At 63.8% G+C, this 55,988-nt stretch carries 54 protein-coding genes and 1 tRNA gene; 29 read left to right on the forward strand and 26 right to left on the reverse strand.

Annotation, left to right across the window (positions count from 1 at the left end; translation table 11 throughout):
* Together BLV07_RS37090 and BLV07_RS37095 are read right to left on the reverse strand one after the other, a co-directional pair.
* Positions 1 to 263, reverse strand: a 263-nt coding sequence (locus tag BLV07_RS37090; RefSeq protein ID WP_176946014.1) for a transposase, incomplete at its 3' end; no start/stop codon positions are given.
* Between the two features lie 126 nt (positions 264 to 389).
* The gene (locus tag BLV07_RS37095) at positions 390 to 797 is read right to left on the reverse strand and encodes an ACT domain-containing protein (RefSeq protein WP_091895924.1); all 408 of its coding nucleotides are present in this window, start codon (positions 795 to 797) and stop codon (positions 390 to 392) included.
* A gap of 201 nt (positions 798 to 998) precedes the next feature.
* On the opposite strand from BLV07_RS37095, the gene BLV07_RS48020 reads away from it, so the two are divergent.
* A complete protein-coding gene (locus BLV07_RS48020; RefSeq protein ID WP_008548553.1) occupies positions 999 to 1,154 on the forward strand; it encodes a hypothetical protein in 156 nt (51 codons plus the stop codon).
* A gap of 16 nt (positions 1,155 to 1,170) precedes the next feature.
* On the opposite strand, the gene BLV07_RS37105 is transcribed toward BLV07_RS48020, so the two are convergent.
* Both BLV07_RS37105 and BLV07_RS37110 read right to left on the reverse strand, forming a co-directional pair.
* Positions 1,171 to 2,460, reverse strand: a complete 1,290-nt coding sequence (locus BLV07_RS37105; protein WP_091895930.1) for a DNA polymerase IV — start codon at positions 2,458 to 2,460, stop codon at positions 1,171 to 1,173.
* The gene (locus BLV07_RS37110) at positions 2,457 to 2,768 is read right to left on the reverse strand and encodes a DUF3572 domain-containing protein (RefSeq protein WP_091895933.1); all 312 of its coding nucleotides are present in this window, start codon (positions 2,766 to 2,768) and stop codon (positions 2,457 to 2,459) included. Before BLV07_RS37110 ends, BLV07_RS37105 begins: the two co-directional genes overlap by 4 nt.
* Before the next feature lie 240 nt (positions 2,769 to 3,008).
* Between BLV07_RS37110 and BLV07_RS37115 the strand changes: the two genes are divergently transcribed.
* Both BLV07_RS37115 and BLV07_RS37120 read left to right on the forward strand, forming a co-directional pair.
* The gene (locus tag BLV07_RS37115) at positions 3,009 to 3,374 is read left to right on the forward strand and encodes a response regulator (RefSeq protein WP_008566616.1); all 366 of its coding nucleotides are present in this window, start codon (positions 3,009 to 3,011) and stop codon (positions 3,372 to 3,374) included.
* A gap of 14 nt (positions 3,375 to 3,388) precedes the next feature.
* On the forward strand, positions 3,389 to 4,762 hold the full coding sequence (locus BLV07_RS37120) for a PleD family two-component system response regulator (RefSeq protein WP_091895936.1): 1,374 nt from the start codon (positions 3,389 to 3,391) through the stop codon (positions 4,760 to 4,762).
* A 327-nt stretch (positions 4,763 to 5,089) separates the two neighbouring features.
* Here the strand turns inward: BLV07_RS37120 and BLV07_RS37125 are convergent, their stop codons facing one another.
* The gene (locus BLV07_RS37125) at positions 5,090 to 5,701 is read right to left on the reverse strand and encodes a TetR/AcrR family transcriptional regulator (protein WP_091895939.1); all 612 of its coding nucleotides are present in this window, start codon (positions 5,699 to 5,701) and stop codon (positions 5,090 to 5,092) included.
* 130 nt (positions 5,702 to 5,831) lie between these two features.
* Between BLV07_RS37125 and BLV07_RS37130 the strand changes: the two genes are divergently transcribed.
* From BLV07_RS37130 to BLV07_RS49880, 3 genes are all read left to right on the forward strand, one after another.
* Positions 5,832 to 7,064, forward strand: a complete 1,233-nt coding sequence (locus tag BLV07_RS37130) for an MFS transporter (RefSeq protein ID WP_091895942.1) — start codon at positions 5,832 to 5,834, stop codon at positions 7,062 to 7,064.
* Positions 7,065 to 7,238: 174 nt separating this feature from the next.
* A complete protein-coding gene (locus tag BLV07_RS37135) occupies positions 7,239 to 8,975 on the forward strand; it encodes an adenylate/guanylate cyclase domain-containing protein (protein WP_283806571.1) in 1,737 nt (578 codons plus the stop codon).
* 121 nt (positions 8,976 to 9,096) lie between these two features.
* A complete protein-coding gene (locus tag BLV07_RS49880; protein ID WP_276339337.1) occupies positions 9,097 to 9,219 on the forward strand; it encodes a hypothetical protein in 123 nt (40 codons plus the stop codon).
* Positions 9,220 to 9,414: 195 nt separating this feature from the next.
* Here BLV07_RS49880 and mdoH read toward each other — a convergent pair whose 3' ends face one another.
* The 8 genes from mdoH to topA all read right to left on the reverse strand — a co-directional run bounded on the left by mdoH (position 9,415) and on the right by topA (position 21,761).
* On the reverse strand, positions 9,415 to 11,583 hold the full coding sequence (mdoH, locus tag BLV07_RS37140) for a glucans biosynthesis glucosyltransferase MdoH (protein ID WP_244551335.1): 2,169 nt from the start codon (positions 11,581 to 11,583) through the stop codon (positions 9,415 to 9,417).
* A complete protein-coding gene (locus tag BLV07_RS37145; protein ID WP_091895951.1) occupies positions 11,571 to 13,031 on the reverse strand; it encodes a glucan biosynthesis protein G in 1,461 nt (486 codons plus the stop codon). The genes mdoH and BLV07_RS37145 overlap by 13 nt, the downstream gene beginning before the upstream one ends.
* Positions 13,032 to 13,424: 393 nt before the next feature.
* Positions 13,425 to 13,592 (reverse strand): 50S ribosomal protein L33, encoded by a 168-nt coding sequence (gene rpmG, locus BLV07_RS37150; RefSeq protein ID WP_007603295.1) that lies wholly within the window; start codon positions 13,590 to 13,592, stop codon positions 13,425 to 13,427.
* Between the two features lie 124 nt (positions 13,593 to 13,716).
* Positions 13,717 to 15,042 (reverse strand): LLM class flavin-dependent oxidoreductase, encoded by a 1,326-nt coding sequence (locus BLV07_RS37155; protein ID WP_091895954.1) that lies wholly within the window; start codon positions 15,040 to 15,042, stop codon positions 13,717 to 13,719.
* Between the two features lie 379 nt (positions 15,043 to 15,421).
* Positions 15,422 to 16,174 carry an NUDIX hydrolase gene (locus BLV07_RS37160; protein WP_091895958.1) on the reverse strand — a complete coding sequence of 251 codons (753 nt, stop codon included), beginning with the start codon at positions 16,172 to 16,174 and terminating at the stop codon, positions 15,422 to 15,424.
* A 31-nt stretch (positions 16,175 to 16,205) separates the two neighbouring features.
* Positions 16,206 to 16,646, reverse strand: coding sequence for a DUF983 domain-containing protein (locus BLV07_RS37165; protein WP_091895961.1), 441 nt, complete (start codon positions 16,644 to 16,646; stop codon positions 16,206 to 16,208).
* The gene (rnr, locus tag BLV07_RS37170; protein WP_091895964.1) at positions 16,640 to 18,988 is read right to left on the reverse strand and encodes a ribonuclease R; all 2,349 of its coding nucleotides are present in this window, start codon (positions 18,986 to 18,988) and stop codon (positions 16,640 to 16,642) included. Before rnr ends, BLV07_RS37165 begins: the two co-directional genes overlap by 7 nt.
* A 7-nt stretch (positions 18,989 to 18,995) precedes the next feature.
* A complete protein-coding gene (gene topA / locus BLV07_RS37175; RefSeq protein ID WP_091895967.1) occupies positions 18,996 to 21,761 on the reverse strand; it encodes a type I DNA topoisomerase in 2,766 nt (921 codons plus the stop codon).
* Positions 21,762 to 22,084: 323 nt separating this feature from the next.
* Here topA and BLV07_RS49215 point away from each other — a divergent pair, with 323 nt between their 5' ends.
* The gene (locus tag BLV07_RS49215; protein WP_244551336.1) at positions 22,085 to 22,228 is read left to right on the forward strand and encodes a hypothetical protein; all 144 of its coding nucleotides are present in this window, start codon (positions 22,085 to 22,087) and stop codon (positions 22,226 to 22,228) included.
* Positions 22,229 to 22,399: 171 nt separating this feature from the next.
* On the opposite strand, the gene BLV07_RS37185 is transcribed toward BLV07_RS49215, so the two are convergent.
* Positions 22,400 to 22,870: a winged helix-turn-helix transcriptional regulator gene (locus BLV07_RS37185; RefSeq protein WP_091895971.1), complete on the reverse strand. Its 471-nt coding sequence runs from the start codon at positions 22,868 to 22,870 to the stop codon at positions 22,400 to 22,402.
* A 123-nt stretch (positions 22,871 to 22,993) separates the two neighbouring features.
* Here BLV07_RS37185 and BLV07_RS37190 point away from each other — a divergent pair, with 123 nt between their 5' ends.
* Both BLV07_RS37190 and BLV07_RS37195 read left to right on the forward strand, forming a co-directional pair.
* Positions 22,994 to 23,767 (forward strand): SDR family NAD(P)-dependent oxidoreductase, encoded by a 774-nt coding sequence (locus tag BLV07_RS37190; RefSeq protein WP_176946015.1) that lies wholly within the window; start codon positions 22,994 to 22,996, stop codon positions 23,765 to 23,767.
* Positions 23,768 to 23,937: 170 nt separating this feature from the next.
* Positions 23,938 to 24,120: a hypothetical protein gene (locus BLV07_RS37195; protein ID WP_091895976.1), complete on the forward strand. Its 183-nt coding sequence runs from the start codon at positions 23,938 to 23,940 to the stop codon at positions 24,118 to 24,120.
* Positions 24,121 to 24,192: 72 nt separating this feature from the next.
* On the opposite strand, the gene BLV07_RS37200 is transcribed toward BLV07_RS37195, so the two are convergent.
* Positions 24,193 to 24,801 carry an FMN-dependent NADH-azoreductase gene (locus BLV07_RS37200; protein ID WP_091895979.1) on the reverse strand — a complete coding sequence of 203 codons (609 nt, stop codon included), beginning with the start codon at positions 24,799 to 24,801 and terminating at the stop codon, positions 24,193 to 24,195.
* A gap of 82 nt (positions 24,802 to 24,883) precedes the next feature.
* Here BLV07_RS37200 and BLV07_RS37205 point away from each other — a divergent pair, with 82 nt between their 5' ends.
* The gene (locus tag BLV07_RS37205; protein WP_091895981.1) at positions 24,884 to 25,330 is read left to right on the forward strand and encodes a winged helix-turn-helix transcriptional regulator; all 447 of its coding nucleotides are present in this window, start codon (positions 24,884 to 24,886) and stop codon (positions 25,328 to 25,330) included.
* 281 nt (positions 25,331 to 25,611) lie between these two features.
* Here BLV07_RS37205 and dprA read toward each other — a convergent pair whose 3' ends face one another.
* Positions 25,612 to 26,754: a DNA-processing protein DprA gene (gene dprA, locus BLV07_RS37210; RefSeq protein WP_091895984.1), complete on the reverse strand. Its 1,143-nt coding sequence runs from the start codon at positions 26,752 to 26,754 to the stop codon at positions 25,612 to 25,614.
* 91 nt (positions 26,755 to 26,845) lie between these two features.
* Here dprA and BLV07_RS37215 point away from each other — a divergent pair, with 91 nt between their 5' ends.
* Positions 26,846 to 28,090, forward strand: a complete 1,245-nt coding sequence (locus tag BLV07_RS37215) for an amidase (protein WP_091896115.1) — start codon at positions 26,846 to 26,848, stop codon at positions 28,088 to 28,090.
* Here the strand turns inward: BLV07_RS37215 and BLV07_RS37220 are convergent.
* The 4 genes from BLV07_RS37220 to BLV07_RS37235 all read right to left on the reverse strand — a co-directional run bounded on the left by BLV07_RS37220 (position 28,082) and on the right by BLV07_RS37235 (position 32,407).
* Positions 28,082 to 29,296 (reverse strand): patatin-like phospholipase family protein, encoded by a 1,215-nt coding sequence (locus tag BLV07_RS37220; protein ID WP_091895987.1) that lies wholly within the window; start codon positions 29,294 to 29,296, stop codon positions 28,082 to 28,084. The genes BLV07_RS37215 and BLV07_RS37220 overlap by 9 nt on opposite strands.
* Positions 29,297 to 29,508: 212 nt before the next feature.
* On the reverse strand, positions 29,509 to 30,105 hold the full coding sequence (gene plsY, locus BLV07_RS37225) for a glycerol-3-phosphate 1-O-acyltransferase PlsY (protein WP_091895991.1): 597 nt from the start codon (positions 30,103 to 30,105) through the stop codon (positions 29,509 to 29,511).
* A 47-nt stretch (positions 30,106 to 30,152) separates the two neighbouring features.
* Positions 30,153 to 31,454, reverse strand: a complete 1,302-nt coding sequence (locus BLV07_RS37230; RefSeq protein WP_176946019.1) for a dihydroorotase — start codon at positions 31,452 to 31,454, stop codon at positions 30,153 to 30,155.
* Between the two features lie 5 nt (positions 31,455 to 31,459).
* On the reverse strand, positions 31,460 to 32,407 hold the full coding sequence (locus tag BLV07_RS37235) for an aspartate carbamoyltransferase catalytic subunit (RefSeq protein WP_091895998.1): 948 nt from the start codon (positions 32,405 to 32,407) through the stop codon (positions 31,460 to 31,462).
* Between the two features lie 254 nt (positions 32,408 to 32,661).
* Between BLV07_RS37235 and BLV07_RS37240 the strand changes: the two genes are divergently transcribed.
* The 3 genes from BLV07_RS37240 (at position 32,662) to BLV07_RS37250 (ending at position 36,002) form a co-directional block, all read left to right on the forward strand.
* Entirely contained in the window at positions 32,662 to 33,381 is a 720-nt protein-coding gene (locus tag BLV07_RS37240) for a M15 family metallopeptidase (RefSeq protein ID WP_091896001.1), read from the forward strand.
* Positions 33,382 to 33,570: 189 nt separating this feature from the next.
* On the forward strand, positions 33,571 to 35,214 hold the full coding sequence (locus BLV07_RS37245) for an acyl-CoA dehydrogenase family protein (protein WP_091896004.1): 1,644 nt from the start codon (positions 33,571 to 33,573) through the stop codon (positions 35,212 to 35,214).
* A 23-nt stretch (positions 35,215 to 35,237) separates the two neighbouring features.
* Complete coding sequence (locus BLV07_RS37250) at positions 35,238 to 36,002, forward strand: CPBP family intramembrane glutamic endopeptidase (protein ID WP_091896006.1); 765 nt, start codon at positions 35,238 to 35,240, stop codon at positions 36,000 to 36,002.
* 130 nt (positions 36,003 to 36,132) lie between these two features.
* On the opposite strand, the gene BLV07_RS37255 is transcribed toward BLV07_RS37250, so the two are convergent.
* Both BLV07_RS37255 and ruvX read right to left on the reverse strand, forming a co-directional pair.
* The gene (locus BLV07_RS37255) at positions 36,133 to 37,056 is read right to left on the reverse strand and encodes an AEC family transporter (RefSeq protein ID WP_091896009.1); all 924 of its coding nucleotides are present in this window, start codon (positions 37,054 to 37,056) and stop codon (positions 36,133 to 36,135) included.
* 3 nt (positions 37,057 to 37,059) lie between these two features.
* Positions 37,060 to 37,551, reverse strand: a complete 492-nt coding sequence (gene ruvX / locus BLV07_RS37260) for a Holliday junction resolvase RuvX (protein ID WP_164934948.1) — start codon at positions 37,549 to 37,551, stop codon at positions 37,060 to 37,062.
* A gap of 46 nt (positions 37,552 to 37,597) precedes the next feature.
* On the opposite strand from ruvX, the gene BLV07_RS37265 reads away from it, so the two are divergent.
* Both BLV07_RS37265 and BLV07_RS37270 read left to right on the forward strand, forming a co-directional pair.
* On the forward strand, positions 37,598 to 37,810 hold the full coding sequence (locus BLV07_RS37265) for a hypothetical protein (RefSeq protein WP_091896015.1): 213 nt from the start codon (positions 37,598 to 37,600) through the stop codon (positions 37,808 to 37,810).
* A gap of 320 nt (positions 37,811 to 38,130) precedes the next feature.
* The gene (locus BLV07_RS37270; protein WP_091896018.1) at positions 38,131 to 40,341 is read left to right on the forward strand and encodes a DNA/RNA non-specific endonuclease; all 2,211 of its coding nucleotides are present in this window, start codon (positions 38,131 to 38,133) and stop codon (positions 40,339 to 40,341) included.
* A gap of 114 nt (positions 40,342 to 40,455) precedes the next feature.
* Here the strand turns inward: BLV07_RS37270 and BLV07_RS37275 are convergent, their stop codons facing one another.
* Positions 40,456 to 41,391 carry a cyclase family protein gene (locus tag BLV07_RS37275; RefSeq protein WP_091896021.1) on the reverse strand — a complete coding sequence of 312 codons (936 nt, stop codon included), beginning with the start codon at positions 41,389 to 41,391 and terminating at the stop codon, positions 40,456 to 40,458.
* A gap of 197 nt (positions 41,392 to 41,588) precedes the next feature.
* Positions 41,589 to 42,479 (reverse strand): LysR family transcriptional regulator, encoded by an 891-nt coding sequence (locus BLV07_RS37280; protein ID WP_091896025.1) that lies wholly within the window; start codon positions 42,477 to 42,479, stop codon positions 41,589 to 41,591.
* 96 nt (positions 42,480 to 42,575) lie between these two features.
* Between BLV07_RS37280 and BLV07_RS37285 the strand changes: the two genes are divergently transcribed.
* From BLV07_RS37285 to BLV07_RS37360, 13 genes are all read left to right on the forward strand, one after another.
* Complete coding sequence (locus tag BLV07_RS37285) at positions 42,576 to 43,616, forward strand: NAD(P)H-dependent flavin oxidoreductase (protein ID WP_091896028.1); 1,041 nt, start codon at positions 42,576 to 42,578, stop codon at positions 43,614 to 43,616.
* Between the two features lie 113 nt (positions 43,617 to 43,729).
* Positions 43,730 to 44,806, forward strand: a complete 1,077-nt coding sequence (locus BLV07_RS37290) for an NAD(P)H-dependent flavin oxidoreductase (RefSeq protein WP_091896031.1) — start codon at positions 43,730 to 43,732, stop codon at positions 44,804 to 44,806.
* A 77-nt stretch (positions 44,807 to 44,883) separates the two neighbouring features.
* The gene (gene gatC / locus BLV07_RS37295) at positions 44,884 to 45,171 is read left to right on the forward strand and encodes an Asp-tRNA(Asn)/Glu-tRNA(Gln) amidotransferase subunit GatC (protein WP_007611211.1); all 288 of its coding nucleotides are present in this window, start codon (positions 44,884 to 44,886) and stop codon (positions 45,169 to 45,171) included.
* 18 nt (positions 45,172 to 45,189) lie between these two features.
* A complete protein-coding gene (locus BLV07_RS37300; RefSeq protein WP_027547180.1) occupies positions 45,190 to 45,402 on the forward strand; it encodes a hypothetical protein in 213 nt (70 codons plus the stop codon).
* Complete coding sequence (gene gatA, locus BLV07_RS37305; RefSeq protein ID WP_091896034.1) at positions 45,399 to 46,874, forward strand: Asp-tRNA(Asn)/Glu-tRNA(Gln) amidotransferase subunit GatA; 1,476 nt, start codon at positions 45,399 to 45,401, stop codon at positions 46,872 to 46,874. The genes BLV07_RS37300 and gatA overlap by 4 nt, the downstream gene beginning before the upstream one ends.
* A complete protein-coding gene (locus BLV07_RS37310) occupies positions 46,865 to 47,167 on the forward strand; it encodes a hypothetical protein (protein WP_091896038.1) in 303 nt (100 codons plus the stop codon). Before gatA ends, BLV07_RS37310 begins: the two co-directional genes overlap by 10 nt.
* Entirely contained in the window at positions 47,164 to 48,642 is a 1,479-nt protein-coding gene (gene gatB / locus BLV07_RS37315) for an Asp-tRNA(Asn)/Glu-tRNA(Gln) amidotransferase subunit GatB (RefSeq protein WP_091896041.1), read from the forward strand. Before BLV07_RS37310 ends, gatB begins: the two co-directional genes overlap by 4 nt.
* A 1,570-nt stretch (positions 48,643 to 50,212) precedes the next feature.
* Complete coding sequence (locus tag BLV07_RS37330; RefSeq protein ID WP_014494734.1) at positions 50,213 to 50,479, forward strand: hypothetical protein; 267 nt, start codon at positions 50,213 to 50,215, stop codon at positions 50,477 to 50,479.
* A gap of 484 nt (positions 50,480 to 50,963) precedes the next feature.
* A tRNA-Ser gene (locus BLV07_RS37340) sits at positions 50,964 to 51,057 on the forward strand.
* Positions 51,058 to 51,192: 135 nt separating this feature from the next.
* A complete protein-coding gene (locus BLV07_RS37345; protein WP_091896050.1) occupies positions 51,193 to 52,557 on the forward strand; it encodes a tyrosine-type recombinase/integrase in 1,365 nt (454 codons plus the stop codon).
* A gap of 113 nt (positions 52,558 to 52,670) precedes the next feature.
* Positions 52,671 to 53,480 (forward strand): TIGR04255 family protein, encoded by an 810-nt coding sequence (locus BLV07_RS37350; protein WP_091896052.1) that lies wholly within the window; start codon positions 52,671 to 52,673, stop codon positions 53,478 to 53,480.
* Positions 53,481 to 53,484: 4 nt separating this feature from the next.
* Complete coding sequence (locus tag BLV07_RS37355; protein ID WP_143035616.1) at positions 53,485 to 54,048, forward strand: hypothetical protein; 564 nt, start codon at positions 53,485 to 53,487, stop codon at positions 54,046 to 54,048.
* 185 nt (positions 54,049 to 54,233) lie between these two features.
* Positions 54,234 to 54,647, forward strand: a complete 414-nt coding sequence (locus tag BLV07_RS37360) for a hypothetical protein (RefSeq protein ID WP_091896058.1) — start codon at positions 54,234 to 54,236, stop codon at positions 54,645 to 54,647.
* A gap of 319 nt (positions 54,648 to 54,966) precedes the next feature.
* On the opposite strand, the gene BLV07_RS37370 is transcribed toward BLV07_RS37360, so the two are convergent.
* Both BLV07_RS37370 and BLV07_RS37375 read right to left on the reverse strand, forming a co-directional pair.
* Complete coding sequence (locus BLV07_RS37370; RefSeq protein ID WP_091896064.1) at positions 54,967 to 55,185, reverse strand: hypothetical protein; 219 nt, start codon at positions 55,183 to 55,185, stop codon at positions 54,967 to 54,969.
* Positions 55,186 to 55,250: 65 nt separating this feature from the next.
* Positions 55,251 to 55,808: a hypothetical protein gene (locus BLV07_RS37375; protein WP_244551337.1), complete on the reverse strand. Its 558-nt coding sequence runs from the start codon at positions 55,806 to 55,808 to the stop codon at positions 55,251 to 55,253.
* Positions 55,809 to 55,988: the final 180 nt, after the last annotated feature.

The raw sequence follows: 55,988 nt of genomic DNA on the forward strand, positions 1-55,988 counted from the left end.
CGGCCGGCCTCGCGTTCAAGAGCGCGCGAGGATCGTATCCGGTTGGTGTAGCCATAAAGATAGAGCTTCAGCAGATCGGCAGGATCGTAAGGCGGTTGTCCCGCCCCGCCACCCGACCCGGCATGACCGAAGCCAAGCCGCTCAAGGTCCAGCGCTGCGACAAACGCCTCGATCGCCCGAACCGGGTTCTCTCGACCCACATAATCTTCCACCCGCGCGGGCAGAAGGCTGACCTGATCCCGGCTCACCCCGGTCTTGAACATGCGATTCGTCATACCGAATCGTACACTCGTTCACCCAAACGGCTAGGATTCTTGCCCAACCTCGAAGCGTAATCCGGGTCTGCTGCTAGGATGCGCTGTCCCGGATTGCGCTTCGCTCCATCCGGGCTACGAGTGTCTCGCGCCAGACATCTTCTGTAGAACAGCCATCGCCTCGTCGGCTCGGTCCACGGGCACGAAGAGATGATCGTGATGGAACGCCGAAACGGCATTCACGCTGATGCCAGCTGCGGCGAGATGGGCTGTGATCGCAGCCAGGAATCCGACCGCGTCCAGCGACGAATGAACCGTCAGGGTGATCAGGCGCGAGGCGAACTCGTAGCGTAGGCCTGCCGCTTCGGCCTCTTCGCGAGCGATCACCAGCGTTGTTCCTTCGCGTTCGCGGAACGTCAGGATCGGGCTGATGGCGGCTGGAATGCTTGCGCTCGGCGCAAGCGTGCAAAACACGAAGATGCCGTCCAGGATCTCCGGCTTCATGTCACTCAGCAGCGCGTCGAGATCGCGTTCGCCGGTCACAGTGCTAGCCCCCGAACCGGTAGGATCATTTGAGCCCCTTGCGAAGCTATCGGCGACAGAGGCTGTTGGAGCCATGGTCCAACATACCTTTGTATATCTCCTCTAATCCTTCTCATGCGCTGACCTTACGCTGGTAGAATTGAGCCACGGCGGGAGATTCTTACAATTTGAGTCCACTCGGGGCACTGCGAGGAGGCTCAAATGAACGTCGTCATTCGAAAGCTCAACGGCTTGTGGCACCTCATCGTCGGGTCTTGTCAGATCCGAACGCCGTTCCTGGAAACTCAGGATCGGCAGTTGGTCGTTCAGTATGCCCGGCGCGCCTATCCGGGTGCACGGATATTCGAACGCGACTGAGTTGAGCAGGACTCGATCACTCCTGCGCCTTCTCCGGCCCCTCATACGCAATGCCGCGGATCACCGCAGCGCTGCCGAACTTCTTGCGCAGACTGTCCACCGCGCGCTCGGCGTGCGCGGCGCGGCGGTCGAGCATGTCGGTGTCGTCGGAGACCGAGCCGTTACGCAGCGCGCTGACGCCGGCGCCCATCAGGCGGAAGGCGGTGCCGTCGATCTCTTTCGCCAGCATCTCGCGGCAGATCGAGAAGATCTTTGCGGCGAGCTGCGTCGGGGCGGCGATCGACTGTGAGCGCGTGCGCTGGCGGAAATCGGCGGTCTTCAGCTTCAGCGTGACGGTCGAGCCGGCGAGCTCGCTGCTCTTGAGACGCGACGACGTCTTCTCGCATAGCCGCCACAAGATCTTCTCCAGCGTCGCGAAATCGCGGATGTCGCTCTCGAATGTGGTTTCGCTGGAAATCGTCTTGGCGCCGCGATCAGGCTCGACGCGGCGGTCGTCGATGCCGCGCGCAAGCCGCCACAGCCGGCGGCCGTCGCTCGGAAACTGCCGCATCATCTCGATCTCGTCGGCCTTCTGCAGATCGGCGATGATGCGGAAGCCGCGCTGCACGAGACGCTCCTGCGTGGCCGGTCCGACGCCAAAGATGAAGCCGACCGGCTTCTCCGCCAGCATCAAGCGTGCTTCGTCCTGGTCGAGCGCGGCAAAGCCGCGCGGCTTGTCCAGATCGGAGGCGATCTTGGCCAAAAACTTGTTGCAGGACAGGCCGACCGAGACGGTGATGCCGATGTCGCGCTCGATCTCGCGCGCAAAGCGCGCCAGCACCTTTGCCGGGATCATGCCGTGGACGCGCTCGGTGCCGGACAGATCGAGGAAGGCCTCGTCGATCGAGAGCGGCTCGACCAGCGGCGTCAGCGCCTGCATGGCCTGGCGCACCTCGCGGCCGACCCGGACGTACTTCGACATGTCGGGCGGGATCACGGTGGCATGCGGGCAGGCCTCCAGAGCCTTGAACATCGGCATGGCCGAGCGCACGCCATAGGTCCGGGCGATGTAGCAGGCAGCCGACACCACGCCGCGCTTGCCTCCGCCGATGATGACGGGCTTATCGGCGATAGCAGGATCGTCGCGCTTCTCGACCGTCGCATAAAAGGCGTCGCAGTCGATATGGGCGATGGTCAGGCCCGCGAGCGCGCGGTGGCGGACCAGGCGAGGGGATCCGCAGGCGGAACAGCGCCTCACGCCCATGTCCAGATCGGCCAGACAATCCCGGCAGAAGCAGCGGGGCCCGGCCGGATCGGGTTCGGTCACGGCACGTCGCGCTCCCAGGAGGGGTCGCCGAGCGCGTCGCCCAGCACCTGCCGCGCCGCGGCAACGTTGGTCGGATGCAGTTCCGCGGTCTTCGCAAAGGCCTTCACGGTCTCGTCATCGCGCAGCACGAAATCGAGCACGCTGAGCAGGAAATTGGGGTCGGAGGCGGCATTGCGCAGGGTCTCCGGACCGACCCCTGTCTCAGCCAGGAACAGGCCCAGCCGCTCGGGCTCGCCGGCGACAAAGGACAAGGCCTGAATCGCAACGATTTCAGCGACTTCGCGGGGGTTGTGAACAGGCTTTTTCACGGGGCCGGTTTGCCTTTCCGTTAACTTTCGGTCTCTAATTTGGAATCATCATGCCCGAGTCTTCGCCTCGAGTCTTGCGAGCCCGACAAGCAACTGGAAACCACATCGCAGAAAGTCGGCCCTCGGGTTTAACGAAACTAGAGCGAATCTGGGGCTAGTTTGAATCCAGTTTTCGAAGCGCCGGCGAGCGGCGCCTGAGGCGTCACATGTATGGGTCTGCGGACCAATCAGGAGGGCGGGATGGCTAAGACCGTCCTGATCGTGGAAGACAACGAGCTCAACATGAAGCTCTTCCGCGACCTGTTGGAGGCGCACGGTTACCAGACCTCCGGCACCAGCAACGGCTACGAGGCGCTCGACCTCGTTCGCAAGATGCGGCCCGACCTCGTGCTGATGGATATCCAACTGCCGCAGGTCTCGGGCCTCGAGGTGACACGCTGGATCAAGGACGATCCGGAGCTACGCGCCATTCCCGTCGTCGCGGTCACGGCCTTCGCGATGAAGGGCGACGAAGAGCGCATCCGCGAGGGCGGCTGCGAAGCCTATTTGTCCAAGCCGATCTCGGTCGGCAAATTCATTGAGACGGTCCGGCGTTTTATCGGATAGGAAGTGAGTTCAAAGTGTCCGCGCGTATCCTGGTTGTCGATGACGTTCCTGCCAACGTCAAGCTCCTCGAGGCCCGCCTGTCCGCCGAATATTTCGACGTGATGACTGCGGCGAACGGCGCCGAGGCGCTGGCGATCAGCCGGCGCGCCGAATGCGACATCATCCTGCTCGACGTCATGATGCCCGACATGGACGGTTTCGAAGTTTGCCGCCGCCTGAAGACCGACCCGGCCACCCACCACATTCCGGTCGTGATGGTCACCGCGCTCGACAGCCCGTCCGACCGCAACCGGGGGCTTGAAGCCGGCGCCGACGATTTCCTGACGAAACCCGTCTCCGACGTGGTGCTGATCGCGCGCGTGCGCTCGCTGACGCGGCTGAAGATGATGACGGACGAGCTGCGCATGCGCGCCATCACCTCGCTCGAGATCGGCATGCAGGCGCCGGAGCGCAGCGCGGTGGCCGACACCGGCAAGGGCGGCCGCATCCTGCTGGTCGACGACCGCGAGTCCTCCTATGAGCGGCTGGCGACGATCCTCGCCGCCGAGCACACCATCGACGTCGAGCCGAACCCGACGGAAGCGCTATTCCACGCCGCCGAGGGCAATTACGACCTCTTGATCGTTTCGCTCGATCTCAACAATTTCGATGGCCTGCGGCTCTGCAGCCAGGCGCGCTCGCTGGAGCGCACGCGCCACGTGCCGATCCTGGCGATCGCCGACCCCGAGAACTCGACGCGGCTGCTCCGCGGCCTCGAGATCGGCGTCAACGACTATCTGCTGCGCCCCATCGACAAGACCGAGCTGCTGGCGCGGGCCCGAACCCAGATCCGCCGCCGCCGCTACACCGATCACCTGCGCGACAACGTGCAGAACTCGATCGAGATGGCGATCACCGACGCGCTCACCGGGCTGCACAATCGCCGTTACATGGAGAGTCATCTGGCGACGCTCGCCGAGCAGGCCGCGACCCGCGGCAAGCCGCTCGCGCTGATGATTTTGGACATCGATTACTTCAAGTCGATCAACGACAATTACGGCCATGACGCCGGTGACGACGTGCTGCGCGAATTCGCGGTGCGGGTGCGCAAGTCGATCCGCGGCATTGACCTTGCCTGCCGCTATGGCGGCGAGGAGTTCGTCATCGTGATGCCCGAGACGGATCTCCACGTCGCCGGCATGGTCGCCGAGCGCCTGCGCCGCTCGATCGCAGGCGAGCCGTTTGCGATCCACAAAGGGACGAAGCGCATCGAGGTCACGATCTCGATCGGCCTGACCACGCTGGAGCAGAAGGGCGAGGCGGTCGCCGACGTCCTCAAGCGCGCCGACACCGCGCTCTACCGCGCTAAGCACGACGGCCGCAACCGCGTGGTGTCGCAGGCGGCGTGAGCTGCCGGTACAAAAAGTGCGAAAACAACCCCATGCACAGTAGCCGGCGGTAGCAAGATCAACGGCTTACGCGAGGAGCAGGGCGGTTTGCGCTTGCGGCAGCGCCATTTGACACGTCGGGCAAAACAGGGGCATTCTGATAGGATGGCGAAATGGTCCTGACATGTAGTCAGGTGATCATCGCTTTCTCCACAAACTCCGCTGTCATTCCCCGCGAAAGCGGGGAATCCAGTACGCCGCGGCCTTTCGGTTCTAACCTCGCTGCCTCTGGAATACTGGATCACCCGCCTTCGCGGGTGATGACACCGAATGGTGCGGCGACGGCGGTTATTGTGGCGCGAGCTTGTGTCCTGTCGCGGCCTTCGCCTTCGCATCACCCCCCACATCCACCCCGGCATTGCGCAGCAGCACCTTTGCCGCTTCCTTTGCCGCTCTGGCCATCGCCGGATCGTCGCGCACGAGATCCTGCGCGATGGAGCCGTCGACGAGCAGCACGAGCTGCGTTGCCAGCGCCTCCGCGTCCGCAACGCCGAGCTCGTTCAACCGATCACGAAACCAGACACGGCGGCTTTCCTTGAAGGCGACTGCGATCTTCTTCACGGCGCGGTCGGAAGGCCCGAGCTCGGCGACCGCATTCACGAACGGGCAGCCGCGAAAATCCTTGGACGCAAAGCGTCGCTCCAGCGAATCGAACGTCGCAAGGATCTGCTCGGCCGGCGGCTTGTCGGAGGGGCGCTGAGCTACGAATCGGCGCTCGAGGTAAGCCGCGATCAGCGCGTCCTTGGAGGGGAAGTGGTTGTAGAGCGTGCGCTTGGAGATGCCGATCTCGGCCGCGATGGTGTCGACGCCGATGGCGCGAATGCCTTGCAGATAGAACAGCTTGTCGGCGGTCTGAAGGATCCGCTCTTTCATCGTCTGTGGGGCGGGCGGGGGAGCCATACGGTAGCGCGCGTCCTGTTCGCTTGACAGCACCGGCCCTTTATAGCCTAAGTACACAGGTCTGTGTAACCAAAATCAACGGCAAAAGCAGACGGCGGCGTTCGCGCCGCGCCCAAAAGGGAGAAGAAAAATGCCCCTGTTGCAGGTTCTGCGTCCGACATTGCCCATCCTGATCGGCGCCTCGATCATGCTGACGCTGAGCATGGGCCTGCGGCAGTCGCTCGGCATCTTCCTGCAACCACTGACGCATGACATCCACATCTCGGTGTCGGATTTCACACTGGCGCTGGCCGTGCAAAACCTCGCCTGGGGCTTTCTCCAGCCGCTCGCCGGCGCCATGACCGAGCGCTACGGCTTTCGTCCCATCATGATCGTGGGCGCGCTGATGTACATCGTCGGCCTCGCGCTGATGGCGACGGCCAACGGGCTTGTCAGCATCATGATCGGCGCCGGCGTTCTGATCGGCACCTCGCTGGCCTGCACGGCGGCTGCGATCGCGATGTCGGTGGCGGCACGCGCGGTGCCTGAGACGGTGCGCTCGACCGTACTCGGCATCGTCTCCGGCGCGGGCTCGCTCGGCGCGCTGTTGTCGGCGCCGATCGGGCAGATGCTCAACGAGGGCTTTGGCTGGCGCATTGGCCTTGCCGGCTTCGTCATCATGTCGGTGCTGATGATCCCCGCCGCCTGGTATGCCGGGCGCGTCGACCAGATCCCGCTTCCCAAGCCAGCCGCCGACGAGATCGATGATGCCACCGCCGCGATCGCGGCGCGGACCGCGTTTGGCAATGCGTCCTTCGTGGTGATGACCTGCGCCTATCTCGTCTGCGGCATGCAGCTGGTGTTCCTCACCACGCATCTGCCGTCATATCTCGCGATCTGCGGTCTCGACCCGATGCTGAGCGCGCAGACGCTCGGCATGATCGGTGGCTTCAACGTGCTGGGCTCGCTGTTCTTCGGCTGGGCCGGGCAGCGCTGGAACAAGCTGGCGCTGCTGGGTGCGATCTACATCCTGCGCTCGCTCGCACTCGCCTGGTATTTCATGCTGCCGGCGACGTCATTCTCGACGCTGCTGTTCGGCGCGATCATGGGCTTCCTCTGGATGGGCGTCGGCCCGCTGGTTGCGGGCGCGGTCGCCGAGATGTTCGGCCTGCGCTGGCAGGCGATGATCCAGGGCCTCGCCTTCATGAGCCACCAGATCGGCAGCTTCCTCGGCGCCTACGGGGGAGGGCTGCTCTACGATGCGCTCGGCTCCTACACCATGGCCTGGCGCATCGGCGTCGCGCTCGGTCTCGCCGGCGGCATCGTGCAGGTGGCGTTCGCGCTGATCCGGCCATCGCAGCCGCCGGTGTTGAAGGCGGCGTAGCGGGGGGCGTGTTGTCGTAAGCGCCAAGCAAGCGCCGCGCCGCTTGGTCGCGAACTGGCGCTGGTGACCCGCAGCTGACCTGGCGCGGCGTCCAGATCCCGACCCTTCGTCCGGCTGGGACGGAAGATGTTCATCCTGCTATATTAAGTCCAAACTGGCAGGGTGGCGGTGGCTATGGCGCGCGTTGAGAGACGGTTAGCGGCGGTGCTGGCAGCTGACGTTGCCGGTTATTCGCGGTTAATGGGCGCCGATGAGGTCGGCACGCTCGAAGCCCTTAAGGTCATCCGCCGCGAAATCGTCGATCCAGCCATTGCGGAGCACAAGGGCAGGATCGTCAAGACGACTGGGGATGGCCTCCTGGTCGAATTCGCCAGCGCGGTCGACGCGGTGACCTGCGCCATGGCTGTCCAAGAGAAGATGGCCGGCCGGGAAGGACAGATTGCCTTTCGCATCGGCATCAACATCGGCGACATTATCAGCGACGAAAACGACATCTTTGGTGATGGCGTGAATGTGGCCGCACGCGTTGAGAACGAATGCGCGCCGGGCGGTGTGTGCTTGTCGGGAAGTGCGTTCGAACAAGTCAGGGGAAAAACGACATTCGAGTTCGATGATCTCGGCGAGCGATCGCTGAAGAACATCGATCGGGCGGTTCGACTATATGAAGTCAAACCTGCCAATGCGAAGCCAGCGACTGCGGAGAGCAATCGACTGCTGTCATTACCCGACAAACCTTCAATTGCGGTTCTGCCGTTTCAGAATATGTCCGGCGACCCGGAACAGGAGTACTTCGCCGATGGCATGGTGGAGGACATCATCACTGCGCTGTCCCGCTTCAAATGGCTGTTCGTGATCGCCCGCAATTCGACCTTTACCTATAAGGGGCGGTCCGTTGACATCAGGCAGGTTGGACGCGAACTGGGCGTTCGTTACGTGTTGGAAGGCAGCGTGCGACGGGTGGCCGACCGCGTACGGATCACAGCGCAGCTGATTGACGCGGAGACCAGGGCCCATATCTGGGCAGATCGCTACGACCGCGCGGTCGACGACATCTTTGCCTTGCAGGACGAAATTACCGTGAGCACTGTCGCCGCGATCGAGCCCAGCGTGCGTCAGGCCGAAATTGAACGGGCGAAGCGCAAGCGCCCTGATAATCTCGACGCCTACGATCTCGTGTTACGTGCGACGCCGCTGGTGGATACGGGGATGCCGGAGGGCGCGTCGCAGGCAGTGCCACTCCTCGAGCGCGCACTTCTACTCGAGCCGAACTACGCGCTCGCGCACGGCCAGACCGCCTTTTGCAATGAAATACTATATCTCCGAGCGGGAAGGCGTGAAGGCAATCGCACGGCCGCGATAAGGCACGCGCATACTGCAGTGGCGCTTGGCCCCGACGATGCCCCGGCACTCGTCTACGCCGCAATCGCTATCGGTCTCGTCGAACATGACCGTGTCTTGGCTCTGGAAACGTTCGAGGCCGCCCTGGCAATCTCCCCGTCGGCGGCGTGGGCCTATTCCTGGGGCGCGTTGATTTTGGGCTGGGGAGGGGAAGCCGAGCGTGCGATCGAATGGGGCGAGCGGGGTATCCGCCTTAGTCCATTCGATCCGTGGATTACCGCAGCGCTGCATGGCATCTGCATGGGTCATTTTCTTCGCGGACGCTATGAAGATGCCGCGGCGGCAGCGCAACGGGCCATTCGCAGCAAACCAGGTTTCAGCGTCTCGCACATGTTTCTGGCAGCGTCGCTTGCCAAACTCGGACGAATGGAAGATGCGAACGCAGCCGCCGAGCGCGTGATGCAACTCCAGCCCAATTTCAGCAGCAATGGTCAGTGCTCCGCCATCGGCTGCGTGCCGTTGCTCGCAACACCTCTGATCGAAGCAATGCGCGCTTCAGGTCTTCCCGAATAACCGGGATCCGCCACCAGGCGGCCGATGCGTCAGCACAGTTGACTTTTAACCAAAGTTCCACAGGGCTAGGCTGCCGAGATTAATGATCGCGCTCCCGCCAGATGGTGAGAGGAGGCGTGGCATGATCGAACAGCCGCACTTTGACGCCTATTCAATCCCAGCACGTATCTGCTTTACCGTTGCATTGCTTGGTTGTGCCGTACTGATCGCCGTGTTGGTTACGAGCGTCTACTTCCTGGAATAAGGTGCTGGAGTGAACCTTCGCGACGAACCAGGCCCGCGCCACCGGCACGGCGGCTGGGGGTGAACGCTGACCGCCCGTTCCGGCATTGGGAGCCGCCGGGTCCGCGAAGCCATCGATGGCGGCCAGAACGCCGACCGGTGGCTTGGTCATTGCGCAGCGAAGCAATGCAGAGCGCGTCCTGCTTGCGCGAGTACTCTACCGACGACCCCGAATACTGGGCTCCCTATCGTTACCTGCGCGAGGCATCTCAAGGACCCTCTGGAGCAGCGTGGGATGGCCAAGAACGGCACGCAATTCCGGCCTTTCGAGCCAGGCGGCTGCATCCTCCAAGCTTTCGCATTCCTCGAGCTTGGCGGTTGCCGTCGCCAAAGGCACGTCGACAGTGCCAAATTTGCGCGGCCTGGCAAGCGATAGCGATCCCAAATGCTGGCCTAGCAGTTCCGGATCCTGGCTGAGCTGGTGCAGGGCCCCGGTTATCGCTGTTGGCTCAGATGCGGCGAGTTCGTTTGCACGGAGCACAACAGCGGGCGGGTTGTTGGTTTCCGGCGTGGCAAAAAGTCCGGGCGTCTTCAGTCGTGCAGACGTCATGAGACCCAACGGGATTGAAAGCAGAAGACCCAGCACGACAGGCGACATCCAAAGCAGCAGCGGCAGAGAGACCGCGTAGGCACTGAGCAACAGGGCCAATCCGCAGAGCGTGGGGCCGACGAGCTTGCGATAGATTTCGCCTCGAGCCAGGTGGCCATCGCTTCGGCGCTGCACCTGCCAGCCCGCGTCCCGGCCAGCTAAAATTTCAAACACGGCCTTGGTCTGGAGGATCATCATGCACGGAGCGATCAACGCCGCAAGAAATGTCTCGCAAACGACTCCGACCAATACGTGAGGATTCCCTGCGAATCCGATCCGCTCTCTCCGATTGCCGATCAGCACCAGATAGGCCAGTAGCTTCGGCAGGATAAGAAGTCCCATTGTCGCTGCAAAGATCTGGGCGGCAAGCACCGGGTCCTGTTGCGGCCAGGTCGGAAACAAACTGAAGCCTTTGGGAAAATATTCCGGTCGGATGAAGTGCGCCTGCAGTGCAATCAGCAGGCCGAGTACCAGGAATAGAAACCACAGCGGCGCGGTGACATAGGAGCCGATGCCTGTAAGCAAATGCAGCCGCGACACCCAGTGTAGCCCGCGCGCGGGCAACACCGCGAGATGCTGAAGGTTACCCTGGCACCAGCGACGATCTCTTGCCGCAAAGTCCAGCAGTGACGGCGGGGCTTCTTCGAAGCTGCCGCCGAGGGCCGGTGCCAGATAGATTGCCCAGCCCGCGCGGCGCATCAACGCGGCCTCGACAAAATCATGGCTTAAGATGTGACCCCCGAAAGGCTTACGACCGCTCAGCTCCGGCAGGCCGGCCTCCGCAGCGAACGCCCGCACCCGGATGATGGCGTTATGGCCCCAGTAATTGCTGTCGCCACCGTGCCACCAGGCATTGCCGGCTGCAATGATGGGGCCGTAAACTCGCCCCGAGAATTGCTGCAGCCTACTGAACATTGTGCGCGCGTTGACGATGACCGGCTGCGTCTGGATCAGCGCAGCAGCGGAATGGGACTCCATCGCGTGGACAAGGCGAACTATTGTGTCGCCTTCCATGAGGCTGTCCGCGTCGAGAACGATCATGTGATCATAGGCCGCCCCAAACTTCATGACCCAGTCGGCGATATTGCCGGACTTGCGCGCGATGTTATTGGAGCGATGCCGGTAGTACAGCCGAGCGGCGCCGGAGGCGTGGCGCAGCCGAATGAACGTCATCTCTTCACGAATCCAGATGTCGGGGTCGGTCGTATCGCTCAGTAAAAACCAGTCGAACTGGTCCCCATATCCGGTCGCTTGAACTGATTCATACATAGCGCGTAGCCGCGCCATGAGATGATGCGGGTCCTCATTATAGGTGGGTAGCAGCATGGCTGTGCGCGAGGTGACAGGAGGCAGTGAGCCCGTCGCATCGATCGGCAGAAAAGGCCGGCTGCGCGTGAGCAGCACGAAAAATCCGGCGAGCGCGGACATGAAGGAGAGCGCGACCCATGCGAGCAGCACGAGGAAAAAACCGAGCAGCACCGCCTCGAGAAAGGTTATGCCGCCAACTTTCACCACGTCATACATGCCGTAGCCGCCCGCAAGCGTCAGCACCCCAGTGCCGACAAAAATAAAGACGCGGCGAACCATCAAAGGGGTACCCGAATGCACCGGCGACCGGTTAGCTTCAGTCGCGCGATCCAGCCGGCAAGGCAGCATCGGCAGCGGACTTTCCGGCGGCAGAAATGGACTGCCAGGGGCGTTCGGCGAAGGCGTCGGCGACGGTCTCAGGGCGTCCATCGATAGGTCCACACTTCGGAGACTGGCACTTCGTTTTGCGCCAGGAAAGCTCGTAATTCGATTGCGGCTTGCTTCTTGACCGAGCATTGGAAGCTCAGACGCCATCCGCCTGTCATGGGATTAGGTTGCGTGACGATGTTGCTGACTTCGGCTTTTGCAGCGGTCACCACGCCTTTGATGGTCTTGGCATCGATGCCTTTGAGTCGATCCCCCATCAGTTCCAGCACGAACAATTTGCTATCGTCACCCCGGCTTCCGATCCCCGTTCGCGTGAACCGTGCGAGCGCCTCCGGTTTGGGGGCGTCCGGCCCCCAGTGCAGCCGATAGGTGAAGATGTGTTCGCTTTTGGCTGTCAGCGGCTGCTTGGGTTGCCAGAGCGCTGCGATGTTGTCGTGGACCTCCTCCTTGGTAGGTATCTCGAACAATTTCACCGCTCCTTCGCCCCAATCTCCGATCGGCTCGAACCATAGGCTTGGGCGCTTTTCGAAGCTGGATTCGAGATCCTGATAGGCGATGAAATTCCTCTCCCGCTGCATCAGGCCGAAGCCGCCCGGATTGACATCGGCAAAGCTACTGACCTGCAGATCGTGGGGATTGTTCAGGGGGCGCCAGAGTTGCTCACCTCTGCCGTTGAAGATCGCAAGTCCATCCGAGTCGTGAACCGCGGGGCGGAAATCGTCAAAATCTTTGCGATCGTTCGGCCCGAAGTAGAACATGCTGGTCATAGGCGCGAGCCCGGCATGCTCGATGTCTACCCGCGGATAGAGGGCCATCTCGACGTCGAAAACTGTGCTTTGGCCGGGCCGGATCGTGAATCGGTAGCTTGCGGCCGCACTCTTGCTGTCCAGCAGCGCGTGTACCACGATGGAAGAGGCATTCGGCGCCGGCTTCTCCAGCCAGAAAGCCTTGAATACCGGGAACTCTTCGCCCTTGCTCTCGCCGGTATCGATCGCTAGTCCGCGCGCGGACAGGCCATACGTCAGTCCTTTCGCGACTGCTCGGAAGTAACTGGCGCCCAGGAACACACAAACTTCATCGTAGTAACCCGGCCTGTTGATCGGAGCGTGAATGCGGAATCCGCTAAACCCGATGTCGACATCCGGCCATTGTCCGAGACCCTCTCCGAACGAGAAGTCGTCGCGCCGATACGGGATCGGCATGAAGCTCCCGTTCACCACCTGAAAAATCTCGACCCGGTTCTTGTAGAAAAAGCCGCGGTGAAAAAATTGCACTTCGAACCGTAGCTTCTCATCACGCCACAACGCCTTCTCAGGCGTGAAGCGAATTGATCGGTATTGATCGTAGTTGAGATTCTTCAGTGCATCCGGCAGCTTCTCGTCCGGAGGCTCGAATGATTTCGCGGCAAGGGCGCGGGCAAGCTCGCGCACGTAGGACGGGCTGAATGGCGGGGCGGAGCCCGTCTGAGCCTTCGCTGCACGCAGCAGCATGGTGGCAGCCGAGAAGGCAGCCGATGCGCGAAGGACTTGCCGGCGGTTCACGCTTGCGTCTCCCCGTTCAAAACAGGTGGGGAAACGGCCTATGCTCTCCGGAGTTCCGTGCGGGTAAGGGGATGTGACACTGCTGACTTCAGAAAAATGTGCTGACGGACTCAGGAGAGGATCTGCAGCAATGGCAGAACGGCCCTGGATTGCTTCGTCGCATCAGCGCAAAATTGCTTTGCAATTTTGTCGCGAGCTCCTCGCAATGACGGCGTGGAGAAATGGTAGCGCGTCAATTTCTGTCTCGTGCCCCGGACGCAGCGCCTCTGAAGAGGGGTGAGCGGGCAAAATAAAAACGGGGCCCGAAAGGGCCCCGCAAAACTCTTCAACGCTGCGCCGATCTTACTTGATCTTGGCTTCGCGGAATTCGACGTGCTTGCGCGCGACCGGGTCGTACTTCTTCTTGACCAGCTTGTCGGTCATGGTGCGCGAATTCTTCTTGGCGACGTAGTAGAAGCCGGTGTCAGCCGAGGACACGAGCTTGACCTTGATGGTGACCGCTTTGGCCATGTTCAGAACCTCAGGAATGAAGGGAATCTGGAGCCGGCCAAACGGCCCGCGTTGGCCGGCAACCTAGCCAGAAACCGTCTGATGTCAAGGTTTTAGGGCCGGAAATCTACCCGAAACGGCCCCATTATGCCTCGAAGAACCGGTTTTTCGGCCGCGGTAGGCCCAGATTCTCCCTCAAAGTGGGCCCTTCATACTCTTTGCGGAAGATCCCGCGGCGCTGCAGCTCCGGGACGACCTTGTCGACGAAATCGTCGAGGCCGGCGGGCAGGAACGGGAACATGATGTTGAAGCCGTCGGAGCCGCGCCCGACCAGCCATTCCTCCATCTGGTCGGCGATGGTCTTGGCGGTGCCGACAAAAGAGAGCCCGCCATAGCCGCCGACGCGCTGGGCGAGCTGGCGCACGGTGAGCTTGTCGCGGGCGGCGAGATCGACCATGCGCTGGCGGCCGCTCTTGCTGGCATTGGTCTCGGGGATGTCGGGGAGAGGGCCCTCCGGATCGAAGCCGGAGGCATCGGTGCCGAGAATGACGGACAGCGAGGCGATGGCGCTGTCGTAATGCACGCGGCTGTCGAGCAGCGCGCGCTTCTCCTTGGCTTCATCGACGCTGTCGCCGACCACGACGAAGGCGCCGGGCAGGATCTTGAGATGCTCAGGATCGCGGCCGACTTTCTCCATGCGGCCCTTGATGTCGGCATAAAGCTTCTGGCCATCGGCGAGGCTGCCGCCGCCGGTGAACACGGCTTCAGCCGTTTCGGCTGCGAGCTGCTTGCCGTCTTCGGAGGCACCAGCCTGCACGATCACCGGCCAGCCCTGCACCGGGCGGGCGATGTTGAGGGGGCCGCGCACCCTCAGGTATTTGCCGTGGTGATCGAGTGTGTGCATCTTCGCGGGATCGAAGAACAGGCCGCTCTCGACGTCGCGCACGAACGCATCGTCGGCGAAGGAATCCCAGAGGCCGGTGACGACGTCGTAAAACTCGCGGGCGCGCTTGTAGCGCTCGGCGTGCTCCATGTGATCGTCGAGGCCGAAATTCAGCGCCGCGTCCGGATTCGATGTGGTGACGATGTTCCAGCCGGCGCGGCCGCCGCTGAGATGATCGAGCGAGGCGAAGCGCCGCGCGACGTGATAGGGCTCGTCGAAAGTGGTCGAGCCCGTCGCGATCAGGCCGATGCGCTCGGTGACGGCGGACAGCGCCGACAGCAGCGTGAACGGCTCGAACGACGTCACCGTGTGGCTGCGCTTGAGCGCATTGATCGGCATGTTCAAGACGGCGAGGTGATCGGCCATGAAGAAGGCGTCGAACTTGCCGGCCTCGAGCTTCCTGATCAGCTGCTTGATGTGACTGATGTTGAAATTGGCGTCGGGCCAGGCCCCGGGATAGCGCCAGGCGCCGGTGTGGATGCTGATCGGGCGCATGAACGCGCCAAGCTTGAGTTGCCGTTGTGCCATCGCCCGGTGTCCGTTTGGGTGTCGTTGCGAAAGACATAGGCATGCGGCGGAACTCCGCCATTGGCGGCGGCGGGAAGATTATTTTGTTTTTCGATGTGCGCTCAGCACAATCTTGTCATTGCATTTGACGCGGTTTCCCTGCGACCATCCTTCGAGACGCCCGCCGTTGGCGGGCCCTCAGGATGAGGACTGAACTCGCGGCAGCAGTTTCAACGGGCACGAATGCAGCTTAAGCCTCATCCTGAGGAGACCGCCACCGGGTCCGCGCAAAAGCGCGGCCCGATGACAGGCTCCGCGGTCGTCTCGAAGGACGAGGCGCGCGCTCGACGGCTGCCAAGAAGCAATTTGCGATGATCCGGCGGAATGACGCCAAGACGACTCAGCTCAAAACATCCTTCTGCATCTTGCCGCCGTAGAAATGGAAGAACGGCACCGGCGCATCGTGGCGCAGCGGGCCGGTGGCAAGGCGGGTGTCGAGCTCGTTGAGCACGTTGCGCGTCATCGGATGCAGATCCGCGAGCGGTTTTGAGCCGAGCTCGACCCAGACCAGTTCGACCAGCTCGGCATCGGCATGGATCACGCCATCGACGCGGTGGGTGATCGCGGAGGCATCCGCCGTGAAGAAGCGCGTATCGAAGCGCTTGACGCGGCCGGGTGGGGTGATGGCGCGGGCGATCAGGAACAGGCCGGAGGGATCGGGCAGCAGGCCGGCATCGGCGAACGGCTTCCAGGGGCCTTCGAGCTTGGGCACCTTGTCCTCCGCTCTGCGGCCGAGGCAGAGACCCGTCTCCTCGCAGGCTTCGCGGATCGCGGCAATGGCGAGCGACTTCGCGCGCGAGGCCGGGGTCTTCGGGCTGCCCTTGGCGAGATTGGCTTCGAGCTCGGCGGTGATGGGCGCGGCGCAGGGCACGCGATAATCGGCCTTGTCGACGCGGCCGCCGGGGAAGACGAACTTTCCGGGCATGAACACCACCTTGTCGTGGCGCTTGCCGACCAGCACTTTCGGAACGGGCCCGCTGCGATCGACCAGGATCAGCGTCGCGGCATCCCTCGGGCGAAAATAGGGATGGTGGTCGGCTTCCTTCTCCTCGTGAACCCTGGCCTTCTCCACTGCTTGCGCCGTATCCGCCATATCCTCACCCAAACCGTTTTTTGCTTCTTACTTACACAGGCGGAATACCATCCGGAGGGTTATCGTCAAACCCGTGCATGCGCAGAGCCCATTGCAAGCCGACCACAGCTCCCTTCACGGGCTGCAATAGCGCGAGTGAGGCGACGAAGGTGAAGGGCAGATAGGCCACGAAACTGAGCCAGACCGGCGTGGTGTAGTTGGTCTCGATCCAGAGGATGGCCGGCACCACGATGTGACCGACGATGACGATGACGAGATAGGCAGGCAGATCGTCGGCACGATGCGGGGTGAAGTCGAGGCCGCATTTGGCGCAATTGTCCGCCGTCTTCAGGAAGGCGCGGAACAGCTTTCCCTCGCCGCAGCGCGGGCAGCGACCGCGAAAGCCGCGCTTCATCGCAGCCCACACATCGCGCTTCTCGACGAGGCCGGTCTCGCGCGTCCAGATCTTTGGGGCCGTGCTCATCGTCACCATGCCTTGCCCTTCTGTCCCTTGCCTTTACCCTTGCTTTTTCCCCTGGCCCTCTTGGCAGATTTTTGTTTTTCCGGCTTGCGTTTTCTGTCCGGACTGCGGCCGGGATGCGGCTTGGACGATTTGCGCTGCGGGCGGAACGGCCGGCGCTCGCCGGGACTGGTCTCGCGCTCTGACGACAGCAGCTCGAAGCGCAGCGCACCTGCGATGGGAGCTGCTTCTATCAGACGGACGTCGACGACGTCACCCAGCTGATACATGGTGCCGCTGCGTGTGCCGACCAGCGCGTGGCGGCTCTCGTCATAGTTGAAATATTCCGTGCCGAGGGATCGGATCGGGATCAATCCATCGGCGCCGGTCTCGCTCAGCTTGACGAACAGGCCGGCGCGCGTGACGCCGGAGACGCGGCCCTGGAAGCTGGCACCGATGCGGTCGGCGAGGTGATGCGCGATCAGGCGATCGACGGTCTCGCGCTCTGCCTTCATCGCGCGCCGTTCGGTCAGCGAGATATGCGCGGCGACCTCGCCGAGCGATTCCGGCGTTTCGCTGTCGGGCAGGGCGCCTTCGCCGAGGCCGAGCGCGCGGACCAGTGCGCGGTGCACGACGAGGTCGGCATAGCGGCGGATGGGCGAGGTGAAATGCGCATAGCGGCGCAGGTTCAGGCCGAAATGGCCGTAATTCTCCGCGGAATATTCCGCCTGCGCCTGGGCGCGCAGCACGACCTCGCTCACCAGCGGGTAATAGTCGTGACCTTCGAGCTGGGCCAGCACGCGGTTGAACAGGGTGGGGCGCAACGCGCCTGATTTCGCGAAGGGAACGTCGAGCGTTTCCAGAAACTCGCTGAGCGCGTGGACCTTCTCCAGCGTCGGCTCGTCATGTACGCGGTAGATCAGCGGCAGCGATTTCTTCTCCAGCATCTCGGCCGCGGCGACGTTGGCGAGGATCATGAACTCCTCGATCAGCTTGTGCGCATCGAGACGTTCGGGCACGACGACGCGGTCGACCGTGCCGTCGCTCTTCAACAGGATCTTGCGCTCGGGCAGATCGAGATTGAGCGGATCGCGCTCGTCGCGGGCGCGCTTGACGCAAGCATAGGCGGCGTAGAGCGGCTTCAGGATCGGATCGAGCAGCGGGCCCGTGACATCGTCCGGCCGGCCGTCGATCGCCGCCTGTGCCTGCGCATAATGCAGCTTTGCCGCCGAGCGCATCAGGATGCGGTGGAAGCTGTGCGAGCGCTTGCGGCCGTCGGGGCCGATCACCATGCGCACCGCGAGCGCGCCGCGTGGCTCGCCCGGCACCAGCGAGCAGAGATTGTTGGAGATGCGCTCCGGCAGCATCGGCACGACGCGATCGGGGAAATAGACCGAGTTGCCGCGATCGAGCGCGTCGCGGTCGAGCGCGGTGCCCGCCCGCACGTAGAAGCTCACGTCTGCGATGGCGACGTTGACGATGAAGCCGCCCTTGTTGTTGGGATCGTCGTCGGCCTGCGCATGCACCGCGTCGTCGTGATCCTTCGCATCCGGCGGATCGATGGTGACGAGCGGCACGTCGCGCCAATCCTCGCGCCCTTTCAGGTTCGCAGGCTCCGCCGCCTCCGCCTCGCGCTCGGCTGCGGGCGAGAATTGCAGGGGGATGTCGTGGGCGTAGATCGCGATCAGGCTGATCGCCTTCTCCGACTTGACCGAGCCGAGCTTCTCCTTGACGCGGCCTGAGGCGAGGCCAAAGCCGCGCGAGTGGACGATGTCGACGCTGACGAGGTCGCCCTCCTGTGCGCCTTGCGTGTCGGTCTTCGCGATGTTCAGCTCGCGGTCGGCGAACTTCTTGTCGACGGGAACGAGCCGTCCGCCGCCTTCGGGTAGCTCGCGGAACACGCCGAGGATGCGGCTCTTGGCCTTGTCGATGAGCTTGATGATGCGGCCGCGATAGGCGGGGCCTTCGTCCTCGTCGGTGCGTTCGACGCGCAGCAGCGCGCGATCGCCGACACCGGCGGCGGTGCCAGGCTTGGGCCGGCGCGGCATCTCGATCAGGATTTTGGGCGGCTCGCCGCTTTCGACCTCGTCCCATTCGGCCGGTGAGGCGATCAATTCGCCGTCGCTGTCGCGCCCGGTGATGTCGGCGAGCAGCGTCGGCGGAAGCGTGTCCGGCTCGGAGACCTTGTGCCGCTTCTTCTTGATGATGCCGTCGTCGGCGAGCTCGCGCAGCATGCGCCTGAGCTCGGCGCGATCGGCGTTCTTCAGGCCGAACTCGCGCGCAATTTCGCGGGTCCCGACCTTTCCGTGGTTTGCCTTGATGAAGGCGACGATGGCTGTCCGGTCGGGAAAGCCACGGTCATTCTTGCGTTTCACTTAACCTCTAATTCTTGCCGGCACTCTTCTTGGCCGGAGCCTTGGTGGCGGCTGCCTTGGTCGGCGACGGCTTTGTGGCAGAAGTCTTGGCCGTCGACGGCACGGCGGCGCGCGCCTTGCTGGTGGATTCGGTTTTCGATTTGGCCGCGGCTTTCTTCGCGGCGGGTTTCTTCGGCTTTGGCGCGGCGTCCTCTCCGTCCGCAGCCTTCTCCGTAGCCTTCTTGGCCTTGGCGGGCTTGGCCGCCTTCTTCGCCTTGGTCTTGCCACCGCCCTTGGCGGCACGCTCGTCGATCAGCGCGATCGCCTGCGGCAGCGTGATGGCGTCCTTTTCGAACTCGGCCGGGATCGTCGCGTTGACACCGCCCGCGGTGACGTAGGGGCCATAGCGGCCACTCTTCACGGTGACGGTGCCGAGTGTCGGATGATCGCCGATTGCCTTGCCGGGATCGGCGCCGAAGCGGCGGCTCGGGCCCTTGGCGACCTTTTCCGCGATCAGCGTCACCGCGCGGTTGAGGCCGATGTCGAACACCTCGTCGCCGGCCTCGAGGCTGGCGTAGGTCTTCTCGTGCTTCACGAACGGCCCGAAGCGGCCGAGGCCGGCGGTGATCGGCTGACCGGTTTCCGGGTGCTTGCCGATCTCACGCGGCAGCGACAGCAGTTTCAGCGCAAGCTCGAGGTCGACATCGCTGGGCGAGGTGCCCTTCGGAATGCCTGCGCGCTTCGGCTTCTCGCCTTCCTCATAATCCTTCTGCTCGCCGAGCTGGATGTAGGGGCCGAAGCGGCCGGCCTTGACCCAGACATCGAAGCCGGTGTCGGGATCCTGGCCGAGCGAGCGGTCGGCGTTGGCTTCGCCATCGGCGGCGAGCTGGCGGGTATAGCGGCACTCCGGATAGTTCGAGCAGCCGACGAAGGCGCCGAACTTGCCGGCCTTCAGGTTCAGCCGGCCGGTGCCGCAGTTCGGGCACTGCCTGATGTCGCCACCATCGGCGCGAGGCGGATAGATGTGCGGGCCCAGCATCTCGTCGAGCACGTCCAGGACCTGCGCGACGCGCAGATCCTTGATGTCGTCGACGGCGCCGATGAAGTCGCGCCAGAAATCCTTCAGCACCTCCTGCCAGGAGATCTCGTTGTTGGAGATGCGGTCGAGCTGCTCTTCGAGGCCCGCGGTGAAGTCGTATTCGACGTAGCGGCTGAAGAAGCTCTCGAGGAACGCGATCACGACGCGGCCCTTGTCCTCGCCATGCAGGCGCTTCTTCTCCAGCTTGACGTAGCCGCGGTCCTTGAGGACCTGGAGGATCGAGGCATAGGTCGAGGGCCGGCCGATGCCGAGCTCTTCCATGCGCTTGACGAGGGATGCCTCCGAGAAGCGCGGCGGCGGCTCGGTGAAATGCTGGGTGACGGCGAGTGACTGCCGCTTCAGGGCTTCGCCGGCGCTCATGCCGGGCAGGCGGCGGGAGTCCTCGTCCTCCTCGTCGTCGCGGCCTTCCTGGTAGAGCGCGAGGAAACCGTCGAACTTGACGACCTGGCCGGTGGCGCGCAGCTCCAGCGTCCGGCCGCCGGCTTTTGCGGTGATGTCGACCGTGGTGCGCTCGAGCTCGGCCGCTTCCATCTGGCTCGCGATGGTACGCTTCCAGATCAGCTCATAGAGCCGGGCCTGATCGGCATCGAGTTTGCGGCTCATGCTGTCGGGCCGGCGCGAGAGGTCGGTCGGACGGATCGCCTCGTGCGCTTCCTGGGCGTTCTTGGCCTTGGCCTGGTACTGGCGGGGAGCGTCCGGCACATAGGCGTTGCCGTAATCCTCGCCGATCACCTTGCGCGCCTGGGTGATCGCCTCGGGGGCGATCTGGACGCCGTCGGTACGCATATAAGTAATGAGTCCGGTGGTCTCGCCGCCGATGTCGATGCCTTCATAGAGGCGCTGGGCGATGCGCATCGTGTGCGCCGGCGCAAAGCCGTATTTGCGGCTGGCTTCCTGCTGCAGCGTCGAGGTGGTGAAGGGCGCCTGCGGATTGCGCCGCGCGGGCTTGGCATCGACCGCGGTCACGGCGTAGGCGGCTGCTTCCAGCGCCTTCTTGAAGTCTTCGGCTTCCGCGCCGGTGCCGATGTCGAGGCGCTGGATCTTCTTGCCATCGGCGCCGACCAGGCGGGCCTCGAAGGCATCGCCGCGCGGGGTCAGCAGGGTCGCGACCAGCGACCAATATTCGCGCGGGACGAACTTCTCGATCTCGAGCTCGCGGTCGCAGACGAGGCGCAGCGCCACCGACTGCACGCGGCCGGCCGAGCGCGCGCCGGGCAGCTTGCGCCACAGCACGGGGGAGAGGGTGAAGCCGACCAGATAGTCCAGCGCGCGGCGCGCCATATAGGCATCGACCAGCGCGCCGTCGATCTGGCGCGGATGCTTCATGGCTTCCGAGATCGCCTGCTTGGTGATGGCGTTGAACACCACGCGCTCGATCTTCTGGTCCTTCAGCGCGCGCTTCTCTTTAAGAACCTCCAGCACGTGCCAGGAGATGGCCTCGCCCTCGCGATCAGGGTCGGTGGCGAGAATCAGGCGGTCAGCGCCTTTCAGCGACCTCGCGATATCGTTCAGCCGTCCGGCGGCCTTGGGGTCGACCTCCCAGATCATCTTGAAATTGGCGTCGGGATCGACGGAGCCGTTCTTGGCGGGGAGGTCGCGGACATGGCCGAACGACGCCAGAACCTCGTAGGACGAGCCCAGATATTTGTTGATCGTCTTGGCTTTCGCCGGCGACTCCACAATGACGATATTCATGTAGTTCCAGTAACTTACGGGAAAATCTTGGGCCGAATACGAAAGGACTCGGGTCGGCCGTTTCGACCCGAACATGGGTGGTGAGGCCGGTCCTGTCAAATCGGCGGGTGTTGAAAGCCGCCGCAATGGGAAAAGTTTCATATCGAGAAAGTTGCAAAATACCACCTTGGAGTTGCGGCCGATGTCGGCGTAATGTTTCCGCGGGGCATGGATTCGGGGTGGGTCTGGTGACTAGGCCAGGAAAGAAACGGGCGCGCGCCGCAACAGGCGCGCCGGGAGGCTCGCGCAACGAGGAACCGGGGGAAGGTGGGGCGGATGAGGCGGTGGCCTTCATTGCCGAGCAGACGGCTGCCCTGCGCAAGCTCGCCGAGCGCCACAAGCTGCACGTGTTACATTATCTCTTGGGCATGACACAGCTCGAGGCCGACGAGCATCTGAGGCTGCGGAGCAGGCGCAAGCTGTCGTGAGAGGCGGGCGTTGCTCCACAAAGGCTGTCATGCCCCGCGCAGGCGGGGCATCCAGCACGCCGTGGCCTCTCCGTATTCACCGCCGCCTCTGGAATACTGGATCGCCCGCCTTCGCGGGCGATGACATCGAGAGTGTGGTCACAGCTCGCCACAGGCTCGTCAGCGCGACGGCTATCCCGCCGACCGCCGCCGCGGCGCCGGCCGCGGCTTCAGCGTGGTGTCGGCCGGGCTGAGCAACCGGCCGTCCTCGGCGCGCATTTCGAGCTTCTTCACCGGGCGGCCCTTGGCGCGATCGACCAGGATGGTCGCGATCTCCTCGGGGTGATCGTCGAACTCCTCGCTCCATTGCCGCAGCGCCACCAGGATCGGGAAGGTGCCGCGGCCCTTCTCCGTCAGCACGTATTCCTGGTAGGCGCTGCCGTCGGAGGCGGGGGCGGTCGCCAGAATGCCGTGCTCGACGAGTGACCGCAGTCGCACCGACAAGATGTTCTTGGCCATGCCGAGCTTGCTCTGGAATTCGCCGAAACGGCGTGCGCCGAGCAGCGCCTCGCGGATGATCAGCAGCGACCACCAGTCGCCGAGCGCCTCCAGCGATCGCGCGATCGGGCAGGCATCGCCCTCAAAGCTCGTTCGTTTCACCATGGTCTTTCGTCCTGTCGCGTTCGCCCGCTTTCGGCGGGCGATCACGCGCTTGTGTGGTTGCATCATAAAACCATTTCCCCTACATGGCAACTTAGTTTTATCATGCAACTACTGGAGGCGAGCGTGAGACTGAAGAACAAGACGGCCCTGATTACCGGCGGCAACAGCGGCATTGGCCTTGCGACGGCGAAACTTTTCGTAGCCGAGGGCGCCAAGGTGGTGATCACCGGGCGCAACAAGGAGACGCTGGAGGCAGCTGCGAAAGAGCTCGGGCCGAACGCGCTGGCGCTCGCCGCCGACGCCACCGACATCGCCGCGACTGAAGCCGCGATCAAGAAGGGCCCCGAGACGTTCGGCAAGTTCGACATCGTCTTCGCCAATGCCGGCATCGCCGGCGGCACGCCGCTCGGCTCGGCGACGCTGGACGTCTTCGAGAAGGTGATCAGCACGAACCTTACCGGCGTGTTCTTCACCGTTCAGTCGGCGCTGCCCTATCTCAAGGACAATGCCTCGATCATCCTCAACGGCTCGGTGATCTCCGTGCTCGGCATTCCCGGCTACTCGGCTTACGGCGCCGCGAAGGCTGGCGTGCGCGCGATGGCGCGGATCATGGCTTCAGAACTGTCGCCGCGCGGCATTCGCGTCAACGTGGTGGCGCCCGGTGCGATCCGCACGCCGATCTGGGGACCTGCGGTCGCGACGCCCGAGGCCGAGAAGGCGTTCGAGAAGCGGATCGCGCTGTCGACGCCGCTCGGCCGCATCGGCGAAACGGATCACGTTGCGAAGACGGTGCTGTTCCTCGCCTCCGATGATTCCTCGCATGTGCAGGGACAAGAGATCTTCGTCGATGGCGGCGCGGTGGCCTCTCCGAGCGGCGCGCCGATCTATCGCGGCTGATCAAATGCAAATTGAATCGGTTGGCGCAGTGCGCGCGGTTGCGCCGGCCGGTTCCTGCATCTTGCGCGACGTACTCCAAAACCTTTGCGTGAGAACTTGAACCTTCGCGCACACTGCCAAGACATTTTTACGGGCAGGGGTCAGAAGACTCATTTTTAAGGGAGTCCGTTATGCCGAAAGCAGCCCGTATTTTTTCGTCGATTTCATCACCGCGTATTTACACTGAAAATTCCGCCACCCCGGCCAAGCGCTCTGGAAGGTCCGAACTCGTCGCGGTCGCACTGTTTTCCGGAATCGGCCTGTTCGTCTCGCTCGTCGCCGTGATCCTGGGCATGCAGGGCGTCTGGTTTTAGCTTCGCAGATCGCGCAACCGTCCATCAGCCGCCGCAGGCGATCCCGCGGCGACTGATGATGTCGGTCTGATCTCAGGCCGCGCGCAGGCTGGTTGCCGCCTGGAGCGCGCCGGCCAGCGACTTCTCGCGATGCTCCGGTCCGACCTGGATGCCGTCGGCGATGATGAATTCGGCATTATGGATGCCCATGAAGCCGAATACGCCGCGCAGATAGCTTTCGAGGTGCTCCAGCGCTGCGGCGGGCGAACCCGCGCCATAGTATCCGCCGCGGGAGATCGCGACGATCACGCGCTTGCCGCCGGCGAGCCCCTCCGGCCCCGCCGCGCCATACTTAAAAGTCTTCCCCGCCACCAGGACGCGGTCGATCCAGGCCTTGAGCTGGCTTGGGATCGTGAAATTGTACATGGGCGCACCGATGACGACGATGTCGGCGGCCAAAAACTCGTCCAGAGCGGCCGCACTCGCGGCGAGGTCGGGTGCGAGTTCCGCCGGCGCGGGTGCGCCTTGCGCGGCCGCCAGGTGCGAGCCGGAGAGATGGGCGAGCGGAGTCTGGGTCAGGTCGCGATAGACAACGTCGAGCCCGGGCGTCGCCTGGCGCAGCCGGTCGACGATGGCGGCGGAGACCTGCCGGCTGACGGAGTGGGGGCCGAGGACGCTGGAATCGATATGGAGGAGTTTCATTGGGTCACCCATGGTATAAGTTTGTAACCCGCGCTACATGAGTGACTGTCGAAATCCCCGCAAGAACGCACTTTTTTGAGCCATGGGCACATTATTGAAACCTGAGAACACCGATTTGCCTGCTCCGCCGAGGCCAAATCCAAGGTCGGATACAAGGCCCGATCCCATGCCGGATCCCAACCATGCGGACTGCCGTGGGGTCGCCTCCGTGCTGTCCCGTGTCGGCGACAAATGGAGCGTGTTCGTCATCATGATGCTCAGCGACGGGCCGAAGCGCTTCAACGAGCTGAAGCGCATGATCAACGGCATCTCGCAGCGGATGCTGACCTTGACGCTGCGCGGGCTGGAGCGCGACGGCCTCGTCACGCGCACGATCTTCCCCACCATTCCGCCGCGCGTGGACTACGAACTCACCGATCTCGGCCGCGGCCTGTCGCAGCCTGTCGAGGCGCTCGGCAAATGGGCGAAGGACCATCTGGTGCAGATCGAGGAGGCGCGGACGCGCTTTGACGAGCGCAACGACGGCTGACGCGCAATCAATTCCGATTGACCCATGCGAGCCGCGGTTCATCTCGTGGTGCTGAATTAAGAATGAAAAGTAGATGCGTCCCTCGTGCCATCGGGATGGTTTTACCCTCCCCTGGAGGGCGAGGGTCGGCTCACATTGAGCGCAGCGAAATGTGAGACGGGGTGGGGTGACAGTCTCTCCACGTCGAACAGTGTTGCTCGTGGAGAGATCACCCCACCCCGCTCGCGCTTTGCGCGATCGACCCTCCCCCTCCAGGGGAGGGTAAGGTACAGGCCAGCTCTCTAAAGCAGCGACACCAATCCGCCGCCGTGACGCTCCAGCTTTCCGGCCAGCTCGAGCTCCAGCAGCACGGTGCGCACGATTGCGGGCGAGGCGCCGGACATCCGCACGAGATCGTCGATCGAGATTGGGGCAGGGCCGAGCAGGCCGGTGATCTGGTCGCGATCGTGGCCTTGCGGATCGCTCTCGAACGGCTCGCTGTCGGGCTCGCTCGCCGGATGCATCAGCGGGCGCTCCATGATCGGCTGCACCGCATTGACGATGTCGGCGGCCTCGGTGACGAGCGTTGCGCCCTGCTTGATCAGATCGTTGGTGCCGGCGGCGCGCGGATCGAGCGGCGAGCCGGGCACTGCGAACACCTCGCGGCCCTGTTCGGCCGCCATGCGCGCGGTGATCAGCGAGCCCGAGCGGTGCGCCGCTTCCACCACGACCACGCCGAGCGACGCACCGGAGATCAGGCGGTTGCGGCGGGGAAAGTCGCGGGCACGTGGCTCATGGCCGAGCGGCATCTCGGAGATCGCAGCGCCCTCATGGTCGAGGATCGCGGCGAGCAGGTCGCCATGCTCGGGCGGATAGATGCAATCATGCCCGCCGGCGAGCACGGCGATCGTGCCGCTTTCGACGCTCGTGCGATGCGCGGCCTGGTCGACGCCGCGGGCGAGGCCGGAGATGACGACGAAACCGGCTTCGCCAAGCTCGCGCGCAAGCTGGCCGGCAAACTTCAGCCCGGCGCCGGAGGCGTTGCGCGAGCCGACGATCGCGATCATCGGCCGCATCAAGGTTTTCGTGTCGCCGCGCACGGCGAGCAATGGCGGCGCATCGTCGAGCGTTGCGAGCCGCGCCGGATAGCCGTCCTCGCCGGGCGCGAGCCAGGCGATGCCGAACTTGCGGCTCGCGGCGAGCTCGGCCTTCGCTTCATCGGCGCTACAGATGCGCCCCGATCGCTGCGCACCGCCACGGCGCGCCAGATCCGGCAGCCGCTCCAGCGCGGCGCGCGCGGTGCCGAAATGGTCGACTAGCGAACGGAAGGTGCGCGGCCCGACATTGTCGGAGCGGATCAGCCGCAGGTGGTCGATCCGCTCAGACTCGGTCAGCTCCACGCTCGGATTGATGGCGTCCACGGCGTCTCCTTGCAGGTACAGCATGGAACAACCTGAGGGCGTTGCGCAACAGGGACGTGCGCTTGCGCGACCGCGCCCCGATGCTAAAAGCGATGCCAATAAGAAGGATTTTGCCATGATCTTACTCGCCGACCTCCAGCGCCGCATCGAAGCCGGCGAGTTGTCGCCCGATGCCGCGATCGCGCAATCGCATGCGGCGATCGAGGCCAAGGAGCAGGACGTCCGCGCCTTCGTTCGCCACGATAAGGCCGCGAAGGCGCAAGGCGCCGGTCCGCTGCGCGGTATCGCGGTCGGGATCAAAGACATCATCGACACCGCCAATATGCCGACCGAGATGGGCTCGGAAATCTATCGCGGCTGGCAGCCGCGCTCGGATGCACCGGTCGTGATGATGCTGAAGCGGGCGGGCGCCACCATCATCGGTAAGACCACGACCACGGCATTTGCCTCGCGCGATCCAACGCCGACGCGCAATCCGCACAATACGGGCCATTCGCCGGGCGGCTCATCCTCGGGCTCCGCGGCAGCCGTCGGCGCCGGCATGATCCCGCTGGCGCTGGGCACCCAGACCGGCGGCTCGGTGATCCGCCCCGCCGCCTATTGCGGGACCGCCGCGATCAAGCCGTCGTTCCGCATGCTGCCCACGGTCGGCGTCAAATGCTATTCATGGGCGCTCGACACGGTCGGCCTGTTCGGGGCGCGCGCGGAAGATCTCGCGCGCGGGTTGCTGGCGATGACAGGGCGCAGCGAATTCTCCGGCATCACCGCAGCGAAGTCGCCGCGCGTCGCCGTGGTCAAGCAGGAGTTCGCAGGCCCGGTGGAGCCGGCGGCTGAAGAGGGGCTGCAGGCCGCGATCAAGGCGGCGACGCGCGCCGGCGCCAGCGTGCAGACCATCGATCTGCCCGAAGCGGTGCAGGAGGCCTGGCGCATCCATCCGATCGTCCAGGATTTCGAGGCGCATCGCGCGCTGGCCTGGGAATTTTCCGAACGCCACGATGAGATCGCGCCGATGCTGCGCGCCAGTCTCGACGCGACGGCCGGCCTGACGCCGAAGGAATATGACGAGGCGCGGCGGATCAGCCGTCGCGGCCGCCGCGAGCTCGGCGAACTGTTCGAGGGCGTCGACGTGCTCCTGACCTATTCCGCGCCGGGCACGGCGCCGGCCAAGGAGCTCGCGACCACGGGCGATCCCCGTTACAACAGGCTCTGGACGCTGATGGGCAATCCTTGCGTCAACGTACCGGTGCTGAAGGTGGGCGGCCTGCCGATCGGTGTGCAGGTGATCGCACGCTTCGGCAACGATCCGCTCGCACTCGCAGCGGCCTGGTTCCTGGAGGAGGCGCTGGCGAAATCAGGCTAGCGCGGGTTCGGCGGCAACAATGCGCTGGCCTGATACAGCCGGCGTTGCGTTGTTATCTTCACATTGCAGCCAGCGCTCCGCGGCCTCGCGGCCGCTGCGGTGCAGGAGCCGAATGAAGCCGCGGCCGAGATCGGTGGACGAGCGTTGCGCCAGCCCGTCAACGAAGTCTTCGGCTGCGATCCTGGAGAGCCGCAGCGAAGGCGCGGCATGGGCCTGCGCCCATTCGATCGCGGCGATCTCGGCGTTGAGCGCGGCGTTGGCCGCGATCTGATCAAGCCGGCGGTCGATCGCGGCGAGCGTGATCGGCACATAGCTGTCGCGCGCCGGCGTGACCTGGACCAGCAGGACATCGGACGTCGTCGTTTCCTGCGCCAGCCGCAGCAGCGGCGGGTTGCCGCCAAAGCCGCCGTCCCAATAGGCCTCGCCGTCGATCTCGACGGCGCAGTGGACGAGGGGCGGGCAGGTCGAGGCCAGCGCGACGTCGGCGGTGACAGCGTCATTGCGGAAGATCTGTTGCTGGCCGTCGTGGATCCGCGTCGCTGCGATCAAGAGCTTCGGACATTTCGGATGGCGCAGGGCGGCGAAATCGATGTCGCGCGACAGTGCCTGCCGCAGCGGATCGAGATCGAACGGATCGAAGTGGCCGGAGCGCAGCGTCGGCCCGAACGCGACCGAGCTTCCCGCCGGCGAGAAGCCGCCGACCAGCATCAGCGCGCGGAACGAGGCTTCATGCATCAGGCGGAGCCAGAACCGGTTCAGCCGCGACCGGGCGCCTTCGCGGCCGCCTTCGGCAAAACCGGAGGCGAGCAGGAGCGCATTGATGGCACCGGCGCTGGCGCCGCTGATGGTGTCGATCGCGATGGAGGGCTCTTCCAGCAGCCGCTCGAGCACGCCCCAAGTGAAGGCGGCGAAGGTGCCGCCGCCCTGAAGCGCCAGCGACAGTTTTCGCGGTGGCCATTGATCGGAATGCGTCCGCGCGGGCGCGACCGGTGCAGCCTTCGTCATGACGATATCGACGGGAGCGTCGGCTTTCGCGAGCGGCTCAGGCTGCGGTGCTTGCGGTAAAGCGAGAGCAGGTTCTGGTGCGGGAGGCGGCGAGGCCGCATCGGACCAGATATTGGTCATCGACAGCAGTCGGCTCGCTGCGGTGCCCGAAGCACGCTGCGAACCAACCCCGTCATGCGCGCCGACAATCTTCTCGCTCATTCTGAGCTACCGCGTAACGCTATCCACGCTGTCAGGATGACAGCCCCAGAACCCCGCTGGCCAATACAACAGTGATTCGGCCGCAAGTTGCGAACAGGATTTGGGATATAATGTGGAAGGGCCGTTTCGGTATCCGTAGATGTCCGGCTCTGGATTCTTGTTTTGACGCGTCTTCTTGACGCGAACCGGCATCCACTTCGCTCGAAAACGCTCTAGGCCTTCTCGCCGATCCGGCTTTCCTTGCCCGCTTGCAGGCGCTTGATGTTCTCGCGATGCGCGTAGAACAGCAACAGCGTCAGCACCGCTGTCAGAGCGGACAATGCGAGGTGCCCGAACCACCACAGGAATATCGGCGTGATGAACGCCGCCACCAGCGCGGAGAGCGAGGAGTAGCGGGTGGTGAAGGCGGTCGCCAGCCAGAGCAGGCAGAACACGATGGCGCCAGGCCAGAACAGGCCGAGCAGGATGCCGATATAGACGGCCACGCCCTTGCCGCCTTTGAACTTGAGCCAGACCGGGAAGAGATGGCCGAGGAATGCGCCGAGCCCGGCCACCATGGCGGCATTGGGCCCTGCAACGTAGCCGGCAATCACCACGGCCACGGTGCCCTTGAGCGCGTCGAACAGCAGGGTGCCCGCGGCGAGGCTCTTGCGTCCCGTGCGCAGCACATTGGTGGCGCCGATGCTGCCGGAGCCGATCGAGCGGATATCCTGGGTGCCCGCGAGCTTGGTGAGGATCAGCCCGAACGGAATCGAGCCGAGGAGATAGCCGATGACGAAGGCCACCGGCAAAAATGCTTCAAGCCCCATGGCGGCAGCTCCAAAGGCTGGATCTCCATGTCGAACGATCGCGCGCGTCAGACATGCTCGTAGACCGTCCGTCCGCCGACAATGGTGCGCACCACGCGGCCTGTAAAGCGGGCCTCGTCGAACGGGGTGTTCTTGCAGGGCGATTTGAGGTCGGCGGGATCGACCACCCACGGCGTATCGGGGTCGATCACGATGACATCCGCCGGGCTGCCGGCGCGCAGGGTTCCGCCTTGTAGCCCGAGCAGCTCGGCCGGTCGGGTCGACATCGCGCGGATCAGCGTTTTCAGTTCCATCTCGCCATTGTGCACGAGGCGCAGACCCGCGGGCAGCATGGTCTCGAGTCCGACGGCGCCGGGAGCGGCTTCCGCGAACGGCAGGCGCTTGACCTCGACGTCCTGCGGATTGTGGTCGGACATGATGACGTCGAGAAGGCCGGAGGCGAGCGCCGCCACCAGCGCGCGGCGGTCGTCCTCGGTGCGCAGCGGCGGCGACAGCTTCAGGAACGAACGATAGGGCCCGATGTCGTTCTCGTTCAGCGCCAGATGATTGATCGAGACGGAGGCGCTGACGGTAAGCCCGGCGTCGCGGGCGCGCTCCAAGATCTCGAGGGAATCGATGCAGGTCAGCGACGCCGCGTGGTAGCGGCCGCCGGTGAGCGCGACGAGCCGCAGATCGCGCTCCAGCATCACGGCTTCGGCGGCGTTCGGAATGCCCATCAGGCCGAGCCGGGTGGCGAACTCGCCCTCGTTCATCACGCCTTCGCCGACGAGGTTGGGATCCTCGGTGTGATGCACGATCAGCGCGTCGAAGTCGCGGGCGTAGGTCAGCGCACGGCGCATCACCTGGGCGTTGGTCACGCTCCTGTCGCCGTCGCTGAAGGCAACTGCGCCAGCCGCCTTCAACAGGCCGAACTCCGTCATCTCCTCGCCGTGCATGCCCTTGGTCAGCGCCGCCATCGGCTGGATGTTGACGATCGCGGTGTCGCGGGCGCGCCGCATCACGAAGTCTACCGTCGCCGAATTGTCGATCACCGGCGAGGTGGCGGGCTGGCAGATGATGGTGGTGATGCCGCCGGTTGCTGCGGCCTGGCTCGCCGAGGCAAAAGTCTCGCGGTGGCTGAGACCGGGCTCGCCGACGAAGGCGCGCATGTCGATCAGGCCCGGCGCCACGATCTTGCCGGAGCAGTTGACGATGTCGGTGCCCTCGGGGACGCCGGCCGCGCCAATGCCGCGGCGGGTCTCGCGGACGATGCCGTCGGCAATGAGAACGTCGGCGACACCGTCGAAATCCTTGCTGGGATCGACGACGCGGGCGTTGGCGAGCAGGATGGGGCGGCGGTCGGTCAACATCGGCATCACGCGTTCGGCAGGTTGCGGGCGAGCGCTTCCAGCACGGCCATGCGCACGGCGACGCCCATCTCGACCTGTTCGCGGATCAGGGACTGGGCGCCATCGGCCACGATCGAGTCGATCTCCACGCCGCGGTTCATCGGGCCGGGATGCATCACGAGTGCGTCCGGCTTGGCGTAGGCGAGCTTCTTCTGGTCGAGCCCGAAATAATAGAAATATTCCGACGATGAGGGCACGAAGGAGCCGTTCATGCGCTCGCGCTGCAGCCGCAGCATCATGACGATGTCGGCGCCTTCGAGGCCCTCGCGCATGTCGCGCGCGACCTCGACGCCCATCCGCTCGATGCCGGGCGGCAACAGCGTGGAGGGACCGACGACGCGGACGCGGGCACCCATGGTGTTGAGCAGGATGATGTTGGAGCGGGCGACGCGCGAATGCAGCACGTCGCCGCAGATCGCGACCACGAGGCCCTCGATCCGACCCTTGTTGCGGCGGATGGTGAGCGCGTCGAGCAGGGCCTGCGTTGGGTGCTCATGCGCGCCGTCGCCGGCATTGATCACGGAACCGTCGACCTTGCGCGCCAGCAGTTCCACCGCGCCGGAGGCGTGATGGCGCACCACCAGGATGTCAGGGTGCATCGCGTTCAGCGTCACCGCGGTGTCGATCAGGGTCTCGCCCTTGCGGATCGAGGACGAGGACACCGACATGTTCATGACGTCGGCGCCAAGCCGCTTGCCGGCGAGCTCGAACGAGGACTGGGTCCGGGTGGAGGCCTCGAAGAAGAGGTTCACCTGCGTCCGTCCCCGCAGGACGGTGCGCTTCTTGTCAACCTGGCGGTTGAGCTCGACATATTCTTCGGACAGGTCGAGGAGGCCGGTGATGTCGGCCGCGGAAAGGCCCTCGATGCCCAGCAAATGCCGGTGGCCGAGGACGAAGGTCGATTTCGATGTCATTAAAAGCAGAGCTATAGGGGGGGACGGCGGGGGGAGCAAGGGGCAAAGGTGAGGAAGTGAGTTATCCCCTGATCTGTCGGTGCGGGCGGCGCGACGTCATCCTCTCCGTCATGCCCGGGCTTGTCCTGGCTTGTGCCGGGCATCCACGTTCTTCTATCGCATTTGACGCAAAAGAACATGGATGGCCGGGACAAGCCCGGCCATGACGGTCCGGAGGCCATAGCGTGAGATCACTTCTGATTGCGATTGTCGTGATGGCTATCGTTTCGCCTGCCCACGCCCAATCGCTGCCCGGCGGCTTCGTGTACCTGCGCGACATCGACCCCAGCATCATCCAGGACATCCGCTACGCCACATCGAACAATTTCGTTGGCCGTCCGCTCGCCGGCTATGGCGCCGGCGACTGCGTGGTGAAGCGGGAAGTAGGGCTGCGGCTGAAGGCAGTTCAGGAGGAACTGGCGGCGCAAAATCTCTCGCTCAAGATGTTCGACTGCTACCGGCCGGCGCGGGCCTCGCTCGACATGGTGAAGTGGTCGCAGAACGGCCACGAGACGGCCGCCGAGCGGCGCTACAATCCCAAAATTCCCAAGACCGAGCTGTTCCGCCTCGGCTACATCGCGAGCCGTTCGCAGCATTCCACCGGGGCGGCACTCGATCTCACTCTGGTCGATCTCAAGGGCGACAATTCCGCCAAATATGATCCGTCAAGGATCTATGCCGACTGCACGGCACCGGCCGAGGCGCGAGCGCCGGAGGGCAGTGTCGACATGGGCACCGGCTATGACTGTACCGACGCGCGGGGCCATACTGCGGCACCATCTATCAACCCGGCCCAGCGCGCCTGGCGCAAGCGGCTGGTGGCTGCGATGGCGAGGCAAGGCTTTGTGAACTATTCGAAGGAGTGGTGGCATTTTTCCCTGCCGGGGGCGGGCGGGGCGGCCTATGATTTCCCGATCCAGCCGCGAACAAGGTAGAGTTCAATTGAGGCGGAAGCAGCCGCGAGCAGGTTTACCTCTCCCAAGGGGAGAGGTCGGCGCGAAGCGCCGGGTGAGGGGATCAGGTCCCTCGTTCGAGCGTAACCCCTCACCCGCGCCTGCGGCGCGACCTCTCCCGTCGGGAGAGGTGGCACCGCCCGCGGCGGGACACTGTCGATCGGAAGCACCATGACCCAGCCGAGCTTTGCGACCCACGAGGTCTTCAACCAGTCGCCGCCGTTCGAGAACGTCGACCTGTTCGCGGTGGATCGGCCGCTGGTCGAGGCGGTCAAGGCCAATGGCGGCGCGGCGGCGGAACGCGAGCTGTCGGAGTTCGGCAAGCACTGGGGTTCGGCCGCGATGGCTGATCGCGGGCGCGTCGCGAACGAGAACACGCCAAAACTGCGCACCTTCGATGCCAAGGGCAATCGTCGCGACCAGGTCGAGTTTCACCCCTCTTATCACGAGCTGATGGCGCACAGCGCGCATGCCGGCGTGCACAATTCGACGTGGACGGCGGACGGGAAGCCCGCGGGCGATGCCGCCGAAGTCATCCGCGCGGCAAAATTCTATATCGCCGCGCAAGTCGAGACCGGCCATCTCTGCCCGATCACCATGACGCGCGCCTCCGTGGCCGCGCTGGCGATGCAGCCGGATCTGCTCGCGCGCGTGATGCCGGTGCTGTCGACGAAAAGCTACGATCCCAGCTTCGCGCCGTGGTGGGAAAAGCGCGGCATGACGCTCGGCATGGGCATGACCGAGAAGCAGGGCGGCACCGACGTGCGCGCCAACATGACGCGCGCGGTGCGCGACGGCGATGCTTACCGCATCACCGGCCACAAATGGTTCATGTCGGCACCGATGTGCGATGCGTTCCTGGTGCTGGCGCAAGCCGACGCTGGGCTGACCTGCTTCTTCATGCCGCGCTTTGCGCCCGATGGGTCGGTGAATGCGATCCAATTCCAGCGGCTGAAGGACAAGCTCGGCAACCGCTCCAACGCCTCCTCCGAAGTCGAGTTCGTCGGCGCCTATGCGCAAGCGGTCGGCGAGGAGGGCAAGGGCATCCGCACCATCATCCAGATGGTGCAGCTGACGCGGCAGGATTGCGCGATCGCCTCCGTCGGCCTGATGCGCTCGGGCCTCGCACATGCGCTGCATCACGCCCGTCACCGTAGCGTGTTCCAGAAGCATCTCGCCGATCAGCCCTTGATGCAGGCGGTGCTGTCGGACATGGCGCTGCATGTCGAGGCGAGCACAGCCCTGGTGATGCGGCTCTGCCGCGCCTTTGACCGCACGCCGTACGATGCGGCGGAGGCCGCTTACATGCGGCTGCTGACGCCGGCGATCAAATACTGGACCTGCAAGAGCGCGCCGCCGTTCCTCTACGAGGCGATGGAGTGCCTCGGCGGCAACGGCTACGTCGAAGACGGCATTTTGGCGCGTCACTACCGCGAGTCTCCCGTCAACGCGATCTGGGAAGGCTCCGGCAACGTCATGTGCCTCGACGTGCTGCGCGCGCTCTCGCGCGAGCCGGAGGCGGCGATGGCTGTGCTGCAAGCGCTGGCGGCCGAGACAAAAGGGCTGCCCGGAGCGGGTGAGGCCGCCGCGTTCATCGGCAAAACCTTCCGCCGCGCCGACGGCGAACGGGTCGCGCGGCTTGCGGTCGAGAGGCTGGCGCTGCTCGCTGCGGCTGCGGCGCTGAACGGCGTGTCACCGCACAATGCCGAACTGTTCGCGAGCACGCGTCTCGCTGCCAATCACGCCAGCATGTACGGTGCCGTGGAGCTCGACAGTGCCGACGTGCGCGCGCTGCTGGAGCGCGCGCTGCCGTGAGTCTCCCAAACGAAAGCCTCTTGATGGACTCCGTTAATCCCGATCATCCGCCATTGAGGGTAACGCCTGCGACACTGCACGTCTGGATGTTCTGGGGCACCGCGCTGTGGGGCCTCCTCATCTTCGTCGCGATGTTCGTTGGGCAGATCGGCGCGATCGTTCTGCTGGTGGCGGAGCGTGGTCTGCCCATGGACCTCGCCTCGCTGCAACTCGTCGGTCGTGAGCCTCAGGCGCTGGCGCTGTCGGTCACCATGGGTCTGCCGGCGACGCTGGCCGCGGTCTGGCTTGCCATTCGTATCAAGAAGGCGTCCTTCGTCGATTACCTCGCGCTGCGTTGGCCGGCCTGGAAGCAACTGGCGTTCGGCGCCGTGGGGCTCATCCTGCTGGTGCTGGTCTGGGAGACGATGTCGCGCGCGCTCGGGCGCGAGGCGACGCCGGGCTTCATGGCCGATCTGTTGAAATCGGGCCGCGACAAGGGCGCCGCAATGGCGCTGCTGTTCGCCTTCAGCGTGGCGGCGCCGATGTCGGAAGAAGTCCTGGCGCGGGGCTTCCTCTATCGCGGCTGGTCGGCAAGCTTCCTGCGGGTGCCTGGCGCGATCCTCCTGTCGTCGCTGGTGTGGACGGTCGTGCACCTGCAATACGACATGTACTTCCTTGCCGAGGTCTTCACCATCGGATTGTGGTTCGGCTACATGCGCTATCGCGCCAATTCGCTCTGGCTCACGACCGTGCTGCATGCGCTCAACAATCTGACCGCGGTGGTGCTGACGATGTGGCTGGGTGTCTGAGGTCTCATACTCCGTCATTGCGAGCGTAGGCGAAGCAATCCAGAATCTTTCCACGGAGACAGTCTGGATTGCTTCGTCGCAAGGGCTCCTCGCAATGACGAGGTGAGGGAGGCGCTTGCAATGACGAGTCTTAGGCCGCCAGCGCGATCGCCATTGGCATCGTGATGGCCGCAAAAATCGTCTGCAGCGTGATGATCTGCGCCAGCAGCGGCGCATCGCCGCCCATCTGGCGGGCCAAGACATAGGCACTGGGCGAGGTCGGCACCGCCGCGCAGATCGCCACGATCGCGAGGCTGTTGCCGGAGAGCCCGAACCAGGCACCGAGCACCAGCGCGAGCGCGGGCATCAGCGCGAGCTTGAAGACGACGCCGATCGCCGCTCCCAGGCTCGGGCGCAAGAGGCCTTCGAGATGCAGGCCGGCGCCGGTGACGAGCAGGCCGATCGCGAGCGAGGAGCGGCTCAGCGCATCCGCCACCTCGTGCCAGAGCTTCGGCAGCGGCATGTGCGTCAGGTTGACGACAAGGCCGATCACGCAGGCCCAGATCAGGGGATTGCGGATCACCGTCATGACGATGGCGCGTGCGGACTGCTTTTCAGGCGCGGCGTAATGGGCGAGCACCACGACGCTGAGCACGTTGACCAGGGGAATGATCGCGACCATCGCCACGGAGGCGAGCGCCAGCCCGACGTCGCCGAACAGGTTGGCGGCGACCGACAGCCCGACGAAGGTCTGCCAGCGCGTTGCGCCCTGAAAGATCGAGGTGAAGGCGGGCCCGTCGATGCCGAGCCGCGAGAGAGCGGGGCGCAGCGCGAGGCACAGCAGCGACATCGCGAGCGCCGACAGCAGCAGCGCGCCGCCGACGCCGGCGACCGGTACCTTGGAGAGGTCGGCCTTCACCAGCGTCTGGATCAGCAGCATCGGAAACAGCACGAAATAAGTCAGCCGCTCCAGCCCGTGCCACTGCGTGTCGAGCCGCATCAGGCTGCGCTTCAGCACGACGCCGAGCACGATGAGGACGAAGACCGGCAGCAGCGCCGCGATGACGACGGCCATGGATCAGTCGATCCCCGGGCTAGCGCGAAGATTGGCGAGGCGGTCGAGCGCGCCTTGCAGGATGAAGATCGCCGCGTGCTCGTCGATCACCTCGGCGCGCTTGGCGCGGCTGACATCCATGCCGATCAGCTCGCGCTCTACCGCCGCGGTCGAGAGCCGCTCGTCCCAGAGCCCGATGGGGAGCGCGGTCAGGCCGGCGAGATTGCGGGCGAAGGCGCGGGTCGACTGCGCGCGCGGGCCCTCGCTGCCGTCCATGTTGATGGGCAGGCCGAGCACGAAACCGGTCGCCTTGCGCTCGGCCGCGATTGCGAGCAGCCGGGCGGCATCCTGCTTGAATGCCTTGCGCTGGATCGTCTCGACGCCGGTCGCTAGCCGCCGGTCGGGATCGGACACGGCAACGCCGATGGTCTTGGTACCGAGGTCGAGCCCGATCAGCGCGCCGCGTGCGGGCCAGTGGGTTGCAGCATCGACGAGTGGCAGGATAAGAGCCGGCATGGCCTTAGCGCATATCACGCGTCGCGCTGCGGAGTGAACCCTGGACATGGAAGCACTGACACTATTCGGCCTGTTTGCCGTGACGGCGATGCTGGTCTGCTATGCACTGGAAGACCGCAGCCATTGGTTCGTGTTGCTGTTCGCGGCGTCCTGCGCACTCGGCTCGGCCTACGGCTTCCTGCAGGGCGCCTGGCCGTTCGGCCTGGTCGAGGCGATCTGGGCTCTGGTGGCGCTGCGGCGGTGGCACCGGAGGGGCTAGCGACGGAAGCTCGTCTTTTGGACCGATCTCAAAGACGAGCTTTTCGAAACCGTGATGCACACATGCGAGAACATCGATCATTTGTTGCGTAGTTCACACAAGCAAAGCGCTCCCCATGACATGATGCCGCGCGCGCGGCAGCCGGCATCAATTGACGCGTTGGTTGTGACGCGATAGGATTATGATGCTAAAGTAGTAGGGGACCCAACCCCGATTTGAACAATCATTGGTAGTGAACGGCAGATCAGGCCGCACTGCAGCCTTGGCGCAATTTTCAGCGTCCGCACGTCGATATTCATCCGAATTTTCGAGAGGTCATCATGTTCATCAAGCCAAGCCTGATCGCGGGCTCAGAAAGGCGATTCAAGCAAGCCGAGTTTTCACCGGAAGCCTTGAACCGGAAACTGGGCGACGGCCCGATCGAGATGACGGTCGAGAAGAAGCGCCTGCGCCAGCGCCAGCTTTTCGCCGAGACACGGGACGTGCAGGCGGCCGAGATCGGCCTCGAGCGGATCATCCAGGGCAACGATCTCGACAGCATCAACTACCTCGCCAAGGGTACGGCGGCCTCGCGCCCGGTCTGTCGCATCCAGCTCAGGGATATGAGGTCAAATCTGCTCGGCTATGGCTCGGGCTTTCTGATCGGGCCGGGCCTGCTGCTCACGAACCATCATGTCTTCGGCAGGCCGTCCGATGCAGCCAATTCGATCGCCGATTTCAACTACGAACTGGACATTTCGGGACAAGAGCGCGTGCCGGTCAGATTCGGATTCGAGCCGGGCAAATTCTTCTACACCAACGACAGGCTTGATTTCTCGATCGTCGCGGTGGCGCCGACGTCGGTGTCAGGCGACGAACACCTCGAGGATTGGGGATGGTTGCCGCTCAGTGGCGCGCCCGGCAAGGCGGACCCTGGCGAGTACCTCACCATCGTCCAGCATCCCAGCGGGCAGATGAAGCAGGTCTGCGTTCGCGAGAACAAGCTGCTCAAATATGTCGGTGACTTTCTCTGGTACAACACCGATACCACGGCCGGCTCGTCGGGCTCGCCGGCGTTCAACCGCTTCTGGCAGGTGGTCGCGCTGCACCACAGCGGCGTGCCGAGAAAGGATACGCGGGGCCGCACGCTGACCAAGGATGGCAGAGTGTGGGATGCCTCGATGGACGAAACCTCGATCGACTGGATCGCCAACGAGGGCATCCGGATCAGCGCGATCGTCGCCGATCTCAAGGTTTCCGTGGGCTCCCATCCTCTGATCAAGCCGGTGCTCGACGAGGAGGAGCCGCCGACCCGGCAGGAGGTCGCGAAAGTCCCGCGTCCGGCCGCCGTAGCTCCCTTCGGAGCGAGTGTCTGGGTCGAGCAGTCTGTCGACGGAAGCTCGCTGGTGGTCCCGATCCGCGTGCCATTGCCAATGTTCAGGAAGGACATTGCTCCGCCGGCGCCCGTTCCGAACCTTGGGGGCAATGGCGGAGCGCCGAACGGCGGCATGCAGAACGGCGGCAAGCCCCTGATTGTCCCGCCGGTCGGCCTGTTGCCTCACATCAGCGCGAAGAACGGCCTGCCCATGGAGGCGGTGCACATCGATCAGAGCACGCTGAAATCGCGGCCCGGCTACAAGGCGAATTTTCTCGGCAGCGGCAAATTTTCCGTCCCCTTGCCGAAGATACCCGCCGCCCTCAAATCCCGGGTTGCGATGTTGAAGGGCAGCTCCAAGCAGTCCGAGCTGAAATATTTCAACTATAGCGTCGTCATGAACAAGGCGCGCAGGCTCGCCTTCTTCAGCTGCGTCAATATCGACGGCGGCGAGCAGCAGGACGTCGGCAAGCGCGAAGGCGATTCCTGGCTGCGCGATCCACGCATCGATGACGAGGCCCAGATCGGCGACGAATTCTACCGCAAGCAGGCCACCTTCGAGGCCGACCGCAGCAAGAATCCGTTTGATCGCGGTCATCTCGTGCGTCGGCTGGATGCGACCTGGGGCGACACCGTCGCAGCGGCCAAGCAGCATGGCGACGATTCCTTCCATTTCACCAATTGCTCGCCGCAATTCTTCGCGTTCAACCAGGGCAAGCAGCTCTGGGCCGGACTGGAGGATTATACGCGCGATGTCCTGCTCGAAGGCGAGGAGAAGGGCATCGTGATGAACGGTCCGGTCTTCGACGGACCGGATGCCGACGGATCGGATTTGCCCAATCCGGCCGGCAAGTCGCACAAGGATCCGAGCTTCGGGGGCGTTCAAATTCCGAAATACTTCTGGAAAATCCTGATCCGACGCGACGACGATGGTCTCAAGGCGGCGGCATTCCTGATGAGCCAGCGAAAGCAGGTCATGGAGATCGATCGAATCCAGGAGGCGGATCTGCTCGAGCGGATGTCCGAAGAGGATGTCAGCGTCTTCCAGGTCTCGATCGCAGACCTGACGAAATTGACCAAGCTCGACTTCGGCAATCTCGTCGACGCGGATTCGCACGAGGCGACCTCGGTCGGCCCGCGCCGGATCGAGTCCTATGAGGACATTCGACTCAAATAGTGCTTCGGTTCGCCGAGCCGCGAGACCGACGCGGCGTTCGGGTGAGGGCAGCGCTGCGCTCCGCAGAGACACCGCATGATCCTCACCCGACTTTCCTTCGGGCCCGTGTGGACGTCAGCGGATCGCGATCGGGTTGATCATCGCCTGCACGCCGCCGGTCCAGCGCGGCTGGCCGAGCACGAACAGAAATTCATAGCCCTTGTCCCGTGCGAGCGCGGCGGTGTCCATGTTCTCGAGGATGTAGGTCCCGTTCATCGCGAGCAGGATCTGGTGCACCTCGAACACGTTCTTGGATTCGAACGGCAGCACCTCGAGCGCCCAGGTATCGGCGCCGATCGCGACGACGCCCTTGCCGGTCAGGTACTTCGCACCCTCGACGCCGAGGCCGGGCTCGCCCGCCGAATAGCGCTTGTCATCTTTGCCGATCAGGCTGAGCCAGCCGGTGTGGAAGATGACGACGTCGCCCTGGCGGATCTCGACGCCCTGCTTCTTGGCGGCTTCCTCGATCTCCTTGACGTTGAAGGCGGTGCCTTCCTTGACCACGTCGGTGTTGAAATAGGCGGCCATGTCGAGCAGCACACCGCGCGTGACCATCGGCGGTACCTTCTCGATGCCGAGCTTCTTCAGCCCGTTGGGATCGGCGAAATCGGCGAGCTTGTTGCCGTTGTAATAGACGTGCTCGACGCCGAGATGGCCGAGCCCGTCGAGCTGGCTGCCGATGCCGACCCAGGTGTCGAGGATATCGTCGTTATAGGTCGCTTTGTTGGGGCCGAGACCCGGGCTGCCGGCCTGTCCGGGCTGCACGATGGTCAGCTTGAACGCACGCGGCGGATAGGCTGGTGTCTGCGGCGTGACGGGAATGCCGAGGGCATAGGTCTTTCCGGTCTTCACCAGCGACGCGGCTTTCACCACGAGCTCGGGTGTCATGTAGTTGGCGGCGCCGATCTCGTCGTTCGGCCCCCATTTCGATTTGGTCCAGTCCTGTGCGCTTGCAGTTCCTGATATCGCCGACAACGCAGCGACACAGCACAACACGAGCGTATTGCGCATCGATAGTCCTCCCGATGTTTTGGCTTCGTTATGGTTTCGCGCCGGCCAGTCATTCATCCTAACGTAGAAGGAGAGCGGCCTTCAAAGTTTTTCCCACGCGCAACGCTGCGACGGCTGAACGCAACGCAACGTGGATTGATTCAAGCGCGACAGATTTGTGACAGTGAATTTCGCGCGGTGGAACGGATTGCGTCGCGTCAGGCCGCGATGACGTCGTCATCTTTCGTTAGACACGCGGCAAAGCCATTGAGCGCGCTGGTTTGATGGCCGGCGCAGCGCTGGATGAAGAGGGTCTCGACGCGCGCGTGCGAGGCGCTCAACGTGTGGATCGATACATTGCCGTTCATTGCACTGCATTCGACCACCGCGCGCGGCAGCAGCGTCACGCCCATGTCGGCGGCGACGCAGCCGATCATGCCATCGAGCGTGCCGAGCTCGAAGCGCGCGGCCGAAGGCCAGCCGAACTCGACGAACACTTGCTCGAGCCGCTGACGGTAGGTGCAGCCGGTGCGGAACACCAGCGCGGTCGGGCCGGATTCCGGTGTGCCGGCGCGCAGCTCGGCCAGCGAAGCCCAGCGCCGCGCGCTGACCAGCACCAGCTCTTCGCGGAAGGCGCTCGTCGCGATGAGATCGGCATGCGCGATGGGACCCGCGACGAAGGCGCCGTCGAGCGTGCCGTCGAGCACAGCGGCGACGAGGTCGGCGGTCGGGGCGGTGCGCAAGGAAAGTCGCACGGCGGGGAAACGGCGATGGAAGTCCGCCAGCAGCGGTGGCAGCCGCACGGCCGCCGTCGTCTCCATCGATCCGATCGCGAGCGGTCCCTTCGGCTCGCCATCGTCACGCGCGGCGAGCAAGGCTTCGCGCGACATCGCCGCCATTTTTTGCGCGTAGGGCAGGAGGCGCTTGCCGGCGCCGGTCAGCGTCATGCCGCGGCTGTGACGTTCGAACAGCGCCGTGCCGATCTCCGCTTCCAGCGCCTTCACGCGCTGGGTGACGTTGGACTGCACCGTATTGAGCTCTTCCGCGGCCCGGGTGATGCCGCCGGTGCGGGCGACGGCGGCAAAGGTCTGGAGATCGCTGAGTTCCATGGCGTCGTTCCGCTTTTGAGATGGTAGCGTTCTCTAGAATTCAATTTTAGAGAATGCTATTCGCGCCTAGTGTTCTTGTCCAGAGTGGGAGGACGCATGCCGATCGCGACGCCGCTGACAGAGCTTCTTGGGATCAAGCATCCCATCCTGTTGGCGCCCATGGACACCATCGCCGGCAGCCGGCTGACCCGTGCCGTCAGCGGTGCCGGCGGATTCGGAATCCTGGGTGGTGGCTACGGCGAGCGGGCCCGGCTGGAGGCCGAGACCAAGGAGCTGAAGGGCTTTGCGCCGTTCGGTATCGGCTTCATCACCTGGAGCCTGGCAAAACAGCCCGAACTGCTCGACATCGCACTCGACGCTCGCCCGCAGGCCATCATGCTGTCATTCGGTGATCCCGCGCCGTTCGCGCCGCGCATCAAGGCGGGCGGCGCGCGATTGATCTGCCAAGTGCAGAGCGAGGACATGGCGAAGCAGGCGCTCGATGCCGGCGCGCAGATCCTGGTCGCACAAGGCACCGAAGCTGGCGGCCATGGCGCATCACGCACCACGATCGACATTGTGCCTGCGATCGTCGATCTCGCGGCAGGGCGCGTGCCTGTCGTCGCGGCCGGCGGGATCGCCGATGGCCGGGGCCTCGCCGCAATGATGATGCTCGGGGCGTCCGGCGTGCTGATCGGCACGCGGTTCTATGCCAGCGTGGAGGCCAATGGTGCGGAGGAGGCGAAGCAGCGCATTCGCGCGGCTAATGGCAATGACACCGTGCGCGGTGTCGTGTTCGATTGGTCGCGAAATCTGTTCTGGCCGGCGCCGTTCACCGCGCGCTCGCTGGTCAATGATCACATCAAGCGCTGGACTGGCCGCGAGATCGAGCTGATGCAGCGCGCAAGCGAGGTCGCTGTGGAGTATGCTGCGGCGAAGGCCGCGGGCAATTTCGAGATTGCTGCGGTTTTTGCCGGCGAGGCGGTCGGCCTGATCCATGACATTCCGTCCGCGGCGGAGATCGTCGAACGCATTGCGGCTGAAGCCGAGCAGCTTCTGGAGGGGCGGAGAAACTCGGCCGGAGGTGTTCTTCCTTCTCCCCTTGTGGGAGAAGGTGGCGCGCAGCGCCGGATGAGGGGTTCTATCCGCGGAGAATGAAGTCAAATCCGAGAGGTCTGCTTCCGCGGATGCAAACCCCTCACCCGTCTCGCCGCTATCGCGGCGATCCACCCTCTCCCGCAAGGGGAGAGGGGCAAAGTGAGAGAACACCCATGTGGCCTGACCGTCGACTAATCGATCTCTTCAAGACCGAATTCCCGATCGTGCTGGCGCCGATGGCGGGCGTGATGGATGCGGAGCTGGTGATTGCGGCCGCGCAGGGCGGGGCGCTGGGATCGCTGCCCTGCGCGATGATCTCGGCGGAGAAGGCGCGCGAGCAGGTGGGTCTCATCCGCCAGCGCGTGAAGGCGCCGGTCAACATGAACTTCTTCTGCCACACGCCTGTCGAACTCACGGCCGAGGCTGAGGCGCGCTGGAAGCAGCGACTGGCGGGCTATTACACCGAGCATGGCCTCGATCCCGCCGCGCCGATCGCTGCGGCGAACCGTGCGCCGTTCGATGCGGCCTTCTGTGAGGTCGTCGAGGAGCTGAAGCCGGAAGTCGTCAGCTTTCACTTCGGCTTGCCGGAGCAAACTCTGCTCAAGCGCGTCAAGGCAGCCGGCTGCCTCGTGATCTCGTCCGCCACTACGGTGAAGGAAGCGGTCTGGCTCGAGCAGCGCGGCGTCGATGCCATCATCGCGCAGGGCGCGGAGGCGGGCGGTCATCGCGGCATGTTCCTGACCGACAAGATCGCCGAGCAGCCCGGCACGTTCGCGCTGGTGCCGCAGGTCGTCGACGCCGTGAAGGTGCCGGTGATCGCATGCGGCGGCATCGCGGACGGGCGCGGCATTGCCGCGGCCTTTGCGCTCGGTGCATCCGGTGTGCAGATCGGCAGTGCCTATCTGCGCTGTCCGGAATCCAAGGTCACGGCCGGAGGCCGCAAGGCGCTCGCCGAGGCGGGCGACGAGTCCACCGTCGTCACCAATGTCATGACCGGCCGTCCGGCGCGCGGTGTCCAGAACCGCCTGATGCGCGAGGCGGGCCCGGTCTCGCCGGATGCGCCTCCTTTTCCCCATGCCGCGACCGCGCTGGGGCCGCTGAAGGCGGCTGCCGAAAAGCAGGGCAGGGTGGATTTCACCAATCTCTGGGCCGGCCAGGCCGTAGCCCTCGGCCGCGAGGTCCCGGCGGCCGAATTGACCCGGGATCTGGCGAAATCGGCGCTGGCCCGCATGAAAGCGCTTGCTGGCTAGGCGGGAAGCGCCGGTTGCGGCGCAAAAGCGGCCTCTGCTATACGGCGGTTAGGTTTTGCCGTGAGAGGCCTTATATAATGTCCGTCGACGCCGCTACCGTCCGCCGCATCGCGCATCTGGCGCGCATTGCGGTTTCCGAGGGCGAGGTTCCGCATCTGCAGGGCGAGCTCAACGCCATGCTCGCCTTTGTCGAGCAGCTCTCGGAGGTCAATGTCGAGGGCGTGGAGCCGATGACCTCGGTCACCCCGATGCAGATGAAGAAGCGGCAAGACGTGGTCAATGACGGCGAGATCGCCGACGATATCGTTGCGAACGCGCCCGCGACCGAAGGACACTTCTTCCTGGTGCCCAAGGTCGTCGAATAACTTTTAGGACGCCGTCCGATGTGCCTGTTATGCGACGATGAGAAGGCCTATCAGGCCTATATGAACTATCTCGACAAGATGGAGCGGCAGGGCAAGGCTGCCGATCCCAATGTCGCCGTCAATGCCGTGCTCGACGAGATCGAGGCCGCCGCGAAAGCCGCCGCCAAAAAAGACGACCCGGCCAACGACAAGACCCTGTCTCCGTTCTTCTGCAGCCCGATCAATAAATGACCGATTTGACATCGCTGACGCTCGCCGAGGCCCGCAAGGGCCTCGCGGCCAAGACCTTCACGTCGCTCGAGCTGACCGACGCGCATCTTTCCGCGATCGAAGCCGCGCGCGTGCTCAATGCCTTCGTCATGGAGACGCCGGACCAGGCGCGCAGCATGGCGCGCGAGGCGGACGCCAGGATCGCCAAGGGCGACGCCGGTCCGCTCGCGGGCATCCCGCTCGGCATCAAGGACCTGTTCGCGACCAGGGGCGTGCGCACCACGGCCTGCTCGAAGATCCTCGGCAATTTCGTGCCGACCTATGAGTCCACCGTGACCTCGCAGCTGTGGCGCGACGGCGCGGTAATGCTCGGCAAGCTCAACAATGACGAGTTCGCGATGGGCTCGTCGAACGAGACCTCGTGCTTCGGCCCGGTCGGCAATCCCTGGCGGCGCGACGGCTCGAACACGACGCTGGTGCCGGGCGGCTCGTCCGGTGGTTCTGCCTCGGCCGTGGCGGCGCTGCTCTGCATGGGCGCGACTGCGACCGACACCGGCGGCTCGATCCGCCAGCCGGCGGCGTTCACCGCGACCGTCGGCATCAAACCGACCTATGGCCGCTGCTCGCGCTGGGGCATCGTCGCCTTTGCCTCCTCGCTCGACCAAGCCGGTCCGATCGCGCGCAGCGTGCGCGATAGCGCGATGCTGCTGCGCTCGATGGCGGGTCACGATCCCAAGGACACGACCTCGGTCGACATCCCGGTGCCGGATTACGAGGCCGCGATCGGCAAGTCCGTTAAGGGCATGAAGATCGGCATCCCCCGGGAGTATCGCCTCGATGGCATGCCGGCGGAGATCGAAAAACTTTGGGAAGCGGGCGCGGCCTGGCTCAGGAGCGCCGGCGTAGAGCTCGTCGAGGTGTCGCTGCCGCACACCAAGTACGCGCTACCGGCCTATTACATCGTGGCGCCGGCAGAGGCCTCCTCCAACCTCGCGCGCTATGACGGTGTCCGCTACGGCCTGCGCGAGCCGGCTAAGAACATCATCGAGCTCTACGAAAACACCCGCGCCGAAGGTTTTGGCGCAGAGGTGAAGCGCCGCGTCATGATCGGCACCTATGTGCTCTCGGCCGGCTATTACGACGCGTACTATTTGCGCGCCCAGAAGGTGCGCACGCTGATCAAGAAGGATTTTGAGGACTGCTTCGCCAAGGGCGTGGATGCCATCCTGACGCCGGCGACGCCGTCGGCGGCCTTCGGCATCGGCGAGAAGGGCGGCGCCGATCCCGTCGAGATGTACCTCAACGACATCTTCACGGTGACCGTGAACATGGCGGGCCTGCCCGGCATCGCCGTGCCCGCCGGCAAGGACGCGCAGGGCCTTCCGCTCGGCTTGCAACTGATCGGCCGTCCCTTCGACGAGGAGACGCTGTTCTCGCTCGGCGAGGTGATCGAGCAGGCCGCCGGCCGCTTCACGCCCGCGAGGTGGTGGTGAATGTCGCGGCGTTCATCGCGAGCCTCGACGGCGCGGCGCCTGCGCCGGAATTGAACGCGCCGCTCGCCGGACTCTGGTGGGCGGCCAAAGGCGACTGGGACCGCGCGCACAAGATCGTCCAGGACGAGAGCAGCCGTGAGGCGGCTTGGGTGCACGCCTACCTGCACCGCGTCGAAGGCGATCTCGGCAATGCCGGCTATTGGTACCGCCAGGCCGGCCAGCCCACAGCAAAGGATTCATTGGAAGCAGAGTGGCAGCGCATCGCGGCCACGCTGCTCGGGAGCAAGACATGAGCACGGCCACGCACAAGCTTCTCAAGGGCGCCACCGGCGATTGGGAGATGGTCATCGGCATGGAGATCCATGCGCAGGTGACCTCGAACTCGAAACTTTTCTCGGCCGCCTCGACCGCATTCGGCGGCGAGCCGAACAGCCACGTGTCGCTCGTCGACGCCGCGATGCCCGGCATGCTGCCCGTCATCAACGAGGAATGCGTCAGACAGGCTGTCCGGACCGGTCTCGGCCTCAACGCGAAGATCAATCTGCGCTCGGTGTTCGACCGCAAGAACTATTTCTATCCGGACTCGCCGCAGGGCTACCAGATCAGCCAGTACAAGTCGCCGGTCGTCGGTGAGGGCGAGGTGCTGGTCGAGCTCGACGGCGGCGGCAGCGTCACCGTCGGCATCGAGCGGCTGCATCTGGAGCAGGACGCCGGCAAGTTGCTGCACGACCGGTCGCCGACCATGTCCAATGTCGACCTCAACCGCTGCGGCGTGGCGCTGATGGAGATCGTCTCCAAGCCCGACATCCGCGATGCCGAGCAGGCCAAGGCCTATGTGACCAAGCTGCGCTCGATCCTGCGCTATCTCGGCACCTGCGACGGCGACATGGAGAAGGGAAGCTTGCGCGCCGACGTGAACGTCTCCGTGCGCAAGCCCGGCGGTCCGCTCGGCACCCGCTGCGAGATCAAGAACATGAACTCGATCAACTTCATCGGCCAGGCGATCGAGTACGAGGCGCGGCGTCAGATCGAAATTCTGGAGGATGGCGGGGCGATCGACCAGGAAACGCGGCTCTATGACCCCAACAAGGGCGAGACGCGCTCGATGCGGTCCAAGGAAGAGGCGCACGACTATCGCTACTTCCCCGATCCCGACCTCTTGCCGCTGGAGTTCAGCCAAGAATTCGTCGACGATCTGAAGGCTGAGCTCCCCGAGCTGCCGGATCAGAAGAAGACGCGCTTCGTCGCCGACTTCGGCCTGTCGGCCTATGATGCAAGCGTGCTGGTCGCCGAGCGCGAGAGCGCAGTGTTCTACGAGACGGTGCTCGACAAGCTCGCGAGCCGCGCGCGCGACGGCAAGATGGCGGCGAACTGGGTGATCAACGAGCTGTTTGGCCGTCTCAACAAGGAAGGCCGGGGTATTACGGACTCTCCCGTCAACGCCGAGCAGCTCTCAGGGATCATCGACCTGATCGGCGAGGGCACGATCTCAGGCAAGATCGCCAAGGATCTGTTCGAGATCGTCTGGCAGGAGGGCGGCGATCCCCGCGCGCTGGTGGAAAGCCGCGGCATGAAGCAGGTCACCGACCTCTCGGCGATCGAAAAGGTTGTCGACGACATCATCGCGGCCAATCCCGACAAGGCCGCGCAGGTCAAGGACAAGCCGCAGTCGCTCGGCTGGTTCGTCGGCCAGGTGATGAAGGCGTCCGGCGGCAAGGCCAACCCGCAGAGCGTCAACGAGCTGCTCAAGTCCAAGCTCGGCGTCTAGCCTCGCGCGTTCGAACGAGGTGACGGACACGCTTCGTCACCTCGCTTTCCGCTCTTGGTGCGGCGCTCGCGCGCATCCTCGGCGGCAAACTTCATCCCGATCGACGGTGATGCGGCGGCCGAATCGCCGGTACGCGATTCGCGCAAAACGGCGGCTTGCACACGCTCAGGCGAGCGTTCGCGCCGTTAAGCATGAAAATTTTTTCGTTGCCAAAAGTCGCGACTCAGAGTCCGCGAAACGCCTTCGCGAGGTGATCGCGCGACTCGCGACGCTCATCATCGCGTCACTCATGCGCGAAGCATGCGCGCGGAAAAATACTTGCTGCATAGTGTTTTTCTGCAATCGCATCCGTCGCAAACGCCGACGATGCGCCCACTCTCTGCGATCGCAAGCCCACGCGATGCAGTGCGCTTGCGTCGCGCTCGCCAAGCGCACGCGCGTTGCGCCGTCAACACTTCTTTAAGCGAGACGCTGTTTTTTTCTTCGTGTTGGTGTATTCGGGATGAAGTGCATTCGATCCCCGAGTGCACGCAGCGATTAAAGCCATCTCACACATCGGAGGGCAACATGGCCAAGAAAGCGAAGAAGGCGAAGAAGGCGAAGAGCGCAGTGAAGAAGACTGCGAAGAAGACCCGCAAGGTCGCGAAGAAGAAGAAGTAACTTCGCTTCTGAAGTTGCCGGCTCCAGATAGCCGGCACGTCATCAGCGCCTCCTAAAGGTTCTGGTCGACGATAGAGGGTGTCGGCGAGACATCAGGTCAACGGTCGGATCGTTCTCTTTCGCGGTCCGGCAGAAGAAACGAGTTTTCTTCGTTCGGTGCGGTTCTCCTCAAGGGGCTCCGCAATTTCACAAGCGGCCTTCGGGCCAACGTGGAATCTGGTCCTGACGTGTTCGCCGACGCCCTCGTTCTCTTGAAGCCGGGGCATTGCCGGCATTCCTTTCCCGACATTGCTGATCTGACCGCGACGCGGCCGCGCGCCTTGCTCGCACTGCCTTGGGGCAGGCAAGGGCTGCGGCCTGATTGCACGCTGTTCGCACGCCGCTTCTTCGTTCGCGGCGTCATCGCCCGGCTCCGACCGGGCGATCCAGTATTCCGGGATGGCAATGGTCGAGTAGATCCGCCGCGGCGTCCTGCATTCCCCGCCGGAGCCTGTCATCGGGCTCGCCGGAGGCGAGACCCGGTGGCGGGGAGATGACAGGGCGGGCGCGGCCACGACAGCGATCCGCTCCTACAAATCGTAACCGCAGGACATCCGCAACCGCGCGCGATGGTTATCGTTCTCCCAAGATCCCAGGGTAAACCGAATCTGACGAATTGCAGAAGTACCTGCAAGTCAGGGACTTTTTGAATTCCCTGCGCAGGCACCGCGCGCTCGCGTTTACGTCTGCTTCATCGCGATACTTAAACTGCCATTCAAATTTGCCCGCCATCATCGCCTCCAACAAGCCGGCAAACGGCAATGGGGATGAGTTGAACAGTGCACGATCCCGGGAAGGGTCATGCACATCAGAGTTGGACGGGAGCCGCGCTCGGGGGAACGAGACGGCATAAGAAAAAAGGGGATGCGACATGTTTCAGGGTACTTTCGATCTGGAGACCGCGACGCCGATCGACGCGAGCGCGCTCTCGGATGTGCTGTTCGAGCGCGGCATCTATTGGGCGAGTGGCCGCTCCGGCCTCGTCGATCTCGTTGCCGCGCATAAATGGTTCAACCTCGCCGCGCTGAAGGGCCGCAAGGACGCCGTCGCGCTGCGCCAGGAAGTCGCCGGGCAGATGTCGGACGCCGAGATCTCGGCCGCGCAGCGCGAGGCGAGGGCGTGGGTCTCCGCCCACTGAACTGAGAATCGCATCCGCATCCGTGTTTCCACGGGTGAGCTCGGTTGCGCTGGATCAAATTCCCTCGTCGTGCGGTCCCCTAGATCCGCACGGTATGAGCGACCCGACCAGAATGGGCCAAACAATGGCCGATGGCTTCCGATTCAGATCGCGCCCGACGACTGCGATCTGGAACTCGGACGGTTCCACAAGACGGGCATTTTGCCCTGGACTTTTCCATGCCGGCGCAGGTCCGGCGTCTGGTTCAACGTCTGGGCGGGCGAGGCGGTGCTGATATCGCCCTCGCACTGGCGGATCTGGCGATCCAGCCGCTAGACGCGCGCGCACATATATAAGGTCAATGCGAATCGCAGGAACTCGCCGCGAGGATCCATTCGCGAGGCTTGCGTCGCCGGCCGCTCGTCAGCTTTCAGGTGAAAAGAACCCGCCGCCCTCAATTCTGCCGCTTGCGGCCCGCCGCGGTGTCGGGCATACCCGGCGTATTGGAGACGTGGCCGAGTGGCTGAAGGCGGCGGTTTGCTAAACCGTTATAGGCTTGTAAAGGCCTATCGAGGGTTCGAATCCCTCCGTCTCCGCCAGTACATAATTCGCCCCCGTTCGCTGGCCTCCGTAAACCCCCTGTAGATACAGCACTTTTCCCGCGCAGTCATCCTTGCGCGTTCGCCGCCATTCGCCTAAATTCGCGGTTCCGGTGTGGGTACAGGAGGGGGTAAATGGCAGGCGGAAAGCTTTCAGCTCTTGAAGTGACCAAGGCGAAAGAGCCCGGGATGTACGGCGACGGCGGCGGGCTCTATCTGCAGGTCAAAGGCGACGGCAAAGAGCGGATCTCCAAGTCGTGGATCTTCCGGTATCGGTTCCAGGGCCACACCAGCCGCCTGGGGAAGCCGCTGGCGCGCGAGATGGGGCTGGGATCGTTCGAGACCTGGACGCTTGGCGAGGCGCGTGAGCGCGCCCGCCAGCAGCGCCAGCTGCTCGACGAGGGAAAGGACCCCATCGAGGTCCGCAAGCTCCAGGACCAAGCCAGCGCCCTGGAGAAGGCGAAGACGACCACCTTCCAGGAATGCGCCAAAGCCTACATCAAGGCCCACCGGTCAGGCTGGAAGAACGCTAAGCATGCCGAGCAGTGGTCAGCCACTCTTGAGACCTGGGCCTATCCGATCATCGGCAAGCTGCCCGTCGGCGGTATCACTACCGACCTGGTGCTCAAGGTGCTCGAGCAGCCGGTGGGCGAGGGGGAGGAGGCCCCAACGTTCTGGACCGCGCGCACGGAGACCGCCAGCCGCGTCCGCGGCCGCATCGAGAACGTGCTGGACTGGGCCAAGGCCAAGAAGCTGCGCGACGGCGACAACCCGGCGCGGTGGAAGGGGCTTCTGGACAAGCTGCTGCCGGCCAAGTCGCGCGTCTCGCCGACGGTGCCCCATCCGGCGCTACCATATCGGCAGTTGCCCGAGTTCATGGCTGAGCTCCGCCAACGCAACGGCATCGCCGCGCGCGCGCTGGAGTTCATGATCCTCACCGCCGCCCGCACCCACAACGTCGTCGATGGCAGGCGTTCGCACGTCGACGGCACTGACCGGACCTGGACCATCCCGGCGCCCGAGATGAAGGGCAAGAAGGGGCAGCGCAAGCGGGACCACGTCGTGCCGCTCTCAGACGAGGCGTGGGCGGTCCTGGAGCGGCTGCCAGGCGAAGGGAATCTCTTCCCCGGCGACGAGCCAGGCGAGCCCCTCAGCACCGCTGCAATGGGCGCTGTGATCGATCGCATGAACGAGGCTCGGGAGGCGGCTGGGCGGCCGCGCTGGATTGACCCCAAGCTGGACCGGGACGCCGTGCCGCACGGCTTCCGGTCGACCTTCAAGGACTGGTGCACGGAGCAGACCGGCTACCCCAACGAAATGTCCGAGATGGCGCTGGCGCACACCGTGCCCGACAAGGTGGAGGCGGCATACCGCCGCGGCGACATGCGGGAGAAGCGCCGTCGGATGATGGCTGACTGGGCGGCCTACTGTGCCAGCCCGCCGGCCGAGAAGAAGGACAACGTAGTGGCGATGCGCTTTCAAGAACTCTCGTCGGCTTAAATCGCCACTGTCAATCTACGTCCGAAACGACTTGCGCCAGCGGTTGGAACCTCTTAACGAGATTGCAGCTAATCCATAGGATGTTGAGCCAACAGGCTATCTAGGTAGGCAGAATGGACTGGGAGCCGGCGCACGCCGACCACTCAATCGACAGCGTTAACATTTTGTTCACGTTCGCGGAGCCGATTGACGGCGACTCCTTCGATGACCTGATCATTCCCCTCCGTAGGGCCGCGAACGCCCATAGATTTACGAACAGGGTTGAGGGCCAAGAGACGGCGGCTGATATTCCACTTGTTCCCCAGCCGGGTCAGCCTGTGATGATCAATATCGGCAATGTGCCTATGACACGTCGAGTGGCATTTCAGCGCTTAGCCGATGGCGTAGTTGCATCAGAGTGCAGCATCGGAGTGAGCTCATTCACGATGTGGACGCTGCGTTACCGTCGTTGGGCTAATTTTTACGCCGAGTTGGAAGATCTTTGCCGAGCCATCGACGGAGTCTGGCCCCTGTCGCAGAGCGTCAAGTCGATAAGGCTGCAGTACATCGATAGGTTCGTTTCGATTCCCGGGGGAGCAAGCCACTTCGAGGTGCTTGCTGAGCATAATCCGAATTTTCTTGTGGTGCCACAGCGGGACCCGATGGCAGCTTTCCACGTCCACAACGGCTGGTTTGACTACGATTCGTCACCAGGAAATCGCATCCTGACAAACGTCAATATTGATGCAGGCGATGTAAGGCCGCCGCAGTTCGCGGGCGGGTGCCGTAATATAAATTTCCTTACCTTGATGCAGTTCGAGTCCTTGTCATCAACGCTTCCTGATCCACTTGCACAAGCGGATATTCTGCATCAAAGGTTGAAACATCTCTTCCGACAGCTTATCTCTTCCGAGGCCGCGGCCCGAGTCGGCCTCCCGGAGTAAGAATATGATTTCTGCTTCTGAAACTGCGGCTGCAGCATATTTCGCCGGTTCCGAAGCTGTGGCGACCTGGGGTGCTCTGCGATCAGTTGCATCTCATGTTCGTCCTCTCGGCCCGATTTCGACCGGGAACGTGATCCGCTTTCGTGCAAAGCAACAGACTCAGGCCCTTCCTGATGCGCGAAATGCTGCGGACACTCTTAAGACCATGTCCGCGTACCTGCCTGTGGAGACCGTGGCGGACACCGCAGTTTCGCAGCTGCTCAAGTTCGAGCGCTTCCCGGCAGATTGGGACGGCTACGGAGCTGCAAAGCCAGTGAAGTCATCCATGGATGCAGCACGAGCATTTATCCGGTCTCTTGCGCCGGAAAGCATCGTCCCTCAACCTGCGCTGCATGCAGATGGCAATGCGATCCTATTTTATCGCGCCAATGACGTTTATGCTGAGTTTGAGTTTGTGGGGACGACGATCGAGTTTTTCGCGCGGCGGGGCGACAAGGAATGGTCAAGCGAGTTTCAGGTTGGTGCGCCTCTGCCGGCCGCGCTCTCAGAAATTGGTTTCTCGATCTAAACGATCCAACAGGGTGTCGGAAAGCTGAACGAGAGGCAGCTGACAATCAGCGTTGCCTCGTCGTCAACAAGCATTGCGAAGATCAAACGTGCGAGCGAATTAGCTTGGGCCGATACGGAAGCCCAGGGCCCGTCAGTGACGGCGAGAAGATTTATCGAGTCCTGATTGCGCCCACCGACACTGGCATGAGCGCTGAACAAATCGCCGTCACCGCGATCACACATACTGAAACGATCGGAATGAGCGTCCTTAGAGACCGCGCAACTGACGAGGAGTTTCAGTCTATCATCAGCCAGCGCACTACCCAACCTGAACGAACCTTCGTCGGGGTGGTGGAATTTGATTGCGGCGAGATCCGTGGACTCAAATCGGCAAATGACGAGGAAGGGCGCCAGCCCAAAGACCGACACTTCATCGTCGTCGACACTGATATGAAAGGGCTGCCGTATCACGCAGACGTTTTCAACACCGTCCCACGGCAGAACACTGACGGAAAGCCAACTGCTAAGACGGTCTGGCGTCGCGAACGTAGCAGATTGCTCGATTTGGCCAATCGGAACATTGTGAAGCGAGAGGCATTCAGAGAAGGCCGCATTTAAGGCGTTCACCCTCTGAATACCTCCGCTGGGATGGATTTCAACTGATCTGCCGCCAAAATGCATATGCGGCACACAGGGCGGCGATCACTGCCGCTGCCGCCGCCCATGCGTTCACCCGTCCGATCCTTTGGAGCTCCCCGACGATTGTGTCGATGTTATCGGGGACATCGATTAGAGATCCCCAAAGCCACAGCCCAGCGGCAAGCAAGGAAGCCGCCACGCCAAGGAACGCCGCTATCTTTTCTGTCACTTATTTCCATTCAGCCCCAAGGTCGACTCCGATGTTTTCGCAATCGGAGAGCGAGCGGAAGGGCGGTGTTTAGAAGCGACCTGCTAGAACATATCTACAGGCCCGCCCAAGCAAATATGGAATCAAGCCCGCGATCGCGATCCCGGCTCCCACATAAGGCGCGCCGTTGACATCGTTTGGATTGTCGCTCCTGATCATCGTCACGGCGACGGTTGCCGCGACCAGGATGGTGAGAACGAGGAGTATGTTGCCAATCCAGTAAAGAACGTTGCCCAAACGCGCAGCCATCACCTATCTCATTCCCTATTTTTTTCGCCTTCAGCCCGAGCTCGACCAGCGCGGTTGCAATCATCCTACTGTTTGGCTGGTTCTTCGGGCTGCTGCGGCGTTGGAGCTACAGCGGCTGCAGCCTGCGCTGGCGCTCGAGGCTTTGACTTCGCGCGAGGCTTGGATTGTGCGACCGGCGGTGGCGGCTCAGGCTCGGCCGCGGCCGAGGCACCGCCATCAGGCTTGCCCTGGAATTGGATGTTGCACTTCTTCGCAATCGAGGCTTGCTCGATCGCGACCAACTGCCCTTTCATCTGCGCGAGCTCTGCCGCGGTCTGCTTGTCGCCACCCACAAGGAAAGCTGCAGGCCAGAAGATCACGACGGCGGCGGTCGTAGCGACAACATCCTTTGTGCGTTGGCTATCTTGCGCGCCCGATAAGGCTGCCGCTCGCGCCGAGACGGCTTGAGCTTCCATCCCGAGCTGCTGACACGTGTAGCTCTGGTAACTGACCGGCGACACGTAAGTGGCCGTAATATCGGCTGAAGATGAAGCGCAGCCGGCAAGCGCGACGGCAAGAGCCGCCAGACCCAAATTTCGCATAATATTTGCCCCCAGAAATGGAGCGCATCCAATCGCAACCATCGCGGGAGATCAATAGAACGTTCGCCGAATCAGTAGAAGTACGGATGGATTGGTCCCGCACTCATGGAAACAGCTTCTCAAAGGTACAGAGAACCGCTCCATACCAGCCGAATGCAGTATCTGGCTGCAGCGTTCCTACCTGGACCACCGAAGGGCTCTTAGTGCAGCACGCGGTCGGCC

The sequence above is a fragment of the Bradyrhizobium sp. Rc2d genome (assembly GCF_900099855.1).
In the GTDB taxonomy this organism is placed as follows: Bacteria; Pseudomonadota; Alphaproteobacteria; order Rhizobiales; family Xanthobacteraceae; genus Bradyrhizobium.

Bases quoted from the DNA above. Each gene is read 5' to 3' on its own strand.
- BLV07_RS48020 (WP_008548553.1), top strand. From the start codon at position 999: ATGAACGTCGTCATTCGAAAGCTCAACGGCTTGTGGCACCTCATCGTC.
- BLV07_RS37115 (WP_008566616.1), top strand. From the start codon at position 3,009: ATGGCTAAGACCGTCCTGATCGTGGAAGACAACGAGCTCAACATGAAG.
- BLV07_RS37125 (WP_091895939.1), bottom strand. From the start codon at position 5,701: ATGGCTCCCCCGCCCGCCCCACAGACGATGAAAGAGCGGATCCTTCAG.
- BLV07_RS37130 (WP_091895942.1), top strand. From the start codon at position 5,832: ATGCCCCTGTTGCAGGTTCTGCGTCCGACATTGCCCATCCTGATCGGC.
- BLV07_RS37135 (WP_283806571.1), top strand. From the start codon at position 7,239: ATGGCGCGCGTTGAGAGACGGTTAGCGGCGGTGCTGGCAGCTGACGTT.
- BLV07_RS49880 (WP_276339337.1), top strand. From the start codon at position 9,097: ATGATCGAACAGCCGCACTTTGACGCCTATTCAATCCCAGCACGTATC.
- mdoH (WP_244551335.1), bottom strand. From the start codon at position 11,583: ATGGACGCCCTGAGACCGTCGCCGACGCCTTCGCCGAACGCCCCTGGC.
- BLV07_RS37145 (WP_091895951.1), bottom strand. From the start codon at position 13,031: ATGCTGCTGCGTGCAGCGAAGGCTCAGACGGGCTCCGCCCCGCCATTC.
- rpmG (WP_007603295.1), bottom strand. From the start codon at position 13,592: ATGGCCAAAGCGGTCACCATCAAGGTCAAGCTCGTGTCCTCGGCTGAC.
- BLV07_RS37155 (WP_091895954.1), bottom strand. From the start codon at position 15,042: ATGGCACAACGGCAACTCAAGCTTGGCGCGTTCATGCGCCCGATCAGC.
- BLV07_RS37160 (WP_091895958.1), bottom strand. From the start codon at position 16,174: ATGGCGGATACGGCGCAAGCAGTGGAGAAGGCCAGGGTTCACGAGGAG.
- BLV07_RS37165 (WP_091895961.1), bottom strand. From the start codon at position 16,646: ATGGTGACGATGAGCACGGCCCCAAAGATCTGGACGCGCGAGACCGGC.
- topA (WP_091895967.1), bottom strand. From the start codon at position 21,761: ATGAATATCGTCATTGTGGAGTCGCCGGCGAAAGCCAAGACGATCAAC.
- BLV07_RS37185 (WP_091895971.1), bottom strand. From the start codon at position 22,870: ATGGTGAAACGAACGAGCTTTGAGGGCGATGCCTGCCCGATCGCGCGA.
- BLV07_RS37195 (WP_091895976.1), top strand. From the start codon at position 23,938: ATGCCGAAAGCAGCCCGTATTTTTTCGTCGATTTCATCACCGCGTATT.
- BLV07_RS37200 (WP_091895979.1), bottom strand. From the start codon at position 24,801: ATGAAACTCCTCCATATCGATTCCAGCGTCCTCGGCCCCCACTCCGTC.
- BLV07_RS37205 (WP_091895981.1), top strand. From the start codon at position 24,884: ATGGGCACATTATTGAAACCTGAGAACACCGATTTGCCTGCTCCGCCG.
- dprA (WP_091895984.1), bottom strand. From the start codon at position 26,754: ATGCTGTACCTGCAAGGAGACGCCGTGGACGCCATCAATCCGAGCGTG.
- BLV07_RS37215 (WP_091896115.1), top strand. From the start codon at position 26,846: ATGATCTTACTCGCCGACCTCCAGCGCCGCATCGAAGCCGGCGAGTTG.
- BLV07_RS37220 (WP_091895987.1), bottom strand. From the start codon at position 29,296: ATGAGCGAGAAGATTGTCGGCGCGCATGACGGGGTTGGTTCGCAGCGT.
- plsY (WP_091895991.1), bottom strand. From the start codon at position 30,105: ATGGGGCTTGAAGCATTTTTGCCGGTGGCCTTCGTCATCGGCTATCTC.
- BLV07_RS37230 (WP_176946019.1), bottom strand. From the start codon at position 31,454: ATGTTGACCGACCGCCGCCCCATCCTGCTCGCCAACGCCCGCGTCGTC.
- BLV07_RS37235 (WP_091895998.1), bottom strand. From the start codon at position 32,407: ATGACATCGAAATCGACCTTCGTCCTCGGCCACCGGCATTTGCTGGGC.
- BLV07_RS37240 (WP_091896001.1), top strand. From the start codon at position 32,662: ATGGCTATCGTTTCGCCTGCCCACGCCCAATCGCTGCCCGGCGGCTTC.
- BLV07_RS37245 (WP_091896004.1), top strand. From the start codon at position 33,571: ATGACCCAGCCGAGCTTTGCGACCCACGAGGTCTTCAACCAGTCGCCG.
- BLV07_RS37250 (WP_091896006.1), top strand. From the start codon at position 35,238: ATGGACTCCGTTAATCCCGATCATCCGCCATTGAGGGTAACGCCTGCG.
- BLV07_RS37255 (WP_091896009.1), bottom strand. From the start codon at position 37,056: ATGGCCGTCGTCATCGCGGCGCTGCTGCCGGTCTTCGTCCTCATCGTG.
- ruvX (WP_164934948.1), bottom strand. From the start codon at position 37,551: ATGCCGGCTCTTATCCTGCCACTCGTCGATGCTGCAACCCACTGGCCC.
- BLV07_RS37265 (WP_091896015.1), top strand. From the start codon at position 37,598: ATGGAAGCACTGACACTATTCGGCCTGTTTGCCGTGACGGCGATGCTG.
- BLV07_RS37270 (WP_091896018.1), top strand. From the start codon at position 38,131: ATGTTCATCAAGCCAAGCCTGATCGCGGGCTCAGAAAGGCGATTCAAG.
- BLV07_RS37275 (WP_091896021.1), bottom strand. From the start codon at position 41,391: ATGCGCAATACGCTCGTGTTGTGCTGTGTCGCTGCGTTGTCGGCGATA.
- BLV07_RS37280 (WP_091896025.1), bottom strand. From the start codon at position 42,479: ATGGAACTCAGCGATCTCCAGACCTTTGCCGCCGTCGCCCGCACCGGC.
- BLV07_RS37285 (WP_091896028.1), top strand. From the start codon at position 42,576: ATGCCGATCGCGACGCCGCTGACAGAGCTTCTTGGGATCAAGCATCCC.
- BLV07_RS37290 (WP_091896031.1), top strand. From the start codon at position 43,730: ATGTGGCCTGACCGTCGACTAATCGATCTCTTCAAGACCGAATTCCCG.
- gatC (WP_007611211.1), top strand. From the start codon at position 44,884: ATGTCCGTCGACGCCGCTACCGTCCGCCGCATCGCGCATCTGGCGCGC.
- BLV07_RS37300 (WP_027547180.1), top strand. From the start codon at position 45,190: ATGTGCCTGTTATGCGACGATGAGAAGGCCTATCAGGCCTATATGAAC.
- gatA (WP_091896034.1), top strand. From the start codon at position 45,399: ATGACCGATTTGACATCGCTGACGCTCGCCGAGGCCCGCAAGGGCCTC.
- gatB (WP_091896041.1), top strand. From the start codon at position 47,164: ATGAGCACGGCCACGCACAAGCTTCTCAAGGGCGCCACCGGCGATTGG.
- BLV07_RS37330 (WP_014494734.1), top strand. From the start codon at position 50,213: ATGTTTCAGGGTACTTTCGATCTGGAGACCGCGACGCCGATCGACGCG.
- BLV07_RS37345 (WP_091896050.1), top strand. From the start codon at position 51,193: ATGGCAGGCGGAAAGCTTTCAGCTCTTGAAGTGACCAAGGCGAAAGAG.
- BLV07_RS37350 (WP_091896052.1), top strand. From the start codon at position 52,671: ATGGACTGGGAGCCGGCGCACGCCGACCACTCAATCGACAGCGTTAAC.
- BLV07_RS37355 (WP_143035616.1), top strand. From the start codon at position 53,485: ATGATTTCTGCTTCTGAAACTGCGGCTGCAGCATATTTCGCCGGTTCC.
- BLV07_RS37360 (WP_091896058.1), top strand. From the start codon at position 54,234: ATGAGCGCTGAACAAATCGCCGTCACCGCGATCACACATACTGAAACG.
- BLV07_RS37370 (WP_091896064.1), bottom strand. From the start codon at position 55,185: ATGGCTGCGCGTTTGGGCAACGTTCTTTACTGGATTGGCAACATACTC.
- BLV07_RS37375 (WP_244551337.1), bottom strand. From the start codon at position 55,808: ATGGTTGCGATTGGATGCGCTCCATTTCTGGGGGCAAATATTATGCGA.